Source organism: Acinetobacter sp. TR11, from assembly GCF_027105035.1.
In the GTDB taxonomy this organism is placed as follows: domain Bacteria; phylum Pseudomonadota; class Gammaproteobacteria; order Pseudomonadales; family Moraxellaceae; genus Acinetobacter.
On sequence record NZ_CP114256.1, the window covers coordinates 1959111 to 2016781 of the forward strand.

Sequence of the window (57671 nt, forward strand, 5' to 3'; positions counted from 1 at the left end):
ACGCTAGAAGCAATTTTATCTAAAGGTGCTTGTAAGGTATCCGTAATCGATTGACCAATCTGAGTCGCCATATCCTGACTTGATTTCGCATAGCTTTCACTTAACTGTGCAGCAAAAGCAATCTGATTCTTTTTATTTTCCTCAACCAAATTCGTCATCATGACTTTTAAGTCATTAACAAGGCTATCTTTTAATTGACGAGCATTGGTTTCATTTGCCTGAGAGGATTTTAATAATTTAGCTAGATACTCTTCTCCAGAGGAATCAGTTTCAAAAAGCTTATCAATTTCTGTTGTTAAAGTTTCTAACTGTTCATAACACTGACGCAACCACGATTTTTCGCGCCAAGTGATAATCATTGCAGTCCCTATCGCAAGTGCAGAAGCCATGAATGCTTCACTTACCCCACCTAATAACAAGCCTAAACTGTCTTGAACTTTTGCTGGATCGCCTGCGGGATCAAAAGCTAATAATCCAAATAGAAGGCCAGCAAATGTAGCAATAATACCTACACCAGTGATAATACCTGGCAAGTGCTTATAAAACTCAACTCTTAAAGGGGTATCCACAATGACAGCTTGTGAAAAAAATACATCACTTGATACCGTTGCACGTGAGGAAACTAGAACATCTTCTCCATCTAGAGTTTCATAGATGTCATGAAAAGAATTTTTGTAATTTAACCAAGCATGGTTTAAAGGTGTATCATTTTCGAATTTTGCATCTAATGAGTTCTTATTTAGACTAGAATTTTTATCCAATCCTTTTAAGGCATTAATTAGTACTGATAATTGCTCACTTAGGTTTTTAGCAGGTTTGATATATTTAGAATAGAATTTAAACCCAATCCATAATACAAAAATGAGCATTCCCACAGGAATAATAAAATAATTCTGCAGAAATTCAGCAAAAGCCAACATATCAATACACCCCTATACTCAAAAATTTAATTCTAAAATGTTTAAAAAATTATCGACTGCTCAACATATCAAAGATCACTCTAGCAAAGATGCTGGCCTTCGCCGGATCAGAAAGTAACTGCATCATCTGTTCCTGATGTGCGGCACTGCTACCAAGAATGGCATCATCCATCGCTTTCGGGAAATCACCCAGCATGGCTTGTTCACGGGTATTGTTGGCAATCTGCTTCATCACAATCTCATTTTCCGCCAGCTTGTCACGTACCGTATAGGCATAGTTCAGCATGTCTTTATCGGTTAGGTTATCAGTGATAAAGACATCATTCAGACGCTCTATAATCTGTGACAGGAACTCTTCTTTCTTGTCACGTGGCTTGGCTGTCCCCAGGTCATTGCCCGGTTCTAGCTTAAAATCTTCGGCATCTTCTTTCAGCTTGATGTCTTGCTGACGGATCTTGGACAAGCGGTAATGGCTCATACTGACATTACTTAAGTCCACCTCATCATCTTTCGTTGCGGTTTCACGCAGCAATGGACGCAGGTTACGCGCATACAGACTGAGCTTCTCCAGTTCTTTGTCATCGTAGTCCACGATCTGTGACATAAACTCGTAGAAACGGGTAAAACTTCCCAAGTCTTTTTTAAAGATTTCCAGCTTGTCTTTTTCAAGCTTGGCCTCTTTAAAGGCATTGTCGGCATTGGCAATCAGCACCGCATCATTGGTTTTCTTGCAGCGTTCCAGCATATCTCGGGTGGTGTTATAGGCTTCGATGGCTTGGCTATAACGTTTCTGCCAGCGTTCAACCGCAGGCTTGCAAATGTTACTGATCGCAGCATTGGATTTGTTCTTGGTAAAGAACGCTTCTACAAACTGCTCGACTTCCGTCCACAAGAAAATCTTGCTGGCTTTCAGCTTTTCAAACAAGTCAAAGATCTGATCTGGATTCGATACATCAGCCAGTTCTGCGGTTTGGTAATAAGGCTGGAAGGCCCCAAGAATGTCTTCAGGATCGTTAAAGAAGTCCAAGACAAAGGTGCCAGATTCCGCTTTGCCCGGATAGGTACGGTTCAAGCGTGACAAGGTTTGTACGCACTCAAAACCGCCCAGCTTTTTGTCTACGTACATGGCACACAGTTTCGGTTGGTCAAAGCCAGTCTGGAACTTGTTGGCCACCAGCATCACCTGATAGTCATCACTATCAAAGGCCTTGCGCATTTCCCGTCCTTTTAGCCCCGGGTTCATGTTGCGTTCATTAAAGGTCTTCCCGACTAAACCACTGCTGTCGGTATCCTTGTCATTAAACTCAACCTCACCCGAGAATGCGACCATAGCCTGAATGGACTTATAGCCCTGATCTGTCACGTATTTGTCAAAAGCGAGCTTGTAACGCACCGCTTCTTTACGTGAACTGGTCACCACCATGGCTTTAGCCTGCCCACCCAATAAGCCCATCACGTTATTTTTAAAATGTTCGACAATGACTTTCACTTTCTGGGAAATGTTGTGGTCATGCAGGCGTACCCATTGATTCAGCCTGATCTTGGCTTTTTTGGCATCGACCTGTTTGTCGGCTTGTTCAATTTTTTGTTTGAGCTTATACACCACTTTATAGTTGGTATAGTTTTTCAGCACATCCAGAATAAAGCCTTCTTCAATGGCCTGGCGCATGGAGTAGACATGGAAGGCTTCCGGCTTGTTTTGCTTGGAGGGTGGTAGCTCAGGATTGGGCACACGGCCAAACAGTTGCAGGGTTTTGTCTTTCGGCGTGGCGGTAAAGGCATAGTAACTGAGGTTATTACTGCCCGTACGTGCTGCAACCACGGCATCCAGAATATCTTCCGAAGACAATTCAGCATCCTCTTCGCGCTCTTCCAGCATCAACACTTCTTTCAGTTGTCGTGCCGTAGAGCCGCTTTGCGAAGAATGAGCTTCATCGGCAATCACCGCATAACGTCGCTGTTTCAGATTGGTACTGTTTTCAATCGCACGCAGCACAAAGGGGAAAGTCTGGATGGTCACAATGATAATCGGCTGTGAGGTTTCCAGTGCTTTGGCCAGTTTTTCCGATTTGGAGCCATCGCCTTCTTTATTATTGATGCGTCCGACCACGCCATCGGCATGTTCAAACTGGTAGATGGTATCCTGTAGCTGGGCATCCAGAATGGTACGGTCAGTGACCACAATCACCGAATCAAACAGTTTCTGATTGTGTTGATCGTACAGGGTCGACAACTGATGTGCTGTCCAGGCAATCGAGTTGGACTTACCTGAACCTGCACTGTGCTGAATCAGATATTTCTGCCCAGTGCCCTCCTCTAAGGCGGCATTGATCAGTTTGGTGACCACATTCCACTGGTGGTAACGTGGGAAGATCAGCAGTTCTTTTTTGTACTTGCGGCCTTCCCAGTCTTCTTTTTCTTCAATTTGCAGATGGACAAAACGTCCAATGATATTCAGCAAATTGTCTGGGGTGAGAACTTCGTTCCACAGATAGGCCGTAGCGTACTGATTCTGGTCTTCTGGCACATCATTGCCTGCACCACCGTCATGCGTGCCTTTATTGAATGGCAGGAAGAAAGTATCTTCTCCGGCCAATTGGGTCGCCATATAGACTTCGTATTGACTCACGGCAAAGTGTACCAATGCGCCACGCTTAAACATCAGCAAGGGTTCAGGCTTGTTGGTTTCTGGATCTTTCGGCAAGCGGGTGCGTTTGTACTGCAACATGGCATTCTGCACCGCCTGTTTAAACTCGGACTTGAGTTCCAGTGTGGCCACAGGAAAGCCGTTAATAAACAATACCAAGTCAATACGCCATTTCTTTGCCTGTTTGCCCATGTCCTGTAACTCGGCAGCGGTAGCATACGGGCTATAGACCAACTCTGGCACAATGCGGCAGATGTTCTTTTTGTAATTGGCTAAGGTATCCGGATTAAGTGCATGTTCAGGTTTAAACTGACACAGGAAAAAACGAGCGCTGCGGGTTTTCACCCCATGACGCAATACACCCAAGGTACCATAGCTGCGTGACTGTTCATCAGTGGCATTGATGTCGGCTTTCTTCAGCTGGGCAACCACGGCTTCTAGAAAATGCCGTTCGGTATCTTGTGGAAAGATGCGCTGAAACTTCTGCCAGTCTTGTGCTTGGGTTTGTAGCACAAAATCTAGTACGTCCTGCTCATACAAGGCGGTTTCACGGTTGTAGCCTTGTGGCGTACCGAGTTGCCAGCCCTGAGCCAGCATCTGCTGAATGATGTCGTTCTGGAAAATGCTTTCACGGGTGGCGTCTAGATTCATGCGCTTAACTCCGTGTGTGCCTCAGCAACCGTTGGTTCTTGCCAGTGGCGAACATCAATTTTTCCGGTGACTGCCGCTGAGATGAGGGCAGTTCGGCGTTCTTGCATGAGTTGAATAGCTAATTTAGCCTTTTCAATCAGTTGATCAAAGTCTTGAATATTTTTCTCAATAAATTTAGAAATCGCTACCTGTTCATCTAAAGGAGGTACTGATATTTTTACAAATTGCACTTCTCCACAATTTAAGTGTGGATGCATACCACCTGTACGTATTGAATATAAAGTTGCATATCCATAATCTGATTGAAGGCAATAAGCTAAATAACTACCTGATAATTGTTGTTTCTTTGGTTGTAGGATAATCAAAGCATGACAATTAAAACCTTCCTCAGATTCTGATACTAACCCAACATCTCCAGTGCCCGCACCAGTTTGAACAATTAATACATCATCTTTTTTCAAGATTGATTTAGCGTGGTCATTACTCCATTTTTCTCGTACAAAATAGGCATTATCAAAATTCACTTTACCTTTTTTAATATGCGTTGCTTGTACATATGGAATACCTTCCTCCACTAAAATATCTCTAGTAGGTCCAACATAACCATTCGTAATTTTTTGTGTGACCTTGGATATGGCTATAACATCCCAATGCTCCGGCACTTCCCCTAACCATTCCACCCCCGAATCTTTCATCGGGACATTAGGGTCGAGTCCTTTGGTCACGGCATGGCTAATAACCGCCTGGCGTTTTTCTTTCAGCAGTTCAATCAGTTGTTGCTGTTTTTCAATCAAATGATCGATTTTTCTGGTTTCGTAGTCGAGGAAATTTGAAATCTGGTTTCTTTCTGTTAATGGTGGTAGTGGAACTTCAAAGCTATTGAGATTACCAGTAGTGAGTTGGTTAATTGTAGCTGTTAGAAAAGTACCTGATTGATATTCAAATAAAGCTGAATTAAATACTCTGGATAAATAGCTATTGTATTCACTTCTAAAAATAGACATAAAAGCACCAAAACTAACACCCTCAGCGCTTTCATCAATCAAAGCATTTTTACCAATTAAGGCTCGGCTACCATTTCGTGCACAAATCAAAATATCATTTTTTTGTGTTCTTAACTTCTCAGGAATTTCCTTACGAACATATACATTATCTTCAAAAGCTAACTTTTTATTCTGAATATTAGATGATCGAAGGACTAAAGTACCTTCACCTTCATCAACAACATCATCAGGAGAATACGTCAAACCTATGATCGCTTCTCCAAGATATTTTAATTTCTTTACTTTCCAATGGCTAGGAATTTCACCTAACCATTCTAAACATGAATCCTTATATTCTGTATACGCTTGATACTTTGCCATTATGAATGCACCTCTTGTAGCAGCTGCATAATCTCGGCACTCACCGCATCCAGATCGGCATCAATCTCGGCTAGGTCACGTGGTGGCTGGTACACGTAGAAATGACGGTTAAACGGAATCTCATAACCGACTATGCCAATCTCGCTATCTTTCTCGTCACGCTTGTCGGCATTGATCCAGGCATCGGCCACGTGTGGCTGTACTTCACGTTTAAAGTAGTCTTCAATTAGTTCTGTGGTGCTGACCTTTGGATTCAGCGCAATGTTTTCCGCATCACGTAAATCGCCATCTTGTACAAACTCAACTACTTTACCGTTATAGCTAAACTGGCCATAAAGCGGGTTTTCCGCCTGTTTCACGACCTTATTAATCACTGGTTCTGCTTCCGGATTCTTCCAGGTAATGGCATCTAACAGCTGTTTCTTCTCTTTGGCATCCAGCTTGATGTCGATTTGCTTGAGGGCTTTTTTCAGCACTTCATCAAACTGGTTAAAATCATCAAACTGCTCGGTGCCAATCACGGCCTGTAACGCCTGGGCTTTTTCCATCAAGGCTTTCTGGAACAGCCAGATTTTGCTGTCCAGTACCTCTTTTATGTCTTTTTCTTTTAGCTCAGGGAATTCCGCTTTAATCAGGGCACGTACTTCAAGGGCAACGTCCTGCAACTGACCGTAAGTTTCTGCTGTCCACACTGTACCAAAGGCTGTGCCTAATTGCGCATCGATGCTTTGCATCACGGCATTAAACGGTTTTGGCGCAAAGCGTAATGCAGCAATCGCGCTATCCGTGATCTGTGCCGATAAACGTAATGGACGTTCAATCGTTACGCGACGGTAGCCAAATTCATGGCTGTCAAAGATTTTGCTGGCGAATGGTTTTTGCTGTTCGGTTTCGCCATCGTTTGCCAAAGTATCTACCGCGACAAAGTCACCGTAATTTTGGGTAATGATGGCAATTTCAGCTTCAGTCAGATAGTTACGCTTTGAACCAAGTGACTTACGCATCTTGGTACTGAGGTTTGAGGCATTGATTAGCTGTACCTTGCCTTTGCGTTCAGCGGCTTTTTTATTACTGAGTACCCAGATATAGGTGGCAATCCCAGTGTTGTAGAACATGTCATTCGGTAAAGCAATGATGGCTTCCAGCAAGTCAGCTTCTAAAATGTAGCGACGGATCTCGCTTTCACCACTGCCTGCACTACCGGTAAATAAAGGTGAACCATTCAAGATAATGCCGATGCGGCTACCGCTCTCGGTACTGCTGGCATCACGCATCTTGCTGATCAGGTGCATCAGGAATAATAGTGAACCATCCGATACCCGTGGCAAGCCTGCACCGAAACGACCATCGAAGCCTTTGTGCTCGTGCTCGTCCTTGATGTCCTGTTCGATTTTTTTCCAGTCCACGCCAAAGGGTGGATTCGACAGCATGTAGTCAAACTGATCCACAGCAAGTTGGTCATTTGACAGCGTGTTACCGAGTTTAATTCGGCTCACGTCCTGACCTTTGATCAGCATGTCGGCTTTACAGATGGCGTAGGATTCTGGGTTAAGCTCCTGACCAAAGGCACGCATTACGGCATTCGGGTTCAGCTCATGCAGATATTCCATCCCTGAAGACAGGAAGCCGCCTGTTCCCGCAGTCGGGTCATAAATGGTACGGATAATGCCGTCTTTAGTCAGGACGTCATCATCTTCCATAAACACCAGTGCCGTGGTCAGACGTACAATGTCACGCGGGGTAAAGTGTTCCCCTGCGGTTTCATTAGAACCTTCGGCAAAACGACGGATCAGTTCTTCAAACACCAAGCCCATGTCATGGTTGGATACGTTCTTTGGACTCAGATCCGTGGTAGCAAACTTTTGCACGACTTTATACAAAAGGTTGGCATCATCGAGTAAGCCTGCAAATTCGATGAAGTTAAAGTATTCAAATATCTCACGGGCATCTTTAGAGAAACTTTGCACATAGGTGCTTAAGTTGGCCTTGATATCACTCTGCCCCATTTTGCTAAGATCCATTGGGGAGGTGTTAAAGAAGGCTAGACCGTTGGTGGCACGCAGCAATAACTTTTCTTGAGCTTCTTCTGGCAGATTCAGCTTGGAGACTTTTTCATGTTCTGCCAGTACCGCAGCCTTGCTTTCTTCCAGTACACATTCCAAACGACGTAACAAGGTAAATGGCAGAATGATGCGACCGTATTGCGATTGTTTGAAGTCACCACGCAGCAGGTCGGCAACCGACCAGATGAAAGAAGCGATTTGTGAAAAGTTATTGTTGGTCATAGTGGCGAATCAATTCCTGAATTCTTATCTGTGATCAGTATCTGGCTACACTTCGGTTGCTAGAGATAATACTGATAATTTTTTAACTGTTGGATAATATTATATTATTTAAAAAGCAGATTGTTGATTATTCATTTATTGCATGACAGTTAAGCGACAAATTTCGTCGTCTGGTTTCAGATTTTTCTCATAGAAGGTTCATCCACCATAACGCTACAACCCTGCTTTTGAAAACCGTGCCTATTTATAAGCCCATCTGCTAAACTAGGCTTACATCACCTTTGTTCAAGGAAATTCCAGAATGCTAAACACTCTCGAACAGAAAAAAAAATATATCCAAGCTACGCGCTTGCAGAATTATCAAGCCAGTTTAAAGCTGGAAGGCATTAACCCGTCCTCAACCGCACCGGCATTAAGTAAAGCTCAGATTCTACAGAAATATAAGAAATTCTCACAGACCTCGGAATCGTGATCAGGCTTCCTTATGGATAAATATGGTGAAATGGGTGACAGCATTTACTGTTACCCCGACTCGGACGTCCTCAAAAACAAACTGAACATTCAGGATGCTGAAATTCTGCAACAGGCAGAACTGGAGTTGACTGAGTATGCCAGCACACGAATTGAGTATGCGGAGCCACCTTACGATCTCAAATACCTGCAATCCATTCACTTTCAGCTCTTTTCAGACCTGTATGCCTGGGCAGGTGAACTAAGACAAGTGGATATTGCCAAAGGCGATACCCGCTTTTGTACCTTCCCGCGTATTGAAATTGAAGCCAATAAGCTCTTCAAGCAACTTGAGCAGCAGCACTATTTTCAAGCTTTAGCCAAACCAGTACTTATCCAAAAAATCGCTGATTTTTATTGTGAAGTCAACGTGATTCACCCATTTCGTGAAGGCAATGGACGCACCCAGCGTATCTTCTTTGAACACCTACTTGCTCACTGCGGCTATGGGGTACAGTGGAGTAAAATTAACAATAAGGAAGTCTGGATTCAGGCCAATATTGATGGATTCAACTGCCGGCTAGATGGACTGATCGCTATTTTTGAAGCCTGCATTATCACTCCTGAATAACAAAAAAATTAAGGGAGCCAAAGCTCCCTTCAATTAGTGACTAGCCAACTTGTTCAGAATCCATTAATTGACTTACCAAGCTGACTAGATAATTCAACTGTGCTCAATTCACAGCTCTAACACTCTGCTGCAACCCCTGCTGAATCTCCTGCACATAGCTCAATTGCGCTGAATGCTCTGTATCTACAGCACTGTCACTGTGTGGATAAAATTCCTCCAGCAATTCCATCCCCTCCTCTGCATGCACCTCAAACTTGGCATTGGCAAAACCCTGCCGTGCAATCTGATCTAATGCCGCTTGATCAAACCCTGCCTGTTTCCCCTGTTGGTCAATCTCCTTAGCCGTCTGAATTGCTGTTTGCAAATCCACGCCTTCCCGTAACGTTAAATCTACGTAATACACGGGCTGACGATAGCTTTGGGTAGTACTTTTCCCACGCAAGGTGAGCTGCAATGGTAAACATGACAACAAACCACCTGAAGCTGCATGGTAGTAATTCAAACGTGCAGCCAAAGTGCGAATACTGTTAAAGCCTGTAGTTCTAAAAATGAATGTGCCAAACTCATCAGCTTCGCCTAAATTGACATGTAGGCGGCCATAAGGCTTACAGTGCCCGCCTTGTCCAAGTGGGCATAAGTCGGGGGATGGACATGGATGTTGTTCAATGCCGTTCTGTCCGAGTCGCTGACAAGTCTCTCCATTACCTGTACATACTGGTCGTCCAGTCTGGCGATCAAACAGGGTGTATTCTGCTCTCAGGTTAAGCTCAGGTTCATTAAAAATCATTCGTACTGGAATGGTTCTCAGTTTCTGATTTTGTGCTTTGTTACGAAGCTGCTCGTCCAGTGGATGTTTGACCCAACCATCCTTAGTCTGGATTTGGCTGGTGATGGTAAACTGGTCATCCTTTTCAGGTAGTCGCTTGCCATTCTTTTCAACGATCTTGCCAATGCTGATACGCCCCAACACAGGTGGGGTAATTGCTAAACCTTTAATCATGGTAATTGTCCTTTATTGCATTTATTTACGGATTCCCCAAATCCATTGAATGCACTGTCTCCTACACCATATTTTTAATCCTCCTGAAAAAAACGATTTCCAGTCATAGGTCATGGGAGAAAACATTGTGCGAACATAAAAAAATGCAAAGCTGCTCCACCGTCCTTTCCTTAGTATTGGGGAAAGGACAAGAGGGGCAACTTTGCACAAATTTTAAATTTAGGGAAATAAAATGGTTGATGTGGTGTGTGATGGAAATAGGTCTAAAACTTGTTTAGTCAGACGATTTAGGTTGTTGCAGCATAAATATTAAAGCGTCTGCTCCCTTGTCGGGATTGTGGATACTGTTGCAGGAGCTCAGGCTGTGCCTGTAATAATGCCTTTTGATCCAGTACCACACTGTCCTTTGATTTTTTCCATGTCACAGTACCATTGGAAAAGATGGCTTTCTCGGCATCTTTCATGAGTGCCTGAATCCGATGCTTGAGATAGTCATACTTGGTTTGATGGTCAGTCAGTTGTTTATCCTCGTGTAGCAGATCAGTAAACAGTTGATCAACACCCTCCAACGTGGAGAAATCAACGGTCTGTAAAGGGATATGTTGTGGGTAAAGCAGTTGCAGGGCTTTGGCGGCTGATTCACTGGCATCAACACTCGGTGGTATGTCATTTTCCACACAGTTCCAGAATATCTGTTCAGAAGTCATGATTTGGTCTATCACAATTTCATTGCGTTCAACCTTAAAAATCTTGGCTTCATGTCCACAGATCAAGACACAGATATGCGCTGCCTGTTTACCTGTGACTGCCAGTTGGTGCTGTACCTGAATAATCACATATAAAGGCACACCATCACGCCAGAGTTTGGTTCCCCATTCCCCTACAGATTTACACTCCAATATCTGTACTTCATCACAGCCTACAACGGCATAGTCCAGATTGGCTAACATAAAGTGCTTGTCAGGATCTGGATGCTGTAACACCGCATTGACCTTACGCACTTTATGACCTGTCTTGTGCTGGTAATAGTTGGCAATCAGAGGTTCAAGCTGATTGCCCCAATATAAGGGTGAATAACTGTTTTGGGTTGGTTGATCTGGTTGGTTCTGCATCCGACCTGTTTTAATCATCCATAGTTCCAGCATCGACATGTGAGGATTAAGCCCACAGGCTGCTGCTGCATCACTGCTACCAATGCCCTGTTTGCGTACCTGTAACCATTGTTCACGGCTCATACCTTTGGTTTTAACAAGGCGTTTGGCACGACTAGGATTCGGTTTAGCTAACGGTAAATGTGGTATGGATTTGCTGCTTTGTGGTTCAACGATATGGTTCATGAGATACTCCATGTCTGTAAAAATTAAAATTGCGGCATAAAAAAAGCCACATCAGGGCGATGTGGCAAAAGGGAGTTTTTTGGTAGAGGGAAATAGACGGTGTAAAGAATGACTATATTGCTTAGGACACCATTCTTAACGCCTGTTCCAATCCTCGCTGTTTAATGGCTGCACCTGTACCAAACCATGCTGAATCCAGTCGGTGATCAGTACTCATGGCTCGACGTTCGTGATCAACAAACTCGGTGAGACTACACAGCAAGCCATAGGCTGTACCTTTGGCTGAACTTAACTCTGCACCTCGTCCTTGACCATTAAACATATCCATGACTTTCGACATGGCTCGTCCATTCGGTTCGGTTTTATTGGCTGCATTGGCTTCATTTGCCACATTACGGTAGAACTGGATAATGCTGTCATCCTGTTCAGCAATGCTGAGACTGGTATTGTTAAATACCGCATCAAAATAGGCTGCCGCTTCCTGCTGGGTGACTTTACGCTGACTCAGTTGCTTCATTTCATACATGTGTTCATCCCATGCACGAACGGAAATACCGAGTTGTTGCTTCACTTTTTCAGCATCAAACTTGGTACTGTGAGGTACTTTCACCACACCTGCACTGGTACTGCCATTGCGCAAGGCAATCGCCAGCGTATTGTTACAGACCACACGGATACTGGTAAATTGTGCTGTCGTGGCAAGTGTGCCATCACATGCTGTTGCCAGTAAGATATAGCCATTACTGACATCCTTACCTTTCAAGGCTGTACTTTGTCCCGTACGTGCCAATGCCCAGAACTTCTTGCCGCCTTTCAATACTCCTGCGGTTTCCAGTTCAAAGCCTGATTGCTCGGTTAAGTCACGATAGAACTCAAGGATTTCTTTGGGTTGAACTTCCTGAAAGCGTTGGCTGACTACGGATAAAGGTGCATGGGTATCAGAACGGTACAAGACACGCTGTTCCTCATACGGCAGAATGATAGATTGTCCACGTTCATTCTTTGCCATGTAACTGACATCGGATGATTCAATCCGCCAGTCCATGCCTGCCTGCTGCGCCCAGACTTCAATCGGTTGATGTGGGCTGAGTTGATTACCCAGACCATGCCACGGGGTTTCACCGACATACGCCATTTGTTCAAGTTGATGTGCCATGATGATTTCCTCCCATCCTTAGTTGAAATTGCATTGGCAATTGTTGCAGTGGAAATAAGCTGTCGGCTGCTGTGGCTGTGAGGGTTGAACCAGACTATCCAGCAAACCACCCACCACTGCCCCAGCCAATCCACCGAGTAATGGTGAAAATGGCGTAGGGAAACTCTTGGCAAGGCTTGCACCAATCCCTGCGCCTGCCATCGAAGAAAAACTGTTATTGCCTGATGGCTGTGTAGTTGCACGGCTAACATTGGCTGAATAGCAATATGGACATGTAATATTCATAAGATAATCCTCATTAAATGAAAAAAGGCTTACCAATCGGCAAGCCTATGTTTTTGAATGTAAGGGATAAAAGAAACATTCAATCTTCATGTTAATGATATATATCTGTGATTTTTTGGGATCATGCCAGTTCGTTGCGATTCAACCATGTAGCCGTATCAAGATGGATCAGTGTGCCTCTGATCGTTGGGCAATTTTTGATTCAAGCCAATCATAGATTTCCTGAGATACCCAGCCAATCCGATTCTGCGTTAGATGAATTGGTTTGGGAAAATTGGCATCGTAATAGTCTGATTTCGGATTTATCATTTCATAGATGGTTGAACGACTCAATGCAGTAATCTCAATTACTGCTTTGATATTCAAAATACGGTATTGATATTCAACGAGATTGGTCATGTGGGTACTCCCAGTAATTGTAGTTGAGAGGGGTCTTCCTCAATACAAATCGGCATACCGTATTTTTTTACTGCAACCCATGAGATGAATTAACCAAACATCCCCACATGACTCAAGCCAAAAGAAAAAATGAATATATGAAATAAACATTCATGTTTATGGTATGTAGCTTTGATTTTTTGGAATCAACATTTATCTATCCAAAGCAACGCATCCCTTTAACCCTTGCACGTAAATATTGATCTTCAATATAGAAATTTGCCAGAATGCTAATAATGTTAAGGTTATTTTCTTCTATTTGTACATCATTACAGTGAATCATGTCGCTCTTCAAAGTATCTTGCTCATAGGAATCTCTGTGCTGATGTTTGGATTCGCGGTTCAGTGAATCATTTTCTTCCTCAATATCGTCTAGAATTTGAATTATCTCTTCAACATATTTTTCAGTATGGTTGCGATAGGAACCATCGTAAATAAACAGGAACTGACAGAGATAGCCCTCATCCCGATCTTGTTCAATGACCCATGAATAATCCAATAGCTCTTTGAAGCAAGTATCACGGTTAAGAACACGACGGTGAAACTTTTTCAGGTTTTCATGAAACTGGTAAATATCCTGAGCGGTAGTGTATGGATAACTGACACCTTCAAGCATCAATAGCAACTCATGACCATCATCCAATAAGTCCTCAATGTGATTCTTGATTGCAGTAAAGTTACGTTTGCGTTGCCGCTTATGCTTCAGAATAAAATGATCATGCTCATCCATCAGACCATTACAGAAATTTTGAAAAGCAGTTCTGGATTGTAGTGGTGATCTACGTGGATTTATTGCCCTGCCTGAGCTTGATGTGGAGCTAATCGACATTAAGTCAAAATAGCCCTGTAACATCGGTGAATATTCAAGTTCTGGATCATAAATCGCTGTAGCAGCTTCCCGATAATCTTCAAGTGCGGCCATCACACTTTGCCAATAGTATCGGTCTAAACAAACATCCAGCATCAGGTCTTCAATCTGGATCAGTACTTCATGACGGTTCATGTAGGTCTCCTATGGGTTAGAACCATAAGAGACACAACTCTGTAATAAACTGCCCAAAGGCATGATCAATCAATGATCAAAATATTAAGTCTTATTCTTTCCATCTAGTCTGCCCAGTTTGAAATACATTCACTCTACGACTGAGTTTTACCCTTAAATACTGGTCAGGCTTATGGCGAGTCAAGTAATGAATGGTGTGATAGGCATTGGTAACTGCTGTTTTATTACGCCGTTCCACCAAGCCTAAGCCCCATGTCCCTTCATCCTCGTAATAGCGTTTATGCTCTTTTTGATTGCAGTTATAAAATAGACCGTCACCTTGAGTTATCTTTTCCTGCCATAGCTCACCGATACACTGCGCCAGATAACCATCACGGCAACGCTCTGAACCGTTGTAGATCACCAATAAATGACAATGATAGCCTTTGCTCTTGCCACCCTGTTCCAGTCGATAGGCATAGCCAACTTGATCTTTAAAGATGGTATCCTTGTTTTGGATACGACTGAGTAACTTTCTGATGTTGTTGCCAAACTGTTGGATACAGGGACTACGCTCAAAGCGATAGGATAAATCGACCCTGACCAATAATAATTTACGATGACGGTCAACAAGGCTGGCAAAATAATCATCCAAACGGTTGTGATAGCCATCACTTTGATTTGCCAAATCTTCTATAAAATCTTGCTGCTGGTATTTGAGACGACGTTGAAAGGATCGAAATGCTTGATCATCCTCAAATATATCTTGATCTTCCCAATCAACCCGTTCAGGCATTAAATCAAAATAGGCTTGAATCAAGGGACTGTATTCAAGCTCTTCATCATAGATAGCCCTTGCATCGTCCAGCCACTGATCATAGTCAGATGCAAAGTCTTCCCAGTGATAGTCTCGTCTACAAACTGATGACATAAATTTTTCAATATCAAGTAGGGTTTGTGCTTGGTTCATTTGGATACTCCTATGGTAAATTCCATAGGAGTGTTGGTTCTGTATTTTTATAATTTAGATCAATTGATTGATTATTCTTCTAATGATTATCCATCATCATCTTGGATATGATGATGGTATATAGATTTAAGTTATTAATAAATAATAATATAATTAAATAATAATCCTAGCAAAAATCTTGCATGAACATGACCATCAAAAGACTTAAAATCAATTTTCTCTACTTCTATAGCAAACAGGTAAAATCATACCGATTGGCATGATTTTATAGGTAAAAATGGAAGCTAAAGTTAAGTCATTTTACGAGTCCTTTGGCTTAGCTTTAGGTGATGCTACAAATACTTTCTTTTTATCTACTTCAACTTTCCTCCCCGTCATCATTTTTTTTCCAGCCTGATCCAAATGGTTTTCAATTGGTTCAAGAGTAATAACTTGATCTGATGAATCAATAGGGAAAGATTGTTCAATATTTTGGCTATGCAAAATAGTCTCAGGTTGATCTTCGGATTTAGTTTCAGCCTGATTCTGCTCCGATATATCCTGATCATCTAAACCTGATATAGATTCCGCTATCAATACCTCATGGTCAGTTGACCAGTCAACTTCTTGGTTCACAACGTTGTCTATCGTTTCATTGTTGTCCGATACTGGCTGCTCCGAAACAAAATCTGATTTTACAATTTTTGCTGGAATAGCACTATCCTGTTTAGAACTGGGCATTCTTCCCTTTAGCAATAAATTCAAATCAGTTGCACATCCCTCAATGGGTGTTCTTCCTAAAAGCCCATAATACGCATAATAGCCTGCAAGAATTTTGATAAACGCAGACCGTTGTTTCTTATCTTTATAATTACAAGACAGTGCTTGATTTTGCCCACGCCGTTTTTCACCAATCAGTGGTAACTGCTTTGATTGCAAACTTATTTTATTGAGAAAATCAATATAATCAATTGCAGCCGAATCTTTCAGCAATTTACCATCCTTTTGCCTTTTTGCAAGCTTATGGCTTATTTGCTTTTTTACTTCATCCGTTAAGTAGTTTTTCCAATGTCTGTTAATATTTTCAACAAGATTATTTTGAAATCCCCCTTGATTCGTCGCATCAAAAATCAGTGTCACATCAATGAGCGGTGGAGTAAGTGAGATATACGTTCCGACATGGGCTACAAGTTGTTTGCCAATGACTTTCGGCTTTCTTTTAATATCTTTTAAAAATTCCGTCCAAATTTCACTCAATGCCAAACACAATAAGGCTTCTGGTACATGTCCAGCATCAACATGACAAGTCATCTTAAAACGATAGACATCCATATTATGCCTAAAATAATAGCGGACATACTTGGTTATGGAGTCAAAGTTTTTACGAACCTTAGCCATCTGTTGAGCTTTTTTTGCAGCTATATCATCTTGACCCACTTTAACCTTTAAACTTTCATGCAGTTTACACCTTAAGTTATAAAGGTATTGGTGTAACTCCCTATAAAAACCCAATGAAAAATTATCGCTATTATCTGGTACTTTAATCACATCACGAGACTTACTGTGTTCATGACAAAAGAAAGCTAGCCCTGAACTCAACGTGCCTTGTAGGGTTTCGCTCAGATATTCTGTATATGTGTGACTAAGAGAATGATCAAGCAGCAAGATAATTGCCATTTTCTCAATCAACAAGAGATATTGTTTGGGTGCATGGACAATGTATTCAAGTGGGACATCTTCACTGATTGGGGAAATATCAGCGTGTTCAAGATGTGCTATGAACAACTCCAGTTGAGCCATCCGCTCACTAGTATCTTTTTTAAATACAAAAAAATGCTTTTGTTCATCAGAAATACGGCAAAGCTCAGTATATGTATTTTTATCTTTAAGCTTACGAGTGGCTGTTTCCCAAATACCTTCCCCATTAAACTCTCGATACAATGCAGAAAGTTTCACCAACTCGACTGCTTTTTTGGTTCTAGGTTTACGTTCAGGATGCCGAACCTCATGAAACAATCTGGAAATTTTATATCCCACATCATGAATATCAAATGGCGTGTGCTGTACACTGTGTCGCATGGCACGTACAAATCGTTGAGTGTGGGCAAATAAATACAAAAACCAGTAATTAAAATCTTCCAGTTGCTTTTTAGGTCTGTAACCCAATAACCCTGTAACATCCCTAGAGTTAAATTGGCGTTTTATCACCTCATTCAGGCTATCAACGGTAACAATAAAGTTGTAACCCTGTTGGTTCAAATTTTGATTAAGAAGATTCCAAAACTCTATGGCAATTTGATCATCGTTATGCTCACGATCATTTTTCAAAACCAATACCAGATGAAAATTGAAGCTCTCATTCGTCCCTAAATAAGTATTCACATAGTCGACTAATACATTAAATTGCTGACCGAAAACTTGATAGCTAGACCTTAAAGCATGCATGACGTGTTCAACGTCATCCTGCCTCCATTGGGTAATCGGCAGATATTGACGTGTAACAAGGTTAATTTTAACCACCAAGTTTAAAACGTAAACCTTCTTTTCCCTCCAGACGATTTTATTAAACACTGTGGCAAACTCAATATGCCTCTTGTTGCAACTCGTCCTTTCCTCAAAAATTTCTTTTTGTCTTAAATTATACGTTTCACGGTACTTTGCAATACATTCAAAAACACGATCTACAGGAAGGTTGTGTGGACTCCAATCATGACCGTCATCATAGAACTCTGAAAACTCATTCTCCACTAAGCCAATAAACAGGTTGACCTGAACACTAAACCAAGAATCCACCAGAGTAGCCAATTCAATTAATTCTTTATCCAGTCGCAAATAGTTTAAAAAACAAATTATCTTCCTTTTAGCATCAACATCAGCATCCAGATAAGCAGCCTGCGTTGAGATGAGATTATTTTTTATTTTAGCTAAACCAAACTCAACACCCTCAAGCATACGGATGGTTTCATAGAAAACTCCAGCATGTATTTCTTTGCCAGTCCGTCGCAACTCAGCGATGGATTCATCATACATAACAGTCTTTAGATAGCTGAAAATATCGTTTTCATACTCGTTATAGGCTTGACTCTGTTTCATGGCTATACCTGCTAAATACTAATTGGAAAAACTGTAGGTAAAGAAATATGGTTTTGTCTTCATATCTAATAGATTTTATGGTTAACTTTCACATAAGTCATTGTTAGTTTTATCATAGATTAAAATAAAATTCAAAAAATGAATACTACTATTCCAATATAATTTTAATTACTATGCCAAAAATCTTTAGTTGCTATTCTTAATATTTTTCACTACTAAAGCAAAAATATTTTTTCATTATTTAGCTAAATATTTTCTATTAATCCATTTTTAAAATACCAATAGTAAATCAATGAGATTTTAAATTTACTGCCCTACTAAAAAATGGGCGTAAAAAACTACACCTGCAACAATGTAGTTCAGTAAGAACATGACAAACTAAGCTAAAGCAGGGATGAGAATACTGAACAGCATGACCAGACAAATTGATAAAAAATGATGATTCGGACAATAGAGGGATTTTGATTCTAGTAATTTTTAATTTGAGCTTTATAGCACAGTCCCAACACAATACTGCTTGCCCTCCTAACTAACAGGAAGAGAACACATGCGATTTATAAAAGGCTGAATGGAGCTTGGAATTAATGAAATAATAAATAGCCAAAGTGATGCTAGAGAACTGAATATAGTGTCTTATTTTGAAGTACGATAAACGACTTGCAACTTTAAGCAACTATCCAAAGGCTACCGATTTCATCCAGTTACCATTGATTTAATCAGAATTTTAATGTGGGTTACAATGTGGGACAAAAACCAAGACAAAAAATAAACCCTTGTAAAAACAAGGGCTTATTCAAATATTTGGCGGAAGCGGTGAGATTCGAACTCACGGAGGACTCACACCCTCGTCGGTTTTCAAGACCGGTGCATTAAACCGCTCTGCCACGCTTCCATGTGCGTAAGAATACAAAGCTTGTTGTCTTTATTCAAGAGAAATTTAAGTGCAATGTATTCAAATGCATAATGTTTCATCAATTATCAGAGTTTAGCGGCCAATTCAGCTCCTTCACGGATTGCACGCTTCGCATCTAACTCAGCAGCGAGCTTCGCACCACCAATAATATGATAGTTCGCTAAAGTATTTTCACCATCTTTAGGCATTAAATCTTTTACAGATTCTTGCCCAGCACACACGACAATTGTGTCTACACGCAATAACTGATCGTGACCATTATGCTCAACCCATAATCCTTCATCAGTTACCGCTTTATACTGCACACCACGAAGCATACGAACAGCATGCTTTTTCAATTGCGCGCGGTGTACCCAGCCTGAAGTCTTACCTAAGCCAACACCTAAAGGTGTAGTTTTACGTTGTAACAAATAGATCTGGCGAATTGGCATTTCTACTTCTGGACGTTGCATTCCACCTTCAGAAATATAATTAGGGTTTGGATCAACTCCCCATTCACGTTGCCATTCTGCTAAAGGTTGAGGCTGAGGTTGATGCGGTGGTTTTAATAAAAACTCTGATACATCAAAACCTATTCCCCCTGCTCCAATTACAGCAACTTTTTGTCCAACTTCAGCACCACGTAACACTTCAGCATAAGATAATACTTGTGGCGCAGTACTGCCCTGAATTTTTAATGCACGAGGAACGACACCTGTAGCCACAATAACTTCATCAAAACCTTCACGCTCAAGCTGTTCACGGCTTACACGCGTATTCAAACGTAAATCGACACCTGTTTGCTTGATTTGCACCTTAAAGTAACGAATGGTTTCGTGGAATTCTTCTTTTCCAGGAACAACTTTCGCTAAATTAAACTGACCACCAACATCATTACTTGCTTCAAATAAAGTAACGGCGTGACCACGACTTGCGGCAACTGTTGCAGCTGACATTCCAGCAACACCACCACCAACAACCGCAATACGTTTAGGTTTTTTAGTTTTGATATAAACCAATTCTGTTTCAAATGCTGCACGTGGGTTTACAAGACAGGTTGCACGTTGATTCTTAAAGCTGTGATCTAAGCAAGCTTGGTTACATGCGATACACGTATTAATTTCATCTACACGATTGGTTGCAGTTTTATTTACCCAGTATGGGTCAGCCAATAATGGACGCGCCATTTGCACCATATCGGCTTTACCAGAAGCAATAATATCTTCGGCAACATCTGGCATATTAATACGGTTTGAGGCAATCACAGGAATAGAAACATGCTGCTTTACAAACGCGGTATAGTCCGCAAATGCAGCACGTGGAACAGAAGTTACAATAGTCGGAACACGCGCTTCATGCCAACCAATCCCTGTATTTAATAACGTGACACCCGCTTTTTCCAATGCTTTAGCAACAACCGTTACCTCTTGCATCGTATTACCATCATGCACTAGATCAAGCATTGATAAACGGAAACAAATAATAAATTTCTCGCCCACTTTCGCACGAATTGCTTTCACAATTTCAACTGCAAAGCGCATACGATTTTCGATATCACCACCCCAACGATCAGTACGTTGGTTCACATGTCGGCTTAAAAACTGATTCAGCAAATACCCTTCTGAACCCATGATTTCAACACCATCATAGCCTGCTTTCTTCGCAATACTCGCACAACGTGCGTAATCTTGAATCGTATCCAAAATATTTTGATTACTCATTTCACGCGGTTTAAATGGTGAAATTGGCGATTTAACAGCACTCGAAGAAACCACAAAAGGTTGATAGCCATAACGCCCAGAATGCAGAATTTGCATTAAAATTTTTGCACCATGTTTATGAACTGAATGCGTCACTAAACGATGCTGTGGAATATCCATTAAACTATTCATTGTACCGCCAGCTGGTAATAACCAACCTTGGCGATTTGGAGAAATACCACCTGTGATGATTAGGCCAACACCACCTTTTGCTCTTTCTTCAAAATAAGCTGCAAGTTTAGGGTAATTAAAGAAACGATCTTCTAAACCTGTGTGCATAGAGCCCATTACTACACGGTTTTTAATTGTCGTAAACCCTAAATGTAATGGTTTTAAGATATTTGCATAGCTAGTCATGGTATTCCTTCTGTATTTATTGGCTTTGCAACTTGTTGCATAGTACTTTAACTGAATTTTTATATGTGTTTATGACTCTTTTCAAGAAAATGCTGACACTAAAGTCAAAAGCAATGTAACTATTTTGATTTCCAATCTAAAAAACCAAAATCAAATGTATTAGAACATAATTTTTCTGCTTAGTTTTTCTTTCAGGAAAACAAGCTCAATGAAAAGTGTTACAATAGTTCCGATTTTTTATTCTCAAGACTACCTATTCGGAGTCTTTACTAATAAATGTTAGGACAAGCAATGACTGATAATGCAACTATCTTGCAGCACGTACCTGTAGGCAAAAAAGTTGGGATTGCCTTTTCTGGTGGTCTCGATACTTCAGCAGCTTTATTGTGGATGAAGCAAAAAGGCGCAGAGCCTTATGCTTATACTGCAAACTTGGGTCAACCTGATGAAGATGACTATGATGCAATTCCAAAGAAAGCTGAACAATACGGCGCAGTCAAAGCTCGATTAATCGATTGTCGTTTACAACTTGCGCTTGAAGGTATTGCAGCAATTCAATGTGGCGCATTCCACATTAGTACTGGTGGCGTTCCTTATTTCAATACCACACCTTTGGGTCGTGCAGTTACAGGTACGATGCTTGTAACGGCGATGAAAGAAGACGATGTGAACATCTGGGGTGACGGCTCAACTTATAAAGGTAACGATATTGAACGTTTCTATCGTTATGGTTTATTGACCAATCCTGCCCTCAAAATCTATAAGCCTTGGTTAGACCAAACCTTTATTGATGAGTTAGGCGGTCGTGCGGAAATGTCACAGTTCCTCATCGACAACGGTTTTGACTATAAAATGTCAAAGGAAAAAGCGTATTCAACTGACTCAAATATGTTGGGTGCGACGCACGAAGCCAAAGATTTAGAATATTTGAATGCGGGTATTAAAATCGTAGATCCGATCATGGGTGTTGCATTCTGGAAAGATGACGTTGAAATCCAACCAGAACAAGTGAGCATTACTTTTGAACAAGGTATGCCTGTTGCGCTCAATGGTCAACGTATCGAAGATCCAGTTGAATTCATTTTAGAAGCGAACCGTATTGGTGGTCGTCATGGTCTTGGTATGTCTGACCAAATCGAAAACCGTATCATTGAAGCGAAATCTCGTGGTATCTATGAAGCACCTGGTATGGCTTTGTTACACATCGCGTATGAGCGTTTAGTAACTGGTATTCATAACGAAGATACGATTGAACAATACCGCATTAACGGTTTACGTTTAGGTCGCCTACTTTACCAAGGTCGTTGGTTCGACTCACAAGCACTTATGTTACGTGAAACTGCACAACGTTGGGTTGCTAAAGCCATTACGGGTACAGTGACTTTAGAATTACGTCGTGGCAATGACTACACCATCATGAACACTGAATCTCCTAACCTCACGTATGAAGCTGAGCGTTTAACTATGGAGAAAGGTGATTCTGTATTTACACCAATGGATCGTATCGGTCAGTTAACGATGCGTAACCTTGATATTACCGATACCCGTGCAAAATTGGGTATCTATACTGAAACTGGTTTGCTTGCAGTTGGTCAAGGTTCTGCAATTCCACAGCTAGAAAATAAATCAAAATAAAAGATTGGTAAATTAATTTACCAACTTGAAAAGGCTGAATATTTGATTCAGCCTTTTTTATTTTACCCAAGAAAATACTCATTACCGAATCATTGCATTTATAGAACAATATGTCGCAATAAAAGACTATTTATCACTATTATGAATCGATAATATAAGCATCAAGCAAAACATAATAATTGGGAGATGAAAGATGAATGCTTATCTACATCGTAGTGAAAACCGTGGGCATGTCAAAGCAGGTTGGTTAGACACCTATCATAGCTTTTCATTTGGCAGTTGGTATAACCCGAAATACATGGGTGTCAGCGCATTACGTGTAATCAATGATGATACGGTTGCTGCTCACAATGGTTTTGGTACCCATCCCCATGACAATATGGAAATTCTAACCTGTGTACTTGATGGCACCATTTCCCATAAAGACAGTATGGGCAATGAAGGTCAGATCAATGCAGGTGAATGGCAGTTGATGAGTGCTGGAACTGGCGTCACCCACAGTGAAATGAACAAGCATGATAAAGCAGTGCATCTATTACAGATCTGGATTCAACCGAATGTACAAGATGCTGAGCCAACTTATCAGCAAATACAGCTGAATCCAAAAAACCATCCAAACCAATGGCACTTGATTGCTGGTGATGAATCTGCACCAATGTCGATTCGTCAGAATGTGGAAGTGAAAACTGCTGTCATTGAGAAAGATCAACATTTAGAAATTACAGCACGAAAAAAAGTGAACTACGTGCATGTGATTTCAGGTGAAGTAATGATTGCCAATCATTTGGTTAAAGCAGGTGATGCTTTAGTATTCGATGAAATTGCAACCATTACTGCATTGCAAGAAAGCCAAATGATTTGGTTTGATCTACCTTAATTAAACTCGGTTTATCTTGTACCCCTTGCCCCTTAGGGGGTACAAGCTTTTTCTAATCATTATTGCTGCTACTATCACAACTACTTGAGTCTGAGCTCGAATCATCATTTGAGCTACATTCATCAGAATGTCTAGAAACATTATCCTGAGAAGAATCACATGAAGAGGTTGTGGAAGAATACGGATGACTATAATCAGATGTATCCTGTGTAGAATCTGTTTTCTTTGCGAAGAAGGCTAATAAGACTAAGCCAATCACAATGACCAAAATAATAAATATCAGCATCACAATCCCCTATTGCTCCTCCAATCTTTATTTCACTATAGCCTAAATTTTATCCAAAAAATAATCGGCATTAAAAAAGCCCGATTAACGGGCTTTTCTACAACCTTGAACATTTTTAAAAACAATCTGAATCGTCTCGTTCGTTGTTAGCTGTGTATTCAGGTTGTCATATCTTTATTCATTTGGGTAAGATTTCTCTTAAATCCCAAATAGTATATGACTTCCTTATTGATTAAATTAGCACCAATATTAGGGTTAGTCAAGATTCCAATATCTGATAAAAATTGTTCACGCATAACTAACTCGAATCCTGTTTAAGCTATTGAAGAGAATACCGAAGTTTATTTCAAGTTACTGCAAATTATGGTGTATCAGAGCCAATAGCTTCCAGAACTGTTCGTCTAGTTGAAGATAGTTTAATTCAGCCAGGTTTCCCAGAGATATCCCTCAAGGGGAATGTATAGACTGCAATGTTGTAATCGAAGATGCCACTCAAATTCCAATTCAAAGACCTAAAAACAGAACAAAAGCTATAGCGGCAAGAAAAAAGCTCATACATTTAAGGTACAAGCGATCATTCACTATAAAACACAGCAAATACTAAGTTTGTGTATGAGCAAAGGTGCGGTACATGATTTTGAACTGTTCAAATGCAATCAGTATTTAGTCCCAACAAATTCATTCATTCTGGCAAATAAAGGTTATCGAGTGATATATGCGATATATTCCAATAGCCTGTTAACGTGTAAAGCTAAATAGCATTGTGTATTAAATCCTGCCATAAAAACATATAATCGAGAAGTTAATAAAAGAAGAATAGAAATTGAGTATGTAAGTGTATTTAGGCAATTAAACATGCGTAAAAAATCAAAAAATCACCATAAGCGATTGTATTTTATTTATTAATTTAAATAACATACATGTTTACTTTTTAGCTGTTACTTATTTGGTAAATTAAAGACTTTCAAAATCCTTGCAGAGCGTTACCGAAATAGAGGAAAAAATTGGCTTAAGATTTAATTTGATTGCAGTTATTTATAATTTAGAGATGAATAAAATTTTATTTATGAAAGAGGTCTAATGTATCATTAAAATACATTTGTATTTTCATAAAAATATCTAAATACGTGCTTAAATTGACATTAAAAAATTTATTTGTGAATATAAACAAAATTATAAATATAGATAATAAAAAAAATTTTTGATAAATTAATACTATTACACTTATAGGATTAATCTTATGAAAAAGATAGAATTTTTAAAAATACTTAGCATTCCTATTTTCCTCTCTGCTTGTGGTGGTGAATCATCAGCCCCAAATCAAGTTATGAATACGGATAAGGAATTAAAATTAACTGAAACACAAAAACAAACATTGATTCCCATAACTTTAAGTAAAGTAAATATTATTCAGTCACATATATTACCAACTGAACAGGGTAAAGTATGGAAGTTAAAAGATGGCAGTGAACTAACTTATAGAGCCACTCCAAATAAATCAGCAATAATCCTTTTAGATTTAAATTTAAATGGTGATCAGAATCCTAAAATTGAGATATATAAGTCTCAGAATTTAATAACAAGCATTAATCTATCACAAGACTATAAATCATTTTCAGTAGATGGAAATGTAAAACCCTTACCATTTTCAAAAAATACTTGGATAGCAAACATTCCAAAAGAATATATGCAAAAAGGGCTTAGATTTAGAGTTATATCAGATAATGCTCAACCATCTATCTTTAAGGAAGTAGAGTTTTCATTACATTCTAATTTAAAAATACAAATTCTACCATTTTACTTATTTGGAGCATCTACGAACTTAATCGCTTACGACAAAGTTATTTCGCCAACTTCTCAACAGAAAGCTGAACTTGAAAATATTTGGCCAATATCAGAATTAATTTTTGAACAGCATCCTATTGGTGAAATTAAATGGGATTATATGATCGTTCCTCCTTCCGATGGAAAAGAAGCTGAAAAAGTTTTGGAAAAGGATTCAAGAGTTATTAATACAATTCTAAATACTATTACTACGATCTACTATGCAAGTGGAAATTCTAGTTTAAATTATCAATACTATGGGCCTATTGTTCAAATGAATTCTAAAGGTGAATATCAGTATCCAGGCGGCGGAGTCGGATGGGGAAATGTGAGTGTTGGAGACCATTATTATAGTGGTATATTTAATCACGAAAGTGGACATGCTTTTGGACTTGGTCATGCAGCAGGAGAATACAAAGATAATAACTTCCCCTACTACGGAGGAAGCATAAAAGGCTCAGAATGGGGATTTGATATAAGTACAAATACTTTTATTTCAGATCTCGTTACCAGTGATGCGCAAAACTACTCAAACTGTAAAAAATATACATCTCATGGATATGTGAGACCATTAGATGAAAATGGAAATTGCTACAAAGTTGATGTAATGGAGTCTGGTAGTGAAGATAGATCTAAAAAATATCAATATGGTATATTTTCAGATTATAATGCTGCAAGAATTCAAAAATATGTTGAATCTAAAACAATTATAAATGATAAAAGTTTGACCAATTATTCTAAATGGGATCAAAAAAATTATCAATGGATAGACTATGATCCAACCGATGACAAATGGGATCGAGCAAGATTTGGAATAAATAAAAATTATGCAAATAAAAGAAATGTACTTGTCAAAACAGTAGTATTTACTATCAGTAACGCGAATACCAAAGGCATGACACAAATATATCCTGTATCTAAAACCTATACAGGAAATCTATTAACACAAATAGATCCAACAGATGCAAATGACTTAGCAAAAATTAGTAGAAATAGTGACAGTATTTATAAAAATTTCTGTGCCGAAAGTGGATGTGATTATACGCTAAAAGTATACTATAAAAATCAAACGACTAAACACTTTGCAATACAAGGTGGATTTAGACCTTGGTTTAAAGAATCGGATGATTTTAGTGATAATAAACTTGATCCCAAAAATTCTGAAAGTTTTAAAACATTTGCTATGAATATTCCTGCTGAAAATCAAATTAGCAAAGTAGAAATATTAAGTACGCCGATTTTATGGAAAAATGGATTAGATAAATCAGCTAAGATTTTAGCAAGTCGAGATCTATAAAAGCTTTTTTTTGATTCAAATTAAGATTATGCATTTAAAAAATAGTAGTTACAGAATACATTTTAAAATCATTAAATTTTAAGTCCGCTATAAGAAAACAGCCACCGCAAGGTGGCTTTTCTATAGGCTTATATTATCATTTGAAGTGCAACAGCATGTTGTTGTCATAATACCTGACACGGACTTTTAAATCTGAATTTTTTTCTTGGGCGATGATTCAAACGTAGAGTGATTTCTGAGATATATTCATCCGTATAGATATTTAAATTACTGCCTTTTTTAATATATTGTCTGATTAGACCATTTATATTTTCATTCGCGCATCTTTGCCATTATCTGCAGTAATAGTCTTGAGCTGATCTTAGATCGGCTCAAGAAGACTGATGGTTGTTTAGCAACTTTCATCTGCCTTACGTGAGCTACATTTTTCAGCCATAAACAACCTGTCTTCCGATCCACAATAAAGACTAATGCTTGCTGATGGTTTTTACCAACAATTGTATCTATTTCCAAATCACCAAAGCGAATCTGCTGCTCTACCTCAATAGGTCTGTCATGAATACTCTTATTATTACTCAGCTAACCACGGGTTTCAGGAGAGCCGTATTTCCTCTTTCTTTGATTTGTAAAACGTAGGTTATGAAAGAGTGTACCGCTATTGTTTTTATCCGTAAGCGTCCGCTGAACCCCATAGCTATTTTTTAATATTGGTCGGGTTTCCAGCGGTGTGGCAGTAATTCTTCTATTTGGGTCGCTTTATGCGTCGGTAGCCTTTTCAGCACATCACTTAAATAGGCATACGGATCCAGTCCATTCAGCTTTGCTGACTGGATCAGGGTCATGATGTTTGCAGCTCGCTGACCACTGCGCAGCGAACCTGCAAATAGCCAGTTCTTGCGTCCTAAGGCCCAAGGTCGCATTTGATTTTCGATCCAATTGTTACAAATCGGTAGATTGCCATCATCCAAATAGCGACTTAAAGCTGGCCAACGCTTCAGAGTGTAATTGATCGCCTTGGCGATTGGAGAACTCGATGGCACCGTCAGATAATGTTGGTTGAGCCATTCATATAGTTGTTGCATCACCAGTTGGCTATGTTGTTGCCGGTATTCGCGGCGGTGTTGCGCTGTACCATCGGTCTTTTTCCTGAGTTCTGCTTCTATGGCATACAGTTTCTGAATCATCACTAATGCCTGTTCAGCGACCTGACTTTTCCCGGTCACATGCAGTTCATGGAATTTACGACGTGCATGGGTCATGCAGCCCACCTCAATGACCTGGCCTGATTTAAAGCGTGCTTTATAACCACTATAATCATCACAGACCAGATGGCCCTGCCAGTCTTTCAGGAACTCTTCAGCATGCTGGCCAGAACGGCTATCCTGAAAGTCATAGATCACCGCCTGAAGTGGATTGTACTGTGTGGTGGCATAGGCCCAGACATAACCTTTCTTCGGTTTTTTCTCATTCTCACCCATCTGCATGATGGTGACTGGTGTTTCATCGGCATGCAGCACCTGTTGCTGCAGTACAAGCTGTCTTAAGGCATTAACCAGAGGTTCCAGTTCCACACCGCAGCGACCTATCCAGTCAGATAATGTGGATCTGGAAAGATCAATACCTGCCCGCTGATAGATCAGGCGCTGACGGTACAGCGGCAAATGATCGGCATACTTCGATACCAGCACATGGCTGAGCAATTCAGGTGAAGCAATGCCTTTATCAATCACATAGGCGGGCATCGCTTGCTGAGTCAGGGTGTCGCACTGATCACAGACCCATTTGCCACGGACATGCTGTTCCTTGTAGAACTGTGCCGGTCTGAAATGCAGTTTTTCACTGATATCTTCGCCGATACGACGTAACTGGCAGCCACAACTGCATTGGGTTGATGCAGGTTCATGCTCAATACGGATGGTGTGTAGATGATCTGGCAGCAGTCGACGTTTAGGTTTGTTGACTGTGGCTTTCTGTGTCGCTGCATCGGTTTTATCTGCATTTAATCGTTCTAATTCCAGATCAACGGCTGCGATATCTTCTTCGACCGCTTCGTCCCATAGATGGATTTGTTTTGCGGTGAGATGTTCGTTTTTACTGCCGAATTTATGCTTTTTAAACAGCGCCAGTTCATGCTCGTATCTTTGATTGAGAATAGAAAGATGCTGAACTTTGGCATCCAATTGCTGGTTTGATTTTTCTAATTCTTGATTTGATTGTGCCAGAGACTGATGCTGCATCGCCAACTGCCGGGTAAATTCCAGCAGTTGTTCATGGGTCAGTTGGCTTAAGTCAGGCAGCGTATTCATGACCGCAGTATGCCTGAGGTCATGACGCAGAGGATATAGAACATTTGGAGAATAGCAGAATGTACCAAGCTAGTTTAGAGCATTGTGACCACTTGCTGTCGTCCAATGCGCTGCCAGGGCAAACCCTGAATTAGTGCCTGTAACTGTTCTGGACTGAGAGCTACGTTTTCACTCTGGTGAACTTTAGCCCAGTGGAATTTTCCCTGTTCCAGCCGCCTGGCACACAGCCAGATGCCCAGTCCATCATGTACCAGCACTTTCATACGATGGCCACGTTTATTACAGAACAGGTAGGCGCAATGCGGTTTGATTGAGCCAAAGGCTTTCATAATCTGCGCCATGGCCGTATCCATACCCGCACGCATGTCCATGGGCTGGGTAGACAACCAGATTTCATCGATACGGATCATTTGATCAAGCCCTGAAGTAAAAGCAGTAATTCAGTTGCAGACTCCACCGGCCATTCGATTTCGATCATCTGATCCCTTACGGAACCTTGTTCATCATGTAATGGAATCCTGATATGAGCGGTAGCTTTCTTCTCTGGCACAGGTGGCGGAGGTGCTTCTTGTTTGACTGGCGTCGGGTGAAGAATGACGGGAAGGAAGTCGGTCTGTGGAATGGATGAGATTGTTAATGATGGAACCATTGATCTGGACTGACGAATCCATTTATGCAGCAGATTAGCATTGATCTGATGTTGCATTGCTACCTTGGCCACTGATGTATCTGGCTGCTGGCATTGCTGAATAAGTTGATGTTTAAATTCAGCCGTGAAAGTTCGACGGGGCTTTTTTAGCGTTGCTGTACTGTCTATAACTGTCTTTAAATCCATAATGATCCTAGACAGTATCGTGGACAACCGATCCCTCTAAATTCTTGAAATATTTCTGTTCAAAGGCTTCTGGACTTAACCAGCCATTTGCAGAATGCCTTCTGATTCGATTGTAGTAAACTTCAATATACTCAAACAAGATAGCATTTGCCTCTTTTCTCGTAGAAAATACACTGCCATGTACTACATGCCCCTTCAGGGTATGGAAGAAGCTTTCGGTCACTGCATTGTCCCAACAGTTTCCTCGTCTAGACATGCTTTGAATACAGTTATTCGTCAATAATAGCGCCCTAAAATCACGACTACAGTACTGACTACCTTGATCCGAATGCACCATGACACCCGTTGGATAACCCTGACGAGCCATTGCATAATTAAACGCATCACACACCAATTGGCGGTCTATTCGATGGCTGGTTTGCCAACCCACAATACGACGGCTGAATAGATCTAGCATCACACATAAATACAGCCAGCCTTCTTTAGTTCGGATATAGGTAATATCCGTTGTCCAAACTTTATTAGGCTGAGTAACTGTAAATTGGCGATCCAACAAATTTGATGCTGTAGACAAACGATGGTTTGAATCAGTCGTATGCTTGTATTTACGTGCAATCCTACTACGTAAACCAAGCTTTTTTAGCATCCTTCCAACGGTACGTTCGCTCATGCGATAACCTAAATCACGCATGTCATGTACCAATGACGGTGCACCCAAGCGCGCATGATGCTGCCAATATACAACTTTTAAATCATTGTATTTCTGCGCTGTATTGGTCTGGCGTTTTCGCCAGGCATAATAGCCTGAAGTGCTGACATCTAGGCATTTATAGACAGAAGACACAGTGACTTCATTCACATCCATATCTTGAATTACCGTGTACTTTTCTTGGCATGATCTGTCAGAAAGTACACATGCGCTTTTTTTAAGATGTCATTGGCTTCCTTGAGCTGTTTGACTTCTTTTTCTAATTCCAATATCCGCTGTTGTTCAGGAGAAAGTTGACGTTTGCTTGAACCTACTGGATTGGCTTCACGAATCCATTTATCTAAGGTTGAATAACCCACACCTAATTTATGGGCGATTGCAGCTATAGGCTCGTGGGAGTTTGAAAGTGCATGATCAATTGCTTGCTGTTTAAATTCCGGACTAAAACGTTTAGCCATTTCTTGGATCTCCAAAGATTGAAGTTACGTTATCTTTAGAGGGACATGCTGTCCATTATTTTGGCTAGGATCATAAATAGGTGTCCACTTAAAATTTAGTGGACACTATCGTGGTATTAATGAGTTAGAAAAAGTGGGGTTCAGCGGACGCTTACAGTGTAGGAGCGATGGCAAGTAGCGCATATAAAGCAGGTTTTACTTGTGGAAATTGTGATACAGATCTTCAAAGGAAGATTGGTATTAAGTGAGATAGCTAGCTTAAAGCGAATCCTAAAACAGTCTGATTGATCAGATTGCTCACTGCGAAAGCTTGAGTCGGCACATATGAGAATATGTTCGGCAATATGTTAGAAGAAGGTTAAGGGAGTACTTGGTCGTATTCCTATGTTTGGGCTTGGTCGCTCAAACTAGACCATGATTGATAAAGCATAAGTATTCTGAAGTTTGGTCACTGAAGAAATGCTGCTTATGCGGAGTTACTAGGTGCTTTTAAATCTAGCTAATGTTCACACGGACATGAAAAATATTAGTGTCTCGTTCTTCCATCTTAGGCGAGAAAAAGCTAAATCCTAGATTTAGAAATTTGAAGTGGAATATGGCTTAAGTCGGCATGAAAAAAATTGATCAGCCAATAAAGGCGTTAAAATTGAACAAGGAAATGTTCTAAAAAACCTTTTAAGGCTACATCCTATTTGGGATGTAGCCTTTACTTTTACCAATCAAAACGTTCAGTGCTTTGCATTTCGTCTTGCTCATCTGCTTTAGCTTGCTCAGAAATTTTTCTCTGCCATTCACTTTTTCTAGTATCTATTAACTTCAATACCTCAGGAAATTGAGTTTCTAATTTATCCCGTAGTGACTCAAAATAAGGTAGTCTTGAACTCATAGCTTGAGATCTACTACCTCCAAATACTCCACTCATTTTTAAAATTTGATGTCTAATAATTAGACCTCTTGCGTAAGTGCTATTTTCAATGATTTTAGAATTGATCAAACTTAATAAAATCAATACTTACATCTGATTATTTTTTGACTTTTGCAAGAGGTCTATTATATCAATAACATGAAGCTTATCCTCACTAATATTTAGTAGCTCAATCAGTAAATTATTCCAAATTATTTGAATTTTTTCTTCTGATTCAACTAATTTATTAGGATTTTTAATAGTATATAATCTTGAATTTTCTACCCAAAAATTAATTTTTTCTTGATTTTTATTTATCCAATTCAAGACAATTTCTGAATCTGCATATACTAATATTTTTGCTAAATCTTTATTAAAGAATTTTAATAAGAAAGCTGAATCCTCTACAAAATATTTAATAAATTTGTCTGTAGAATGTTCTATTAATATTTTCAAAATTTTAAACTTCTTATCTTCGCTATGGAACCAAACATAACTTTCAGCATTGAAGATTTTTTTGACATTATTAAATATTGTATCTTCATCATATTGCATTAAATGCATCAAAGCAGCTTCAAAATTATTTAAAAAATCACCATTACTTAGAAAATCATAGCTATGTCTTAATAAAATATCCTGATACTTATCAGATACACATTTATTAAAAGAACAATCCATTAAAAGCTCATAATGCACAATATCCCATTCTTGCTTTTCTATAAGCTTATCTAATAGAAGTTCAAAATTTTGTTCAGTTATTTTTTTATGAAACTTACAAAATGCTAGACCAGGTAAACTTAGTCGAAAAAACTTTTCATCATGGATAAGTTGGCTGAGATATACATAGTCATCGTCATATTTACAAGAATTAAAAACAAGCATTGATGCCATACATTTTAAATTCGGATCTTCTAACAAAAAATTTATTAAGTTATGGTAATCCTCAAATGAACTCTGCTTAAATCCATTCAATATACCTAATATAAATTCAGAAAAATCTAAACTCTGATCTATATTTATATTATGAAGTGTTTCAATACAGTCATTAACATCTCTAAAAACATTTGCACTCTTCTCTCCTAGCTCTATCAAATATTGATGACTAATCCACCCACTCTTTGCGTGGGCTAACAGTTCAAAATTTGCTTTTAATATTGTAATATCTTGAAGCTCATCACTGATAAATTTTATAAGATTTTCATAATTATCAAAATCAGGGATTTTTATTGCAAACTCATCATCCGTATCTCTAGTCATTCTATAAAGACCATGATCTGAGACTAAAATATATGATTTAATTAGCTCTCCAATATTATGTTTTTTAGGTCTAAGTTGTTGTTCTAAGTTTTCTAAATCAACTAATAATTGAGGAGCTTTTTCTTTTAATTCATCTTCATTCCATTTAATAATATTTAATATTTGAGTATATGCTTCTGAGAAATAGCCCCTCTCATTAAACTCCTCTAAATATGCTTTTGCTAAATCAACTTTTCTACACGTCCAAATAATTTCTTTAAGATAATTTACAAAAATTTTGCGTGCTTGCACCACACTTTGTTTATCCAATTCATTTAGTATTTTAAGTAAAAATTCAACCCATGACCAAACTTCTTGATAAGTTTTAGGTTGATAACCATAGTCAGATGTTCTTCCACTTTCATCAGATTCCCTAATAAAGCATCCATATTCATGAAAGTTTAGTGCTTTAGAAAGACATGCTAATAATATCGGCAGATAATCTATTTTAGACTTTAATAAAGTTAGAGCTTCTTTTTTCAGCTCTAAATTGGCTAATGTCTCAGATGTATATAATCTAAACAATGATGCTACTAGACTGACCACTGAATTGTTTCTTTCATTTTCTTTTTCGTCTTTTGCAAAATAAACAAGTAAATCAAAAGCTCTTACAAAATTATGTTCTTGATAAGCTAAAACTCTAACCAAACGAGACAGTTCTACAAAAGAATTATTCTCTCGTGTAAAAAATTTTGGATCTGCACAATGCTTCTGTTCAAGTAAATATAGAAGTTGCTCTTCAGAAATTTGCGCTAATAATCTTATTTTTACTAAATCTTGATCGTTGTAATTTCCTTCTAGAATTTTTTTTCCAAACAAACCTTCATCAGTAAACCACAAATTAACTAATTCTTTAACTTTAGGAACATCATGTAAATAACTTAAACGTTTAACAAAAGATAGCTGTAATCGCTCAGGCATCTGCTTAGTCAATTGATCTAATTGACTAACTAACTTCCTAGAAATTAATTCTTTAGCTAAATGATTTGCCAGTGCATGAGGTAAAATTGCTCGCCATTTACTACGTTGTTGCACAATATCTTTACTTTTCAGCATCTCAATTGCATCTATCGCAGAATCAGAATCTACTTTTGCTAAATTTGCTAAAAAATCCAACTCAGAGTTTTCTTCACCAGAGTCTTCAATGTTAAAGGAATAGACAAGAGCAAAATTCTTCGCAATTTTAAATAACTCATCATTTCTTTGACCTTTTTGCCAAAACAATCGCTCAAATAATTGATTATCCGTAAGTAGGGCTAAGTTATCAGTTTTCTCAATATTTGAAGCTATGGCTAAAGCCAATCGATAATTTCCACCAGAGAATTCTGCAATTTTGCGACTATTTAGATCATTAACATCTGGATAATGGCGTTCTATTACTTTCTCAACAATATCAATACTGTTTGGTTGAAGCTTATAGACATCAGTCCTTTCGGGTATATCATCTTTTACATCATATTCAATTGTTAAAAGTGAAATTTCAGTACTCTTAATTTTTTTGGTTAAATTTGCATGAGTATCCTGTCCACAATTGTCAACAATTAGAATAAAGGGCTTATTTTTTAACTTTAATTCTTCAATAAAATGTTCTGGAAGTGGATTTGGTGAATCCCCAACATCACAGTACCAAACATTTTTAACATCTAAATGATTTTCACCAATGCGATCATCGAATAGTGCTTGTGCAAAACGTGTTTTCCCCACACCAGATAAACCTACTAGTCTTACAGAAGTGCCAGTAGTCGAAAGTTTATCTCGAATCGCCTTGATACCATCTACAACATTAAGTTCGCTATTGTTTTTATTTTGTGGGGTAATCACTTTTATATCGTTATCAATGAAATATTCATCTTCAATATTAGCCTTTGTATTTGACCAATCATCATAACGTTGCCAGCCTTGCAATGGATCTTCAGTAAAAAAGTATTTGGAAAGATCATCATGCTCCAATGTCACAAACTCTGATTCAAAAAATGATGCCTCTCTCCATTCAAGTAAAATATTAAGTTCTTTAGCTTTTGTTTCTATATCTACTAAAGCCCGTGGAGAATCCATTTTGTTTTCTTTTTTGTTATGTGCTTGTCCCCACAATTGATTAGTATAAATTAGTATTTTAGTAAGATTAGGATAATCTCTCTTTGCTTTTAGAAGCATTTCTATAAAATCTTCTTTATGATCAGAAAGAGATATTGAATAAAATTTAGCTTGAAAACCAATTACTTGGCTTTCATGCTCAATTGGGTTTTTCTCAATTCCTGATTGGTTCTTAAATCCAAACCACCCTTTTGGTAAATTAAATTCTCGACAAAAAAGCAGATAAGCAAACCATTCAAATGTGGTTTCTTTATTAGTAGAAAATTTTGCAGAAAATATATCCCAATTAGGTTGAATCATTTTATAACCATTTATTTAAAAAAGATTTTATATTCTCCTATCTTCTATTCATCAATGTAGTTAGTCAAATTTTATTAGCCTTTTAAATTACAAATCATATCAAGTTCATCAGCCCACCACTGCATCATACCAATACGCTCTTCATAGTGTGCTTCCTTGTCATAAATCCCCTTTACCCCTTTTTTTAAATGTGAAAGAGCTGACTCCACCACCTGTGGTACTCCGCTAAATTTTTTATTAAATTGAGAACTCGCTATATGTCTAAAACCATGGGGATCTTGCTTTCCATCATACCCTAATCTTTTTAAAGCCGTATTGAATGTATTATCGGAAATAGGTTTAGAAAATGAATTTCTTCCCGGAAATAATAAGTTAGATACACCTGAATTTTCTTTAAGCTCTTGCAATAAACAGATGCTCTGTTTTGATAAAGGAATTGCATGTGGAATATTATTTTTCATTATGGACGCAGGCCTAATCCACACTGCCTCATCAAAATCAAACTGATCCCAAGTAGCAAGCCTCAATTCAGATGGTCTTGGAAACATTAATATCATTAACTCTAAACCAATTACTATTTCTCTGACTGGGTATTGTCTAATTTTCAAAATTAATTCAGGCAATTCATCATAAGAAACAAAGTTCATGTTTCCTTTTTTATACGGATCTAAATACTCATTTATTCCTTCCAACGGATTTGAGGTTACTTTGTTCTGAAATTTAGCCAAATCGTATGCACCACGGCAATATGAAGTTAACTTCTCAACTTGGTTGTAAATTTTGAATTTCTTCTGAAGCCCCTTGAAAAAATCAAGCCAATCTTTAGGAGTAATCTCATTAAAATTTCTTTCTCCAAAATTTGGAAAAATATGTTTCTCTAATGATTTTATAGCTTTCTTAAAAGTCACCTCATTCCATCTTTTTTTTCTGGTTTCGATCCAGTCTTGCAGTAAATATTTAAATTTCAATTCTTCAAGATCAATCTCTTCTTTAAGGATTCTTTTTTTTGTTTTTACTTCTTCTCCATTGGATTTTCTTAAAGTAATTTCCATAGCTTTTTCCCTTGCCCTAACAGCAGATGTTTCTGGGTAAGATCCTAGTCCAAGCCAAGTCCATTTGTTTTCGTTAGTTTTATATCTTAGTTGCCATGATTTTTTTCCACTTGTTTGAACACGGAAATATAAATTATTACTATCTTTCTCCCTATATTCTTTTTCTTCTGGCTCTAAAGCTTCTAAAACAGTATCTGCTAGAGGTCGTCTTTTAATATTACATCTTTTCATTTCTGTACCTTGTATCCCAATATTGAAAATATTATTGGGATACATCAATGGATACAAGATGGCTAATTATATGGGTGGTTATGAGTAGTTATGAGTGTGTATGAAATTAATGTAAATTATTGTAATACATAAAAAAACCACTCATGAAAGTATATGAAATATCATGAGTGGTTAGTATATTGGTAGGTATATCCAGACTCGAACTGGAGACCTCTACGATGTCAAGGTGGATAACATTTTATAAATATCAATGAATTAAGTAGCATTGACACAAGACCTGACACACTATGATTTTAGTCTATTTTTATCTAAATTCACCTGACACAATGATTATATCGGGTTTTAGCAGAATTTATAGTATCTTAAAATAGCAAACCCCAACACGCCTTGTTGCGTAGGGTTTGCGCCAAAGCCCTTACTTGAGTCTTATTATTGCGGCCATGCTTCACTCAATCGCTCGACATCAATTGCGTGGCCATCAGCTTTTTCTGCCAAGCTTCGATATTCTGCTGTGCAACTTTCGAGTAGCTCTGAGTTGGCAATGGTGTAGTTAATGATGGTTTGCTTGGGAGCACTGGACAAACGTTTGTTGGCTTCACTGAGTTGCTTTGACATGCTATTAGCTGAAAACTGAGCATTACGAGCATCAATATTTGCGGCTTGAATTTGTTTAATTGCATTTTGTTCAACCTCTATAATTTTAGCTGACCATGTTTGCATAATGGTGGCTTTTTCCTCTTGAGCCTGATCAATTGCATCTTGATAAGGCTTAATAGCATCAGCTATTGCTTTGGTTTTAACTTTTTCAGCATTTGCCAATTTTCCAGCAAGAGAATTGGCATAAAAAACATATCCAAAGATAAATATCATCAAGCCTAAAATAATGTATTTGTAAAATTTACCTAACACAGCATCAATCATTTAAGCCACCTTTAGGAATAATGATTTTTCTTTTGCTCGACGATTGACTAAGCCTTGAATACGCTTTCCATTATCGAACACCCAACGATCAAATTGACTTGCAGCTAAAGTCAAACTGTTTTGATTAATAAGAGTAAGCATTGTGCTTTTTACAAATGCGGTTTCGCCTATGTTGTAGACAAAAGAAGCCAATGCATCAAATTGGTTTTGATTAAGATTGACTTTGACATTTTTATCAAGACAAGCATCAACCCATACACAATCGTTTTTAAGCCATTGTTCAGCTTCATTTCTCGTGCAAGTATCGCCTTTTTTAACTGATGTGCCATTTGGGTATTTAATGGTACCAAAGCCAATAGTCCAAACACCTCCTGTATCTAAATAAGCTGTTGAACGAAACCCCTCAGCATCTCTAATAATTGCATAACCATTCTCAGAAATATCTCGCTGTCCATTTACTAAAGGTGTAGGTATTTCAAAGCCAATAAGTTTTGCAAAAACATTTAAGCCATTTTTCTCAATAATCTGATCACCAGCTACAACCTGAGATTGACTTAATTTGCCACCAGACATAGCGCGAAGCCATGAATATACTTGGGCAACTTGTTGTGATTGATCTGCGCTCATTGAGTTTTACCCCCTGATATTATGGATTTCCAAATCAGCTCAAAAGTATCAATAGCTTTGCCGCCAAGATGCCCTGAAATACCAGCCAACACACCAATCAAGACAATTGGAAAATCCCAATAAAGACAAATCAAGACAGTTATAATCCCTGCAAAGGCTGAAATAACCATCTCACCTGCGAATCTTAGAAAAATATATTGGAGGGGTTTAGGTTCTTTAGACTCATTTAACTTACGAATAAATTTGACTAGCCCACCAAGCATTGCAATAGCAACAATCCATCCATAAGTAATAATTGCACTTATGGCTTCAGCAAAAGTGTTATCTCTATCCATTTCTTACCCATTAAAAAACCCCACGTATTACCGTAGAGTTTTAATGAAAAGTGTTCGATTAGCGAACCTTACAGGGGATTGATACTGCTCTAAAATTAATCTATCGTAATTTCATATAATTATTAATTTTTGGTGGGGATATGTTTTGCAATCAATGTGGGCAAGAAAACAGTAATGATGCGAAATTTTGTAGTAGCTGTGGCAATAAATTAGAGATTCAAAATATTCAAGCTTCACATGCACCACCGCAACTAGAAAAAACTGACTCTCCACGACCAATAAAAAAACGCGTTGAACTCTGGAATCCTAATGCTGCTGCTAATTGGAGCTTATTGTTTACGCCAATTTTCGGTTCATATTTGCAGATGAAGAACTGGCAAGCTCTTGGAAAGCTAGAAGATGCAAATACTGCTAAAAACTGGATAATTTTTACCATTATTTTTATTTTGTTTATAAATTTCGCTACACCTTTTATTTGGGATGATATTGAAAAAGTAACGACCATTTCAAGAGGTTTAGGCTTTTGGTATATCATTATTTGGTATTTTGCCTATGCAAGAAAACAACCAAAATATGTAAAAGAAAATTTAAATGATAAATATCAAAAGAAATCTTGGCTTACCCCTTTATCTAGTGCAACGGTTATTTTATTTATATCATTTACCGTTTTAATGGTTGTTAGTTCTTCAATTATTCAATCACTACCAAATCAACAAATATCAGAACAAAAAAATGATGTTGATTGGGATAATGGAATAATTACCCCTCCATCTTCTTCATTAACTTGTGGAGAAAACTCAGGCTCATCACCCAAAGGGCTGGAGTTTTATGGACCTATAAGCTACAAACTATCTGACAACAATCCAGTAAAAACCCAAGTAACATGGGGAGTTAAATACGCAGATTCAAATTTGCAAAATGACTCATATTCAGGTTCATTGCGTATTCGTTTGTATGCTGTGTCTGAATCTTATTCAGGATCTAGTTTGAATGGCTACGTTATAGGAGAGTATTTTCCTAACTTCAATGGCGATGGCTCAGCTTCTACGAATCAACTTAAAGTTAATTATAATGTAGAGAATATTGTTTCTAAAGATGAAAAAAATCTAAAAATACCATCAGGAAAGTACTGTACAGTAATCACGCTTGAGGAGTTTGATGAACAATCCTGCTCAAGTACTGACCGTTTTTGTATCCAATCGTGGATGCAATTTAAAGATCCTGCAACTTTTTTTTAAACAAATACTTATATATAAATTACAACGAAAAAGCCGACTTAATGTCGGCTTTTTTAATTCAATTGATTAATTAATTCTAACATTTTGCTTTTCGATGGATCGTCATCAGGTAGCTTTTCAGCTAGTTTGAGTACAAGAAGATTAGAGATTTCTAATTGTTTTTTAATCATATCATTTTTTTCTTCAACAGCCTGCATATATTCAGAAACTAATGCTGAAGGAATATTGTTTTCGAAGCTCTTTTCTAAACGAGCAACCATTTCAGCACTTTGAGAACGATTATTCTGCTCTGCTGATTCTTCAATTTGTTTTTTTAACTCTGGTGGAACTCGCAATCTAACAATGGTGTGATCGGCTTGATTACTCATTTTTACCTCATGCCACAAAAAGTGGCAAATATTTTCATTTACGTATTTACAATACCACAATATGTGGCTATAGTTATTAAACGCCACATATTGTGGCATTAAAGAGGGTAATTATGAAACAAAATCGCCAAAAGCCTATTGATGTTCGTGTGCGAGTATCAGTTGATCTACATGAGTTACTAAAGGCTTATTCTGAAAAAGAAGAACGTTCAATGAATTACTTGGTTAACAAGGCTATTGAATTTTATTTAAAACAGCATGAGAGTGCGAAAGCATGAAATCAACAGGCACAAAAAAACCTTGTTCAACTACCACATCGCACAAGGTTCAGTTGCCATCACAAAGGATGAATACCTATGAACAATATAACCCAATTCACCCAAGACAAGCAAGTTCAAGTCAGTGAACAGCAATTAAGAAGCTTACTTCAATTTATTGGAGCAGCAAGTAATGTATTGGATCAACTCCAAGTATTAACAAGTGTTGTTGCTGAAAAGTCAGATGATTTTTCTACAGCACAAACATTGGCTCGCATAGCATCGGGTATGGCAAATAATTTTTGTGATCTATGTTCAGAAGAATTAAATGACTTCAAAGAACGTTCACCTGAGCTTGCAAAGTCTTTTGCAGAGGAGTTGGCAGCATGAATGCATTAGTAAAACCTCATATTGCTATAGATGGAATTGAAATTCGCACTGATGCACAAGGTCGTTTTTGTTTGAATGATTTGCATAAAGCAAGTGGTTCCCTTGAGAAAAATAAACCTAAATTTTTCCTTGAAAATAAGCAAACTCAAGCACTTGTTCAGGAATTGACCGAGGGAGGAATTCCATCCTCGCAACAAATTCAACCAGTTAGTGTGATTCGTGGTGGTTTGGCGCAAGGTACATACGTTGCAAAGGAGTTGGTGTACTCATATGCAATGTGGATTAGTCCATCTTTTAATCTGAAAGTTATTCGTACTTTTGACGTAGTTGCTACAGGTCAAATTCAACCAGTATTTGATATTTCAAATCCTTATCACCTACTACAAGCAATTGAAACTCAGGCAAAACAAAATATCGAACTCACCCAAAAAGTTGAAAAACTTGAACCTAAAGCTCAAGCACTCGATACCATTGCTGAAACAGTACATACCTACTGTATCCGTGAATGTGCCAAAACAATTGGAATAAAAGAAAAGGATCTCATTAATCTTTTACTTCAAAAAAAATGGTGTTATCGAGATGCTGAAAAGAAATTACAACCACATGCACAGTATGTGTTGAATGGTGTTTTTACCAATAAAGCATCACCAGTAATCAAAAATCAAAATGACGGTCAAGAGCGTGTATTTTTACACATGCGAGTGACAGCATTTGGCTTGACTAGGATTACAGGTTTAGTAAATAAGGAAAAACTCAAATAAAATCCAATAAAGAAGCCACCGCAAGGTGGCTTTTCCCTTTAACGATTAAACGCAAACCCACCTTGCTCCTCAGCACCTTTCTGCCGTTTAGTAAGGTATACACCTCCATCACCAGTTTCTTTTGCTTTACGCTCAGTAGCTTTATAGCTTTGCATAAGGTTCATGCGACTAATTCGCATCTTTGGATTTTTCTCGGCAGTTTTTTCATTAAATTCCAAAATTTCAGTCCATACTTTATTCATGCCATCACTATCATCTTCTTGTCGAGCCACCACCCACTTGCGCATCAACTCACGTCGATGATCTTCCAGCTTAGTTCTATATTGGAAAATCGCAGACCGCCCCTCGTATGAGGTTCTTACTGATGCAGGCGAGAAGCCAATCGCTTGAGAAAATAACTCAACCCCTGTGACATCCTTATCATGAATCACATCCTTATTTTTAGTTAATACACCTTCATCAGCATAACGGTAAGACTTCATCGCATTTTTAAGAAAAATCGGCAGCATAGTCTCTATACCACGACCATAATCACCTTCTTGAATTTGCTGCAAGCCTTTTGCCGTACTGGTACTAATACCTACAACTGGTCCAAGTAATGCAGATTGCATTGCAGTCGCCCAGTCCGCACCTTCAAGCCCTTCTTGCACATCAGGAATAATTAAGTTACTCAAACCAACACGTCCTGATAAATCCACTGGGCTGAATGCACGAGGCACACCACCAAATACTAAATCAGCAAACTTAGGATGAATATCTGCCAACCAATTTCGAATTACAATTTCTAATTCATAGGGATCATCGTCATCACCATCCGCAGCACCAAAGAACGCCACAGCCCAAGCCGCAAAAAATGCAGCAGAACCGAGTTTACTTTTCTTTGCGATTAAAATAGAGGCAGTGAAAAGCATTCCTGTAATTGGTAATCCAATTGCACCAGCTGCCAAAGTCGTCATACCCAAAATACCAGCCAAAGCACGACGAGCCTCTTTTTGTTCCTTAGGGTCGAGCGCATAAATTGACTGATGGGCATTGCGTACCAAGGTATAAATCATATTCTGAGCATATTGTTTAAATAGTAATACCACTTTTGCAATATTACCTTGCATAAAACGTGCTCGGTTTCCTGTTGAATAATCAAAATGACCTTTATATACAGCATCGATTGCTTGATCAAAAGCTTCACTGTGTGTTGCCTTTGAACCATTAGTATTAACATGCTGACGTGCTAGACGATAGGCTGCAATGAAAGTTACTTCACGGTTAAACCGTTCTGCATGATGAAACATGCCACTTGCCAAACGCATAGCTGGTCGGAAATACCACATCACCTTACTATCTTCACCTTGAGCAATACCTGCTAAATCATGAGCCTGCGTAACATCAATCACACCACGCTTTACAGCTTCTTCATACGCAACTAGTTCATCACCTTTTAATATTGATGCAATATCTGGGTTATAGATATCACCAACACTATTTTTAAAGCCCTCTAAGCTTGAAAAGTCTGGCGTTTTATATCCACTTTTTAAACCAATTCCAAAGTCTTGTGATGCTTTTAACAATTCCTTTCCAGCTTTATCAAAACCCCATTTCGCACCCATGATTGGATAAGCAATCAAAGCTGTCTGAGATAAATTGACCATGGCAGCAGCGGGAGATAATCCCATGTAATACATGAAACCGACACTTGTAAGAAAACTTGATAATGGATTCCCTTTAGGATTCATTAAAAGTTCATGTCTTTTTTCCATTTCACTAATAACACGCTGTGCAGAACGCTGATCGTAACCAATGTCTTTATTAAATTCATCGTCAGCATGTTTTTGCATATCAGTAAGTTGTTGGGCTAACTGATCCCCATAGCGCAGTTTTCCCAAATAATTTGCACCACTAAACATGTGTTGAGCAAATGCACGACGAGCATCTTGGCTAAATCCTGCTGTACCCTTACGATGAATACCATGTTTTGCCCAAGATAAGTCTGGTATAGATGATAGGTAGAGTTGACTTAAAGTATCTTCAAATTCTGCCCGTGCTTCTGCACCTAGACCTAAATTTTCAACCTCATTAAAAAGTTCAGACATAAAGCCACGCCCTACACCATCTCGACTTGCACTATATTCCTTATCTAATTTGACCTTATCAACTTTAAATTGTGGGTATTTTTTCATTAACTCTGAACGCACAGACTCGGCTTCATTATTTGTTTCTGCACGGCTGACGCTTTCTACATCACCATTTTTATTACGCATTACAATAATATATTCACCAAAACGAGCTAAAGGGAAATAAACACCTTTAATTTGACCAAAAGAACCTTCAATATTCTTGAGCAAATCTGCTTTTTTTTGGCTACTTAATGCTGATCGTAAAATTCTTTCTCTAATCGCTTCACGAACTTTTGCATAATGCCCACTATATGCATTTCGAGCCCTTTTATACATTGCCTGTGCTTCAGGGGATAAATTATTATACGCATGAAGTAATTGTTGATATTTAACTTTATTATCACCTGACTGGTGTGGCTTGGCTGGGTCAATTTGAGCTAAAGTTGCATCATGCATTACATTTGCTAAAGCTTCTTCATCCTTTAATTTAGACCACTCACGTACAATATTATCCGCTTCAGCAGCAATATCATTCTTATCAGCATCCATCTGAGCCGCAAGTTCATTATATTTATTTAGTGGTGGTAATAATTTTCCATAAATCTCAGTTAAATGCCGGCGACTTAAAGCTTGTAAGCCGAATGTCAACCAATCGACACCTTTTTTATTAATCCAGTCACCTGCTTTGGGCAAATTTTTAAACCCATTAGCGATACGATTGGTAATATCATTGTCGCTGGCACTACGACTATATAAAGGCTGTTCTTGATACTTGACTAAATCCTCATTTGTTTTTATATTGGCATCAGAAAGGTCAGCATCTGATTGTAATTCCTGTGGCAATTGAAGCCCGTCGGTTTTCAGAAATAGCTGACCTTTTTCTTTGTGCCAATACAGCAAATCATTATTTAAAGCACGTTGTAATTGTGAATCTGAACGCCCATAAAGACTTACAACATTTATAATCTCAATATCTGAATTAGACTTTTTAACATGCAATGCTGCAACAATTGGCTTCTCCTTACCAGTTTTAACATCCTTTTCATGTAATTCAGTTAAGACGATATAACCATTTTTTGATGCCGTATCGGCAGACTTAAAGATAGCGATGGGATTGTTAATTTGCTGTGGTAATTGACGTAATGTTTCAGGTGTCAGATTATGCAAATGGCTATGATTACCTTGCTCAATCCCTAAATGCTCACCCATAACCTTCTCAATAGTCCGACCATGAATCGTTATTGAAGCATCAGGCATTCCAACCATTTTTAAAACATCTGGTGTTTTACCCATCTTAATAAACTGCTGCGGTGTATGACCATCCATAACACGGTCAATCGCCTTTTGGAATGGTGCATGGCTATTTTCATTTAAAGAATATTTAGCAACACCATGCTGATTGATTGCAGCATCTGAATGATATGAAAACTTCTCAATCATACGTTCTGACAATGCAAGCATATCATCAGGATTTAAATTAAGATTGACACCAAATCGATCAAATACCCAAGCCTTAACATAAGTTACAATATTTTGGATTAATCGCTGTAAAGCATTGCGTTGAAGTACATTACGTTGCTGCATAGTTGATGAAAGGGTTAATAAATATGGTAAATATTCAAGCTGCTGACGTTCAGAGCCTTGTTCACGTTCAGCAAGCATCTTTGCAGCTAAAGCAACAGGATTACCCTGCTCAACCAATTTATTAAATTGATTCATCAATTCATTATATTGTTTCTGGTTCATCATATTTTGAAAACCAGCATGACCACCCAACTCATGTAAGAATGTTGGCACTGTGCTTTCAGCAGTCAGATTCGATGCAACGAGTACCGCTTTAGCGTTGTAATAGAAGCCCTCAACACCTTCAACCTGATAATCCTGAATAATTTCAAGCTTACCTTGTCGTTCAAGCTCATCAATGGTCTCTTTACCAAAACGATCAATCAACACGTCTCGTACTTGTTGAGTTGTAGAGCCTGAATTACTTTTAGTGCTACGGCTATAAAGTGGAGTATCAGAATTGTTCTTAGATGAAAATTCTTGATTTTTATATTTACCAAAATAGCTTCGATCAACTACAGCCTTACGAGCTTCTGACAAAAACATCATCAAATCGGCATCATTGTAACGTGAAAGGAATTTATCAAAGCCACGATCACGGAACCACTGACGAATATATCCAATAACTTCTTTTAGCTTTTGACGTACAAAAGGACGTGACTTAGCATTTTGTGCAACAAAAGCAAATAACTCACTTACTGTTGCTTGTTGAGCATCGAGTGGATCGTAACGTCCTTCTTCTACACCTTTTTTAAATGGTTTGATATAAGCATTATCAAATTGGTTCATATCCACGCCATTATCTTTGGCTATTTTACGAATCCCCTCTATGCCACCAAGTGCATTAAAAAGCTGCTGAAACTTGGTTTTATATTCTTGGCCAAATAATTGCTGAACTCCAAAATGCCCAACCACTTCATGCAATATGACTTCCTCATAGGCTTCATAAGTGGTTTGTTGTGTATTATGATTTCCTTGGACATCTCCAGCATTAATATAAAGTGTGCCTTTATGCCAAACAGCCATTACATCATACCGCTTGGTTTCTCCTTGTTCACCTTGATAGTAATTTTCTTGCTGTATCGTTTTTGGCAAAGCCTCAAACGATTCAACTACAACAAACGGAAATTTGGGTTGTACTATCCCGCTGATTCTACTTTTAGATTTATTTGGCGTGTCCCCTTTAGAAATCCTAGAGAGTATATCCACTACAAGACGATCCGCCCGATTTTTAGAAAGCGGCAAAAATGAAGTTGATAAAGGTGAAGTACCTCTACGCTCGTTATCAGGTTTTAATTTGTCACGGCTATAGTCATTAATTTCATTTTTTACATCATTGTCTGCCTTTGTTTTATCCTCAATATTCGGTGCTTCAAATTCTCTTTCCTCGTAAATCTGCATACCTACACTATCGGTTGCTTCTAGGTACGGAATCTCAATGGTCCCTTTTGCATCTTCTGCCGATACAAACCAACCATCATTGGTATAACGATGACCAGAAACGATAAATAGTTTGCCCTTGTAATACACTTCTGAATCAATTGGCGCACCACGACGCAACCAGATTGGCGGTGCTACAGGGTTGTTTTCCAAGTCTTGTTCAATATTTTCAAGCTGTTTTTGAGTACGTGCCAATTGATCCGCCTGACCAAACGGCTGCTCGACTGCTTTAGATAGATTGTTAATCGTATTTTGTGCGCTGACTTTTGCATCTTCCAGCGCTTTAACGTCCTGTGCTGCTCCACGCAACTTGCCCTCGATGCCACGCAAGGTATTACCCTTAAATTCAATCGGGCCAATCTTCATAGACAGGGTGGCTTGTGGTTGTAGGCTATCCCATTCAACCGACATAGTGACATTGCCGTACTTGCCCAGTGTGATTCGTGATGAACCAGTACGCACATGATCAACAATAAATTGCTGAATCGCGTCTGATGCTTCCTTGTGCTTGTCGTATTTCTTGCCGTCCACTTCTACAGAGAAGTTTTCAGACTGTGACTGCATTAGGGTTTGAATACGATCCAAGACAGCATTGTTTTCATACTCGGCAATCTGCTCATCAAAACGAGCAATACGACGTTGTGTGTTGCCTATGGTACGCTTCATATCCGCGATACCCTGTGTATGCAAACGCTCTTTTCGCTGCAACTTCTCAAGTTTTTCTTTCATCTGGATACGTTGCAATACACGTGGGTCGCCAGAGGCTTCTGAGAATGAGGACATAATATCCCCTGCATTATCCTCACCATTATCCGCAGCAGCATCACCTTCAATCGAACGAACATTACCATCAGCTTTCATAAAGGAATTGATAAAACGGTCCTTAATAGCCAAAACTTGCCATGATTTACCGTCTAACTTATCGGTGATGTAGCGATACTCAAGCACCGTGTTCCATTGATTGCCTTGACGCAGGCCACGACCATTACGCTGTTCAAGTTCACCAGGCATCCACGGTGCATCCAAGTGATGCATTGCACGTAGATTACGTTGCATATTTACGCCTACGCCCAGTGTTTGAGTTAAGCCAATCACCACACGAATCTCACCAGTATTCATCTTGTCGGCAATCGCTTTGCGTGCTTCAGCTTTGACTGAACCATCGACAATGGCAATTTGTTCACGTGGGATGCCCGATTGAACCAGACGTTCTACAATATCCTTGATCGGTGAAAAGACTTTAACTCGCTCACGAATCGTTTTGCCGTTAGCATCTTTCTGACCAGTGCTGCGTTCAGTTGTGGTGTTATAACCTGTATCTGCAAAAATGACTTGGCTTGCAAGTGGGTGTGAGTGATATACCTCCATCACGTTTTTAACCACTTGAGACGCTTTTGACATTTCAAAATCTTCGGTTTTGCCCTCCTGACCAATGTATTCAGGATCGCCAATACGTGCGTCATAACTAGCCTTTTTCGCGGCAGTGCTAATAGATAGTGGTGAACGTGGGTCGCCATCACGCATCCATTGGCGTTTTTGTTTACCGCTTGCCCGTTCCCACTCTTTCGCCAAGGACTGAATCTCAGCCAGTGCTTGTTCCTGTTTTGGTGACATTTCAGTAGTGACGTTAATCACTTTTTTATACGGGCGATCTTTTGCATCCTCAGTGCGACCATTGAGAAGTTCCGCTTTTTCTGCTTCGGTTAGACTTTCATCCGACAAGATTTTGCCTGATTTGGTTTTACGTGGCTGCATTTCAGGCATATCGTTGGCAAAAACAATATCCATAAACTGACCAATCATCTTGCGTAATTCTGGTACGTTTACAAATCCAGCCAAACGAGTGACCAATTGATATTCACCAGTTGCAGACAATTCAATATCAGTAATATCGGTTGCAAAACTACCAAACCAACCATCCCATGCAGCAACATTAAGTTTTTGCATTTCTTCTTCCATCACATAACGCATCTGATGATAGATTTCAGTTAGGGTATTGGTGATCGGTGTACCCGTAAAGGTATGCACATTACCGCCATTGTTCATACGACGCACATAACGAGTGAGAAACTGCAAATTAACAGAGCGTTTATTGCTACTGGTATTCAATCCTTTCATGTTCATACGTGTGGCAATGCTTGGTTTTTTAAATTCATGCACCTCATCCACCATGATCATATCTACACCAAGTTCTTCAAAGTTCACCGCATCGGCTTTACTTGAATCCATAGCCTGCTTTTGAATATCTTCTAAAAGTTTCAGACGTTGTTTTGCAAGTTGCTTGGCAGTCGGGTTTTTAAAGCCCATTTTTTTATTGACGGTTTCGCTATCCATCGCCAAGACTTCATCTAAAGTCGCACCGCCTTCTTCGGCTAGTGCTTCTTCAAGCTCTGCTTCTAGTGCTGCAATATCATCAGCAGCCATAGCCATCAAGGTTTCTTCAGATAACGTGAGCTTATCAATCATCGAGTGTGGCATCACCACCACATCCCAATCATCATTGGCAATTTGACGCATACGGATATGACGAACTGCTTTACCTAGTTCACTAATAAACAGTACACGTGCCGATGGATACATCATTTGAATTTCTTTGGCTACGGCTGCACTGTTGGCATTATGGGCAAGAATTAAAGGCTTTTTGGCAATGCCGTAACGACGTGATTCAATCGCAATACCACCCATTGTAAACGTCTTACCTGTACCTACTTCATGAGCATTAATGGAACGACGATTGACAATCGCTCGCCAGATTGCATTCTGTTGGTGCTGACGCAAGTTAAATGGGCCATTACCTAAACTTAACGCCATGCCCTGCATCGACATGAACGAACCATCATATTTAGGTGTCGCCCAAGCATTGAAGGTGTGGTTATATTCTTTTTCCAGTTGAACACGACGTTCAGGATCAGACCACAACCAAGCTGCAAAATCTTCCTTGATCTTGGAGATTCTTTCATTCACTTCTTCTGTGGCTTGCACATCTACACTTTCAGAACCATCCTCGTTTTTGTACTTCACAGTAATCGTCTGGTTAGATAGTGCGGCAGATACTACAGTTTGGAATGACTTGTAGATTGTACCGTAGTTGGTCTTGGCTTCGGTACGACGTGCTGCAATAGGGTCAAGTTTGACTTTCCATTTACCATTCGGGAATGTCACAGTAATTCCTGTGGTGTCTGTCATCCCAAGCATGTGTGCAATATATTTTTCATAATCAGACAACGGCACCCAAGTTGCACCCATTTTGGCTTCAATATTGAAGTAAGGAATATCCTCTGGAATAATTTCTTTGAGTGCATCGATGTTACGCTGCAGGTCAGTATTGCCTTCTGCTACGGCATTTTGCGCTTCTTCCAGTTTCAGGCGCACGTTACCAGATAGGTACATATCGCTCGGCATAATATCGCCATTAGGCAGCACATAGATTGCACCTTTCGCAATCAGTTCGGCACGCGCCTGATCCTCAGATACATTGGCCAGTTTTGCAATGTTGGTCAAACTAGGTATAGCAGTTTTATTGCGCTCCACCACAAAGGCATCCGATACGGTTGGATTTTTAAGTGTATCTGCTCCACGAACAACACTGCGTTTTAAGATTTCAGCAGGTTTACCGTTCACCTCTAAAGCCGCTAGGCTGTAGTAATACGCATCGCCTAGTTTACGGAAGTATTGCAAACCAAACGAATCAGCCAATGGACCATGTTCTTTGGTATATGCCTGATAAAGTTTATTCAAGGTCTTACGCAGTTGCTCTACATTGTCCTGTTCGATACGTTCTGCATCGGTCAAATCTGTGTAGGCTTTACGAATCGCTATCAGGTCCTCAATTGATTTCTGACGTTGTGCAGTTTTCTTAGCATCCTTGAGTTTGTATTCAAAAAGATCAGTGGCTTTAACCATTTGGTCGCCATAGACAAACATCAATTCGCCATTGCTGATGGTCAGCGTATTGGTGCGCTCACCAGCTTTGTTGGCGTAGTAAGTCAAATGATCTTTGCTGTGTCTTGGTATTAAAGCATCTTCAGGAACAAAATTAGCCGCTTTTTCAAGTTGCTGTTTTAGGTCATGCGGACGATGCACGATCATGCCAGCGCCGAATCGTGTCGTTCCACTGCCATAGTCAATGGTGCCCAACACATTACGCAAGTTTTCAGCATAGAAGCTGTTTACTTTCACTGGTTTTGATGAAGTTTTAACTTCGGATAAACCAATCCAATTGACTTCTGGTGTCATAGTCAAAGGCTCGGCACGTTTACGCAACACGATAATATCTGTCACGACTGCTGTGCCTGCATATTCTTGGAATGCACCAGATGGCAAGCGAACCGATGTAATTAATTCAGCTTTCTTAGCCAATTCACGACGAATCACTTCGGATTGTTTATCCATCGTACCAGATGACGTAATCGCCATCACAATACCACCAGGACGTACCTGATCTAGCATTTTCAAGAAGTAGTAATCATGTAGGTTTGGATTGAATTGGTTGTAGCGACGGTCTGCAATTTTAATATCAGCAAATGGTACGTTAGAAATCACCAAGTCATAGAAGTTATCTGGTGTTTGAGACTTCTGGTATGGCATGTTCTGCACATTGCTTTCAGGGAATAACTGTTTTGCAATCGCAGCAGTGGTAATGTCTAGGTCGATCCCAGTCACTTGGCTACGCTGTTTAATATGCATCGGCATTAAGCTAATGAAGTTACCTGTGCCTATCGCTGGCTCAAGAACACGCCCACCTGTAAAGCCCATTTTTTCAGCCATCGCCCACATAGCCGCAACGGTGTATGGATCGGTAAAATGGGCATTAATAGTCGAATCTTTTGCAGATTCCCAAGATTCTTTACCTAATCTCTCACGCAACCATAAGTTACGTTCTTTCCAAACACTTTCGTCTTTAAATACTGGATTATCCCAAGTACCTTGGAATAAATCCTGACCAAAAGAACCCCAACCTGTGTAGCCTGCAAGAATCGCTTGTTCTTCCGTTGTCGCCTGACGACCTTCGCTGGTCAGTTCTTCTAAAAGTTCAAGCGCTGCTTTGTTCTTATCGAATCGTTTTACCTGAGTTCCACCAATGATTAACTCTGGGTCAGCCATGTAGAAATCAGTCGCAGTATTGGCTACTGCTGCTGGTGATTCTAATCTTGTGGGCTGATCAACTCGTAGTTGTCTAGTTCCGCTTGCATCCTCGCGTCGGCTGGATTCCATCCCGCGTCCAGATACTCGTCCATCGTTCTCCACATCCGTTCCTGTGTCACGTATGCGAGATCGTCCAGTAGATTGATTTTGGTTAGACGTTCCACTTCTTGTGGATACTCCCTCGTCCACATTTCGATTATTTCCCGATGCAACATCCGATTGTGAAGTACGTCCTCGTCCTCCTCGTACTGCTGACGCTCCTTGCGGATCGCTTGTATTGCTTGTAGGTTGTTCATTCGCAGTATCCTCTTGGTTTTCTGGCAATTCTAAACCCAGACTTGAATAAAGTTTAGCTTCAAATTGTTGCGGATTATCGAGTTTTGCCAATTCAGCGCGAACGGTTTCAGCATTATCCATGCCTTGAATATCCGCACCCATATCTTCCATCATGTCACGTGCGCCATTATACCAACTACGCAAGTATGGACGGATTTTCTCAACACTCACATCAAGATCATTCGCAATGTTTTTGGCGAATGCTGCAAACTTACGTGCGCCACGTTCAATATGGTAAACCGCAAGTTCCGCACCAATAGCCATGATTTCAGGGTCAATGCCACTATTGAGTTGTGATAGCTTGGCCTTTAATCTTGCACGTAACTCTGCTGCACGATCATCGGATACTAACGTGTTTTTAGAAGGCTCGACTTTGGCTTTTGGTTGTTCAGGTTCGGCTTTGGCTTTTGGCGCATCTTGTTTATTCTGTGGCGTATCTTGAAAAATATTATCTCGACTAATTTTAACTACCGAACGACGACCACTTTCAGTAAAGTTGCGCAAATACTCCACGTTCGGGTCGTTTAATTCATGCTCTAGTACATATCGAGTACGGCCTTTTTCATCCTTCACCTTGACCAATTTAGGCGCGTTATAATTGCCATCCTTGTCTTTTACAGGTCTGTCATCAAAACTTGAATCGTCAGCCGCGGCATAAACATCGTCGATGCTTTCAAGCACATCATTGGTTAGTTTTGAAAAGCTATCTGCATCATCAAAACCTTTAATACCTAAGTTGCTAAGAGCTTCATCTAGGATTGTTTCAACATAGTCGTGTGCTTCTGCTGTTAGTTGTGCATCTTTATTCCAACCAAGGGTAAAGTATTCAGGTCCATCTTTTTTAATTCGATTGGCTAAAATGGTGGCAGCCGACTCCATTTTTTTACCGTTTTGCTGGGTATCATTGCGCTGCAAGGTTTCACGAATCTTTTGTTCCGTTGGACTTGGTGCTTTTCCATTTGGATTTTCAGATTCAGATTGAGCGGTAGTATTTTCCTCGATAGTCTTTGATGTTTTCTTCTCAATCTCACGTGCTTGGCGTAATGCAGCTTCCCGATCCCCTTCACTTTTTAAACCATGTTTGGCATTAAGCTGTAGTTTTTTGAATTGTGGATGCTCAGGATCAGCCTTGGCTAAGGCTTCCTCCATGTTGGATTTCCATTGATTGACTGGATGCTCAGACGTTGTGTTTTCTGGTTGATTCAAACTTACAGTGCTTTGCGCCTGTTCTGTCAAACCGTTTTGCAACTCTGCAATCTGTTTACGGATTTGTGCCTTTTTCGGTACGCTTTTTTCATTTTTAAGCTGTTGTTCAAGTTCAGCAACTTGGGCCTGTGCATTGTTTGACTGCTTACCACCTGATAATAAGCTAGGCAATTCTTTTGCATACCCAAACTTCATGTTTGGAAAGTCTTGGCGTAAACCATTCACAACTTCTTGAGGTACTGCACTGTTTACCATGACTGCATCAATTTCAGACACAGATCGAATGTCTCCAACACCCTCTTTGGCAATCAAAGTAAAAGCGCCATCACTATAAGCACTACCTGACGATGTGCCTGATGCTGACATTGCGCTACGCTGTTCGGCTGTCAATTTTCCTTGACTTAGAGGTGCTGTGAACAAACGCCCTTGTCCGCGATTCTGATCTATGCCATTTTCTAAAATATCTTTCAGATCACGAACCGCAGCAGCAGGAGTTGCCTTAGCCATACCGTGAGCATGACGTGATTGAATTTCAGGAGTAGCTTCTTCAAGCGTATTACGATCTTGATGACCCCCCATGAAAAGTTCTTCACTCATCATGTTGCGATTTTTTCTGTAAAAATCCGCCCAAGCATTATCAGATGCACCTTTAGATGGTTCAGCTCGCTTGGTTGTAGGCGTGTCTGTGCTTGGATTAGTTTGCCATTCACGCGCCACTGTTTGCATTTCAGCGTAAACTTTTTCAGCATTTGCGTAATCACCAGACGATTCAAACTGTGCGCGTTGTTTATCAAGTTGATCTAATTGACTTTGAAAATATGCGTCATCTTGAACTGGAGATTTGGCTTTAGGCTGAATCTCAAAACGCTTACCATCTTGAACCACCTGATAATCATTGCCTAAATCTTTCTTATCAATGAATGCTTGCGCTTTTTCCTGTGTGCCAAACCATTTATTCTTGCCATCTTGACCTAAGATTGGTTGAACAGTTTGCGCTGTTGTTGTTTTCGCTCTATCTGTTTCAATTCCTCCACCCATTGCATCCGCTGCATTGGCGTCATACTGTTGAGAAATTGATTTGCCTGCATTGTCAGCTTGTGCATTTCCTTGCTGTACTTTTGCATCTTCAAAGCGTGCATCAAAGGGCTGTCCATCGTTCTGACTTCCTAATAATGATTGATAGTTTGACGGCACAGCATCACTGATTGGTGTATTACTTTGCTCTTGCGTCTGTTGCTCTGGTGTGTATCCCAGTTGAGCTATCGGGGATGAGCCACTATCCACTGCCAAAGCTGCTGCGGATGACATAGGTCCATCATTGGGATTAATCCCTAAACGCTCTGATGGTAACTGCGGTTGGTTTACAGGGTCGTCAAAATATTTGCCGCCACTTGGAGATAATGGGCTGTCTGGGTTATTTGAAGGGCCGAAATTGCCCGATGTATCGAAACCAGTATCACCTTTGTAATTGTTATTTAATAAATTATCAGCTTCCATTGATGGCTGATCATAAACAAAAGTTGTGCGACCTTGATTGTCGCCCTGTGGTACATTTCCACGTGGAATATATTCGCCAGTTAAAGCACTATCTGGATTTGAGCCTAATTGTGATGGTGCTGATGGTAGATTAGGTGAGCCTGATTGCTGTTGGTTGTCTTGAGGTTCCGTACCTGTGTTATGACCAGATAAAATATTGGCAGCACCACCCATTGCCATACCAGCTAAAGTGCCCATAACGGCTGCATCTTCAATACCATCATGCCAAGGCTTATCTAGGGCTAAATTCTGTAAAATCTGCTCAGATACAGATTGGGGTAATTCTTCTAAAAAGCCTTCTGAAATTGCACCTTCAACGACACGACGAGGTAAAGACTTCGCAGGCATTGAGGCAATCTCACCAGCAATTTCAGCTGGACCAGCACGCCCTGTTACAAGCATGGTATCTACATCACCAATACCCATTTTTTGGGCAAGGCGACCACCAGCAAAACCAATTAAACCACCAAGTATACCTGTTGTTGCCCCTGCTAAAGATTGATCTGCTGTTAATCGTCCATCTACAGTTTCTTGGCGAATTTGTTCAGCTTGGCTACCTGCCATAACTGTACCTTCACCAACAGCACCAGCTACAACAGGATTGGCTATACCAGAAGCACGACCTAATACGCCACCAGCTAACATTGAAGGAACAGATTCAACTACGGTATTAGCAATTAATGAGGGATTTGTTAAGGCAACTTTTGTTTTATCAACGACTTTATCTACCCAATTTCCATCTTTACCAGCATCAGCAAATTCTTGTTGTTGTGCTTTATATTGGTCTGTATGTAAATCACCTAGGGCTTGTTTGGCTTCTTTAGGTCGAAAGCCAATAGCACCATCTTTATTTTCAAGTGTTTTACCAACAGCACCATCAGACATCATATCCATGACACCGACAGCCAATTCAGGTACAGCAATCGCACCTTTTAAGGCAGATAAGCCAGTATCTTTTAAGTGACCTAAAATACCTTTTTCTTTAGGTTGGTCTGTCTTTTCTTCGCTCCAGTTTTGTTCCCAAGGCTTTTTATTGGTAGAGTCAGTATTAATTGCAGTTGGTTGATTCCAATTTTGTTCCCAAGGTTTCTTTTGCTCAGACATGACAAACTCCTATTAGCATGTCATGTATGTTCTAGGTTAAATACTTTTTAGTCGAACCTTAGAGGGGGATAAGCTTTTTAAATAGCTTCCCAAGAAGATGGACTATTCGGATCACCTCCTTTGAATTTATAACCACCCTGAACCTGTCCTACTTTTGGACCATTACTGGTTTGATTATTAATTTGTGTATTTACGAACTGCTGAGTCTGAGTATCAAACAATTGTTGTGGCTGGTTAATCAAACCACTTTCTTTGTCATAAACTTGACCACCACCCACAGTCATATAACGATCTTTACCTGTATCAGCTTTATTACCTGCATAACGATTAATTTTTTCTTGAATGGATTTACGATCCTCATCTGATTTCGCAGAATCATATTGCTCATACAATTTCTCTAATCGTGCTGAGTTACGAATGCCAAAACCTTTCTCAGAGGCATTCAGATTAAATTCACGATTAGCCAAATCATTGGTCGCTTGGAACTTTTGTGCATCAAAACCTAAATTTGCATTAAATCGGTTATTAGTACCTTGCTCGCCTAATTCAGCACGATAGTTCTGCCCAACTTGCCCCATTGCTTCACGCTGTAAAGCTGCAACATTGTTTGCATCAGTGGTATAACGTTGGTTGGCACGATTGTCTTCACCTTGTTGTAGATCGGATAAGGTACGGACTTGGTTGGCAGTTAAACCTCTCGCCCCTGCAATCGGTGTGCTTGCTGCACGAATTACAGCTTGACGTTCAGCTTCCTGTGCTTCATTACGTTGAGGTGCTTGTATAGGATTATTACCATAACCTCGCATACCCAAGCCAATATTCATTTCACGCTGAGCGATTGCATTTTGAATCTGCTGTTCAGTTGGTCCCATTTCTTGAGTATTGGCAAATAAATTTGCTACCCCACGTGGATCATTCACTGGTCGAATCCCACCAATAACATTACTGGCTTGTCCCTCTGGTATGCCTTGCTCTCGCGCTTGAGTTGCTGCACTAGGATTAACATAGCTAAAGCTATTTCCTTTTTGCTGA

Annotated in this window: 37 protein-coding genes and 1 tRNA gene (2 of these 38 cut by a window edge); 10 read left to right on the plus strand and 28 right to left on the minus strand. The window is 39.4% G+C overall.

From position 1 onward, the window contains the following. The 4 genes in view from zorA to O1450_RS09455 are tightly spaced (at most 49 nt apart) and all read right to left on the minus strand, a layout consistent with a single transcriptional unit that may run on beyond the window. On the minus strand, window positions 1-920 hold the beginning of the coding sequence (gene zorA, locus O1450_RS09440) for an anti-phage ZorAB system protein ZorA (RefSeq protein WP_269228207.1). Its footprint begins 1141 nt before the window's first position; the window shows 920 of its 2061 coding nt (coding positions 1-920); its start codon is at window positions 918-920; its stop codon lies off the left edge, out of view. Window positions 921-969: 49 nt separating this feature from the next. After that, window positions 970-4218 (minus strand): type I restriction endonuclease subunit R, encoded by a 3249-nt coding sequence (locus O1450_RS09445; protein ID WP_269228208.1) that lies wholly within the window; start codon window positions 4216-4218, stop codon window positions 970-972. Continuing rightward, window positions 4215-5582, minus strand: a complete 1368-nt coding sequence (locus O1450_RS09450) for a restriction endonuclease subunit S (protein WP_269228209.1) — start codon at window positions 5580-5582, stop codon at window positions 4215-4217. Before O1450_RS09450 ends, O1450_RS09445 begins: the two co-directional genes overlap by 4 nt. Next, the gene (locus O1450_RS09455; protein WP_269228210.1) at window positions 5582-7867 is read right to left on the minus strand and encodes a type I restriction-modification system subunit M; all 2286 of its coding nucleotides are present in this window, start codon (window positions 7865-7867) and stop codon (window positions 5582-5584) included. Before O1450_RS09455 ends, O1450_RS09450 begins: the two co-directional genes overlap by 1 nt. Window positions 7868-8168: 301 nt before the next feature. On the opposite strand from O1450_RS09455, the gene O1450_RS09460 reads away from it, so the two are divergent. Both O1450_RS09460 and O1450_RS09465 read left to right on the plus strand, forming a co-directional pair. Continuing rightward, window positions 8169-8339 (plus strand): YhfG family protein, encoded by a 171-nt coding sequence (locus O1450_RS09460; protein ID WP_000935322.1) that lies wholly within the window; start codon window positions 8169-8171, stop codon window positions 8337-8339. Window positions 8340-8351: 12 nt separating this feature from the next. After that, window positions 8352-8948: a putative adenosine monophosphate-protein transferase Fic gene (locus tag O1450_RS09465; RefSeq protein WP_269228211.1), complete on the plus strand. Its 597-nt coding sequence runs from the start codon at window positions 8352-8354 to the stop codon at window positions 8946-8948. 103 nt (window positions 8949-9051) lie between these two features. Here O1450_RS09465 and O1450_RS09470 read toward each other — a convergent pair whose 3' ends face one another. The 10 genes from O1450_RS09470 to O1450_RS09515 all read right to left on the minus strand — a co-directional run bounded on the left by O1450_RS09470 (window position 9052) and on the right by O1450_RS09515 (window position 21197). Continuing rightward, the gene (locus O1450_RS09470) at window positions 9052-9948 is read right to left on the minus strand and encodes a recombination directionality factor (protein ID WP_269228212.1); all 897 of its coding nucleotides are present in this window, start codon (window positions 9946-9948) and stop codon (window positions 9052-9054) included. A gap of 287 nt (window positions 9949-10235) precedes the next feature. Then, window positions 10236-11285 carry a YqaJ viral recombinase family nuclease gene (locus tag O1450_RS09475; RefSeq protein ID WP_269228213.1) on the minus strand — a complete coding sequence of 350 codons (1050 nt, stop codon included), beginning with the start codon at window positions 11283-11285 and terminating at the stop codon, window positions 10236-10238. A 121-nt stretch (window positions 11286-11406) separates the two neighbouring features. After that, entirely contained in the window at window positions 11407-12441 is a 1035-nt protein-coding gene (locus O1450_RS09480) for a DUF932 domain-containing protein (RefSeq protein WP_269228214.1), read from the minus strand. Between the two features lie 18 nt (window positions 12442-12459). Then, window positions 12460-12726, minus strand: a complete 267-nt coding sequence (locus tag O1450_RS09485) for a hypothetical protein (RefSeq protein ID WP_269228215.1) — start codon at window positions 12724-12726, stop codon at window positions 12460-12462. A gap of 168 nt (window positions 12727-12894) precedes the next feature. After that, window positions 12895-13125, minus strand: a complete 231-nt coding sequence (locus O1450_RS09490) for a helix-turn-helix transcriptional regulator (protein WP_269228216.1) — start codon at window positions 13123-13125, stop codon at window positions 12895-12897. A 196-nt stretch (window positions 13126-13321) separates the two neighbouring features. Further along, a complete protein-coding gene (locus O1450_RS09495) occupies window positions 13322-14167 on the minus strand; it encodes a hypothetical protein (protein ID WP_269228217.1) in 846 nt (281 codons plus the stop codon). 91 nt (window positions 14168-14258) lie between these two features. Then, window positions 14259-15116, minus strand: a complete 858-nt coding sequence (locus O1450_RS09500; protein WP_269228218.1) for a YagK/YfjJ domain-containing protein — start codon at window positions 15114-15116, stop codon at window positions 14259-14261. 300 nt (window positions 15117-15416) lie between these two features. Continuing rightward, complete coding sequence (locus tag O1450_RS09505; RefSeq protein ID WP_269228219.1) at window positions 15417-18188, minus strand: hypothetical protein; 2772 nt, start codon at window positions 18186-18188, stop codon at window positions 15417-15419. An 802-nt stretch (window positions 18189-18990) separates the two neighbouring features. Then, window positions 18991-19080: transfer RNA gene (locus O1450_RS09510), tRNA-Ser, on the minus strand. Window positions 19081-19166: 86 nt separating this feature from the next. Further along, window positions 19167-21197 carry an NADPH-dependent 2,4-dienoyl-CoA reductase gene (locus O1450_RS09515; protein ID WP_269228220.1) on the minus strand — a complete coding sequence of 677 codons (2031 nt, stop codon included), beginning with the start codon at window positions 21195-21197 and terminating at the stop codon, window positions 19167-19169. A 276-nt stretch (window positions 21198-21473) separates the two neighbouring features. Here O1450_RS09515 and argG point away from each other — a divergent pair, with 276 nt between their 5' ends. After that, on the plus strand, window positions 21474-22832 hold the full coding sequence (gene argG / locus O1450_RS09520; RefSeq protein ID WP_269228221.1) for an argininosuccinate synthase: 1359 nt from the start codon (window positions 21474-21476) through the stop codon (window positions 22830-22832). 193 nt (window positions 22833-23025) lie between these two features. Next, entirely contained in the window at window positions 23026-23709 is a 684-nt protein-coding gene (locus O1450_RS09525) for a pirin family protein (protein ID WP_269228222.1), read from the plus strand. 52 nt (window positions 23710-23761) lie between these two features. Here the strand turns inward: O1450_RS09525 and O1450_RS09530 are convergent, their stop codons facing one another. Continuing rightward, window positions 23762-23995 carry a hypothetical protein gene (locus tag O1450_RS09530; protein ID WP_269228223.1) on the minus strand — a complete coding sequence of 78 codons (234 nt, stop codon included), beginning with the start codon at window positions 23993-23995 and terminating at the stop codon, window positions 23762-23764. Between the two features lie 576 nt (window positions 23996-24571). On the opposite strand from O1450_RS09530, the gene O1450_RS16560 reads away from it, so the two are divergent. Both O1450_RS16560 and O1450_RS09535 read left to right on the plus strand, forming a co-directional pair. After that, window positions 24572-24754, plus strand: a complete 183-nt coding sequence (locus O1450_RS16560; protein WP_442865413.1) for a hypothetical protein — start codon at window positions 24572-24574, stop codon at window positions 24752-24754. A 481-nt stretch (window positions 24755-25235) separates the two neighbouring features. Continuing rightward, window positions 25236-27116 (plus strand): M66 family metalloprotease, encoded by a 1881-nt coding sequence (locus O1450_RS09535; protein WP_269228224.1) that lies wholly within the window; start codon window positions 25236-25238, stop codon window positions 27114-27116. 701 nt (window positions 27117-27817) lie between these two features. On the opposite strand, the gene tnpC is transcribed toward O1450_RS09535, so the two are convergent. The 10 genes from tnpC to O1450_RS09585 all read right to left on the minus strand — a co-directional run bounded on the left by tnpC (window position 27818) and on the right by O1450_RS09585 (window position 39184). After that, a complete protein-coding gene (gene tnpC / locus O1450_RS09540; RefSeq protein ID WP_269228225.1) occupies window positions 27818-29422 on the minus strand; it encodes an IS66 family transposase in 1605 nt (534 codons plus the stop codon). A 74-nt stretch (window positions 29423-29496) separates the two neighbouring features. Continuing rightward, entirely contained in the window at window positions 29497-29832 is a 336-nt protein-coding gene (tnpB, locus tag O1450_RS09545; RefSeq protein ID WP_269228226.1) for an IS66 family insertion sequence element accessory protein TnpB, read from the minus strand. After that, complete coding sequence (gene tnpA, locus O1450_RS09550; protein ID WP_269228227.1) at window positions 29829-30257, minus strand: IS66-like element accessory protein TnpA; 429 nt, start codon at window positions 30255-30257, stop codon at window positions 29829-29831. The genes tnpB and tnpA overlap by 4 nt, the downstream gene beginning before the upstream one ends. 7 nt (window positions 30258-30264) lie before the next feature. After that, window positions 30265-31424 (minus strand): IS3 family transposase gene (locus O1450_RS09555; protein WP_269228228.1). Its coding sequence is split into 2 segments (ribosomal slippage): window positions 30265-31190 and window positions 31190-31424, totalling 1161 coding nucleotides; the frame shifts between segments, so codons are not numbered across the junction. A gap of 712 nt (window positions 31425-32136) precedes the next feature. Further along, window positions 32137-32433 (minus strand): hypothetical protein, encoded by a 297-nt coding sequence (locus O1450_RS09560; RefSeq protein ID WP_269228229.1) that lies wholly within the window; start codon window positions 32431-32433, stop codon window positions 32137-32139. Window positions 32434-32436: 3 nt separating this feature from the next. Further along, window positions 32437-36018 carry a hypothetical protein gene (locus O1450_RS09565; RefSeq protein WP_269228230.1) on the minus strand — a complete coding sequence of 1194 codons (3582 nt, stop codon included), beginning with the start codon at window positions 36016-36018 and terminating at the stop codon, window positions 32437-32439. A gap of 74 nt (window positions 36019-36092) precedes the next feature. Next, window positions 36093-37301 (minus strand): tyrosine-type recombinase/integrase, encoded by a 1209-nt coding sequence (locus O1450_RS09570; RefSeq protein WP_269228231.1) that lies wholly within the window; start codon window positions 37299-37301, stop codon window positions 36093-36095. Between the two features lie 429 nt (window positions 37302-37730). After that, the gene (locus tag O1450_RS09575; RefSeq protein ID WP_269228232.1) at window positions 37731-38222 is read right to left on the minus strand and encodes a hypothetical protein; all 492 of its coding nucleotides are present in this window, start codon (window positions 38220-38222) and stop codon (window positions 37731-37733) included. Beyond that, window positions 38223-38849: a lysozyme gene (locus O1450_RS09580; RefSeq protein WP_269228233.1), complete on the minus strand. Its 627-nt coding sequence runs from the start codon at window positions 38847-38849 to the stop codon at window positions 38223-38225. Then, window positions 38846-39184 (minus strand): phage holin family protein, encoded by a 339-nt coding sequence (locus O1450_RS09585; protein ID WP_269228234.1) that lies wholly within the window; start codon window positions 39182-39184, stop codon window positions 38846-38848. Before O1450_RS09585 ends, O1450_RS09580 begins: the two co-directional genes overlap by 4 nt. A 140-nt stretch (window positions 39185-39324) precedes the next feature. Between O1450_RS09585 and O1450_RS09590 the strand changes: the two genes are divergently transcribed. Beyond that, complete coding sequence (locus tag O1450_RS09590; protein ID WP_269228235.1) at window positions 39325-40422, plus strand: zinc ribbon domain-containing protein; 1098 nt, start codon at window positions 39325-39327, stop codon at window positions 40420-40422. A 53-nt stretch (window positions 40423-40475) separates the two neighbouring features. Here the strand turns inward: O1450_RS09590 and O1450_RS09595 are convergent, their stop codons facing one another. Further along, a complete protein-coding gene (locus tag O1450_RS09595; protein WP_004761336.1) occupies window positions 40476-40790 on the minus strand; it encodes an Arc family DNA-binding protein in 315 nt (104 codons plus the stop codon). A 113-nt stretch (window positions 40791-40903) separates the two neighbouring features. Here O1450_RS09595 and O1450_RS09600 point away from each other — a divergent pair, with 113 nt between their 5' ends. From O1450_RS09600 to O1450_RS09610, 3 genes are all read left to right on the plus strand, one after another. Continuing rightward, window positions 40904-41068, plus strand: a complete 165-nt coding sequence (locus O1450_RS09600; RefSeq protein WP_004761337.1) for a hypothetical protein — start codon at window positions 40904-40906, stop codon at window positions 41066-41068. A gap of 78 nt (window positions 41069-41146) precedes the next feature. Continuing rightward, window positions 41147-41437 carry a hypothetical protein gene (locus O1450_RS09605; protein WP_269228236.1) on the plus strand — a complete coding sequence of 97 codons (291 nt, stop codon included), beginning with the start codon at window positions 41147-41149 and terminating at the stop codon, window positions 41435-41437. Beyond that, window positions 41434-42198, plus strand: coding sequence for a KilA-N domain-containing protein (locus tag O1450_RS09610; protein ID WP_269228237.1), 765 nt, complete (start codon window positions 41434-41436; stop codon window positions 42196-42198). The genes O1450_RS09605 and O1450_RS09610 overlap by 4 nt, the downstream gene beginning before the upstream one ends. A gap of 38 nt (window positions 42199-42236) precedes the next feature. On the opposite strand, the gene O1450_RS09615 is transcribed toward O1450_RS09610, so the two are convergent. Beyond that, window positions 42237-56639 carry a PLxRFG domain-containing protein gene (locus tag O1450_RS09615; RefSeq protein ID WP_269228238.1) on the minus strand — a complete coding sequence of 4801 codons (14403 nt, stop codon included), beginning with the start codon at window positions 56637-56639 and terminating at the stop codon, window positions 42237-42239. Between the two features lie 77 nt (window positions 56640-56716). Beyond that, a protein-coding gene (locus O1450_RS09620; protein ID WP_269228239.1) for a hypothetical protein crosses the window boundary here: on the minus strand, window positions 56717-57671 show its final stretch. It continues 962 nt past the right edge of the window; the window shows 955 of its 1917 coding nt (coding positions 963-1917); its start codon lies off the right edge, out of view; it ends in the stop codon at window positions 56717-56719.

What these genes read in the sequence shown, in the direction of transcription:
- tnpB (WP_269228226.1), bottom strand. Translation starts at nt 29,832, where the DNA reads ATGATCCGTATCGATGAAATCTGGTTGTCTACCCAGCCCATGGACATG.
- O1450_RS09515 (WP_269228220.1), bottom strand. Translation starts at nt 21,197, where the DNA reads ATGACTAGCTATGCAAATATCTTAAAACCATTACATTTAGGGTTTACG.
- O1450_RS09495 (WP_269228217.1), bottom strand. Translation starts at nt 14,167, where the DNA reads ATGAACCGTCATGAAGTACTGATCCAGATTGAAGACCTGATGCTGGAT.
- O1450_RS09610 (WP_269228237.1), top strand. Translation starts at nt 41,434, where the DNA reads ATGAATGCATTAGTAAAACCTCATATTGCTATAGATGGAATTGAAATT.
- O1450_RS09535 (WP_269228224.1), top strand. Translation starts at nt 25,236, where the DNA reads ATGAAAAAGATAGAATTTTTAAAAATACTTAGCATTCCTATTTTCCTC.
- O1450_RS09575 (WP_269228232.1), bottom strand. Translation starts at nt 38,222, where the DNA reads ATGATTGATGCTGTGTTAGGTAAATTTTACAAATACATTATTTTAGGC.
- O1450_RS09565 (WP_269228230.1), bottom strand. Translation starts at nt 36,018, where the DNA reads ATGATTCAACCTAATTGGGATATATTTTCTGCAAAATTTTCTACTAAT.
- O1450_RS09585 (WP_269228234.1), bottom strand. Translation starts at nt 39,184, where the DNA reads ATGGATAGAGATAACACTTTTGCTGAAGCCATAAGTGCAATTATTACT.
- O1450_RS09580 (WP_269228233.1), bottom strand. Translation starts at nt 38,849, where the DNA reads ATGAGCGCAGATCAATCACAACAAGTTGCCCAAGTATATTCATGGCTT.
- O1450_RS09615 (WP_269228238.1), bottom strand. Translation starts at nt 56,639, where the DNA reads ATGTCTGAGCAAAAGAAACCTTGGGAACAAAATTGGAATCAACCAACT.
- O1450_RS09445 (WP_269228208.1), bottom strand. Translation starts at nt 4,218, where the DNA reads ATGAATCTAGACGCCACCCGTGAAAGCATTTTCCAGAACGACATCATT.
- O1450_RS09455 (WP_269228210.1), bottom strand. Translation starts at nt 7,867, where the DNA reads ATGACCAACAATAACTTTTCACAAATCGCTTCTTTCATCTGGTCGGTT.
- O1450_RS09525 (WP_269228222.1), top strand. Translation starts at nt 23,026, where the DNA reads ATGAATGCTTATCTACATCGTAGTGAAAACCGTGGGCATGTCAAAGCA.
- O1450_RS09505 (WP_269228219.1), bottom strand. Translation starts at nt 18,188, where the DNA reads ATGAAACAGAGTCAAGCCTATAACGAGTATGAAAACGATATTTTCAGC.
- O1450_RS09500 (WP_269228218.1), bottom strand. Translation starts at nt 15,116, where the DNA reads ATGAACCAAGCACAAACCCTACTTGATATTGAAAAATTTATGTCATCA.
- O1450_RS09570 (WP_269228231.1), bottom strand. Translation starts at nt 37,301, where the DNA reads ATGAAAAGATGTAATATTAAAAGACGACCTCTAGCAGATACTGTTTTA.
- O1450_RS09450 (WP_269228209.1), bottom strand. Translation starts at nt 5,582, where the DNA reads ATGGCAAAGTATCAAGCGTATACAGAATATAAGGATTCATGTTTAGAA.
- O1450_RS09600 (WP_004761337.1), top strand. Translation starts at nt 40,904, where the DNA reads ATGAAACAAAATCGCCAAAAGCCTATTGATGTTCGTGTGCGAGTATCA.
- argG (WP_269228221.1), top strand. Translation starts at nt 21,474, where the DNA reads ATGTTAGGACAAGCAATGACTGATAATGCAACTATCTTGCAGCACGTA.
- O1450_RS09480 (WP_269228214.1), bottom strand. Translation starts at nt 12,441, where the DNA reads ATGGCACATCAACTTGAACAAATGGCGTATGTCGGTGAAACCCCGTGG.
- tnpC (WP_269228225.1), bottom strand. Translation starts at nt 29,422, where the DNA reads ATGAATACGCTGCCTGACTTAAGCCAACTGACCCATGAACAACTGCTG.
- O1450_RS09590 (WP_269228235.1), top strand. Translation starts at nt 39,325, where the DNA reads ATGTTTTGCAATCAATGTGGGCAAGAAAACAGTAATGATGCGAAATTT.
- O1450_RS09475 (WP_269228213.1), bottom strand. Translation starts at nt 11,285, where the DNA reads ATGAACCATATCGTTGAACCACAAAGCAGCAAATCCATACCACATTTA.
- tnpA (WP_269228227.1), bottom strand. Translation starts at nt 30,257, where the DNA reads ATGGATTTAAAGACAGTTATAGACAGTACAGCAACGCTAAAAAAGCCC.
- O1450_RS09470 (WP_269228212.1), bottom strand. Translation starts at nt 9,948, where the DNA reads ATGATTAAAGGTTTAGCAATTACCCCACCTGTGTTGGGGCGTATCAGC.
- O1450_RS09460 (WP_000935322.1), top strand. Translation starts at nt 8,169, where the DNA reads ATGCTAAACACTCTCGAACAGAAAAAAAAATATATCCAAGCTACGCGC.
- O1450_RS09485 (WP_269228215.1), bottom strand. Translation starts at nt 12,726, where the DNA reads ATGAATATTACATGTCCATATTGCTATTCAGCCAATGTTAGCCGTGCA.
- O1450_RS09465 (WP_269228211.1), top strand. Translation starts at nt 8,352, where the DNA reads ATGGATAAATATGGTGAAATGGGTGACAGCATTTACTGTTACCCCGAC.
- O1450_RS09605 (WP_269228236.1), top strand. Translation starts at nt 41,147, where the DNA reads ATGAACAATATAACCCAATTCACCCAAGACAAGCAAGTTCAAGTCAGT.
- O1450_RS09530 (WP_269228223.1), bottom strand. Translation starts at nt 23,995, where the DNA reads ATGCTGATATTTATTATTTTGGTCATTGTGATTGGCTTAGTCTTATTA.
- O1450_RS09490 (WP_269228216.1), bottom strand. Translation starts at nt 13,125, where the DNA reads ATGACCAATCTCGTTGAATATCAATACCGTATTTTGAATATCAAAGCA.
- O1450_RS09595 (WP_004761336.1), bottom strand. Translation starts at nt 40,790, where the DNA reads ATGAGTAATCAAGCCGATCACACCATTGTTAGATTGCGAGTTCCACCA.